The organism is Providencia sp. PROV174 (assembly GCF_028480685.1).
GTDB classification, from domain to species: Bacteria; Pseudomonadota; Gammaproteobacteria; order Enterobacterales; family Enterobacteriaceae; genus Providencia; species Providencia rettgeri.
Genome location: NZ_JAMPOT010000024.1, coordinates 57672 through 104626, shown reverse-complemented (window position 1 = coordinate 104626; position 46955 = coordinate 57672). Strand labels below are relative to the sequence as shown.

41 protein-coding genes and 7 tRNA genes (1 of these 48 only partly in view) are annotated in these 46955 nt (G+C 42.4%); 19 read left to right on the top strand and 29 right to left on the bottom strand.

Annotated elements, in window-relative coordinates:
- Positions 1-30: 30 nt before the first annotated feature.
- The 20 genes from PSE60_RS19220 to sdhC form a co-directional block, all read right to left on the bottom strand.
- Positions 31-106 (bottom strand) — tRNA-Lys (locus PSE60_RS19220).
- A 184-nt stretch (positions 107-290) separates the two neighbouring features.
- Positions 291-1082 carry a cell division protein CpoB gene (cpoB, locus tag PSE60_RS19215; protein ID WP_210837823.1) on the bottom strand — a complete coding sequence of 264 codons (792 nt, stop codon included), beginning with the start codon at positions 1080-1082 and terminating at the stop codon, positions 291-293.
- A gap of 22 nt (positions 1083-1104) precedes the next feature.
- On the bottom strand, positions 1105-1602 hold the full coding sequence (gene pal, locus PSE60_RS19210) for a peptidoglycan-associated lipoprotein Pal (RefSeq protein WP_004909091.1): 498 nt from the start codon (positions 1600-1602) through the stop codon (positions 1105-1107).
- Positions 1603-1646: 44 nt separating this feature from the next.
- Entirely contained in the window at positions 1647-2939 is a 1293-nt protein-coding gene (gene tolB, locus PSE60_RS19205) for a Tol-Pal system beta propeller repeat protein TolB (protein ID WP_004256782.1), read from the bottom strand.
- A 146-nt stretch (positions 2940-3085) separates the two neighbouring features.
- Entirely contained in the window at positions 3086-4204 is a 1119-nt protein-coding gene (gene tolA, locus PSE60_RS19200; RefSeq protein WP_198641779.1) for a cell envelope integrity protein TolA, read from the bottom strand.
- Positions 4205-4255: 51 nt separating this feature from the next.
- Positions 4256-4678, bottom strand: coding sequence for a colicin uptake protein TolR (gene tolR, locus PSE60_RS19195; protein ID WP_102138335.1), 423 nt, complete (start codon positions 4676-4678; stop codon positions 4256-4258).
- Between the two features lie 17 nt (positions 4679-4695).
- The gene (gene tolQ / locus PSE60_RS19190; protein ID WP_004256787.1) at positions 4696-5379 is read right to left on the bottom strand and encodes a Tol-Pal system protein TolQ; all 684 of its coding nucleotides are present in this window, start codon (positions 5377-5379) and stop codon (positions 4696-4698) included.
- The gene (gene ybgC / locus PSE60_RS19185) at positions 5376-5771 is read right to left on the bottom strand and encodes a tol-pal system-associated acyl-CoA thioesterase (protein WP_004256789.1); all 396 of its coding nucleotides are present in this window, start codon (positions 5769-5771) and stop codon (positions 5376-5378) included. The genes tolQ and ybgC overlap by 4 nt, the downstream gene beginning before the upstream one ends.
- Before the next feature lie 134 nt (positions 5772-5905).
- Positions 5906-6193 carry a cyd operon protein YbgE gene (gene ybgE / locus PSE60_RS19180; protein WP_004256791.1) on the bottom strand — a complete coding sequence of 96 codons (288 nt, stop codon included), beginning with the start codon at positions 6191-6193 and terminating at the stop codon, positions 5906-5908.
- A 5-nt stretch (positions 6194-6198) separates the two neighbouring features.
- Positions 6199-6312, bottom strand: a complete 114-nt coding sequence (gene cydX, locus PSE60_RS19175; protein WP_004909083.1) for a cytochrome bd-I oxidase subunit CydX — start codon at positions 6310-6312, stop codon at positions 6199-6201.
- An 11-nt stretch (positions 6313-6323) separates the two neighbouring features.
- Positions 6324-7463 carry a cytochrome d ubiquinol oxidase subunit II gene (gene cydB / locus PSE60_RS19170; protein ID WP_123382153.1) on the bottom strand — a complete coding sequence of 380 codons (1140 nt, stop codon included), beginning with the start codon at positions 7461-7463 and terminating at the stop codon, positions 6324-6326.
- A 14-nt stretch (positions 7464-7477) separates the two neighbouring features.
- Complete coding sequence (gene cydA / locus PSE60_RS19165; protein ID WP_004256799.1) at positions 7478-9046, bottom strand: cytochrome ubiquinol oxidase subunit I; 1569 nt, start codon at positions 9044-9046, stop codon at positions 7478-7480.
- A gap of 843 nt (positions 9047-9889) precedes the next feature.
- Positions 9890-10762: a succinate--CoA ligase subunit alpha gene (sucD, locus tag PSE60_RS19160; RefSeq protein WP_004256808.1), complete on the bottom strand. Its 873-nt coding sequence runs from the start codon at positions 10760-10762 to the stop codon at positions 9890-9892.
- Positions 10762-11928, bottom strand: coding sequence for an ADP-forming succinate--CoA ligase subunit beta (gene sucC / locus PSE60_RS19155; protein ID WP_004909077.1), 1167 nt, complete (start codon positions 11926-11928; stop codon positions 10762-10764). The genes sucD and sucC overlap by 1 nt, the downstream gene beginning before the upstream one ends.
- Positions 11929-12060: 132 nt before the next feature.
- Positions 12061-13272, bottom strand: a complete 1212-nt coding sequence (odhB, locus tag PSE60_RS19150) for a 2-oxoglutarate dehydrogenase complex dihydrolipoyllysine-residue succinyltransferase (RefSeq protein ID WP_004909074.1) — start codon at positions 13270-13272, stop codon at positions 12061-12063.
- A 14-nt stretch (positions 13273-13286) separates the two neighbouring features.
- Positions 13287-16100: a 2-oxoglutarate dehydrogenase E1 component gene (gene sucA, locus PSE60_RS19145; RefSeq protein WP_272666457.1), complete on the bottom strand. Its 2814-nt coding sequence runs from the start codon at positions 16098-16100 to the stop codon at positions 13287-13289.
- A 496-nt stretch (positions 16101-16596) separates the two neighbouring features.
- Positions 16597-17313, bottom strand: a complete 717-nt coding sequence (locus tag PSE60_RS19140) for a succinate dehydrogenase iron-sulfur subunit (RefSeq protein WP_004256824.1) — start codon at positions 17311-17313, stop codon at positions 16597-16599.
- Positions 17314-17348: 35 nt separating this feature from the next.
- On the bottom strand, positions 17349-19115 hold the full coding sequence (gene sdhA / locus PSE60_RS19135) for a succinate dehydrogenase flavoprotein subunit (RefSeq protein ID WP_272666456.1): 1767 nt from the start codon (positions 19113-19115) through the stop codon (positions 17349-17351).
- On the bottom strand, positions 19116-19460 hold the full coding sequence (gene sdhD / locus PSE60_RS19130; RefSeq protein ID WP_004909064.1) for a succinate dehydrogenase membrane anchor subunit: 345 nt from the start codon (positions 19458-19460) through the stop codon (positions 19116-19118).
- Entirely contained in the window at positions 19454-19843 is a 390-nt protein-coding gene (gene sdhC / locus PSE60_RS19125) for a succinate dehydrogenase cytochrome b556 subunit (protein WP_004909059.1), read from the bottom strand. The genes sdhD and sdhC overlap by 7 nt, the downstream gene beginning before the upstream one ends.
- Before the next feature lie 670 nt (positions 19844-20513).
- Between sdhC and PSE60_RS19120 the strand changes: the two genes are divergently transcribed.
- The gene (locus PSE60_RS19120) at positions 20514-21800 is read left to right on the top strand and encodes a citrate synthase (RefSeq protein WP_272666455.1); all 1287 of its coding nucleotides are present in this window, start codon (positions 20514-20516) and stop codon (positions 21798-21800) included.
- Positions 21801-21876: 76 nt separating this feature from the next.
- Here PSE60_RS19120 and PSE60_RS19115 read toward each other — a convergent pair whose 3' ends face one another.
- Positions 21877-22635: an AraC family transcriptional regulator gene (locus PSE60_RS19115; RefSeq protein WP_210837831.1), complete on the bottom strand. Its 759-nt coding sequence runs from the start codon at positions 22633-22635 to the stop codon at positions 21877-21879.
- Positions 22636-22767: 132 nt separating this feature from the next.
- Between PSE60_RS19115 and PSE60_RS19110 the strand changes: the two genes are divergently transcribed.
- On the top strand, positions 22768-23895 hold the full coding sequence (locus PSE60_RS19110; RefSeq protein ID WP_272666454.1) for a multidrug effflux MFS transporter: 1128 nt from the start codon (positions 22768-22770) through the stop codon (positions 23893-23895).
- Between the two features lie 285 nt (positions 23896-24180).
- Here the strand turns inward: PSE60_RS19110 and PSE60_RS19105 are convergent, their stop codons facing one another.
- Positions 24181-24924: a type 2 GTP cyclohydrolase I gene (locus PSE60_RS19105; protein WP_210837835.1), complete on the bottom strand. Its 744-nt coding sequence runs from the start codon at positions 24922-24924 to the stop codon at positions 24181-24183.
- Positions 24925-25123: 199 nt separating this feature from the next.
- Positions 25124-25330 (bottom strand): YbfA family protein, encoded by a 207-nt coding sequence (locus tag PSE60_RS19100; protein ID WP_036957942.1) that lies wholly within the window; start codon positions 25328-25330, stop codon positions 25124-25126.
- A 452-nt stretch (positions 25331-25782) separates the two neighbouring features.
- Between PSE60_RS19100 and kdpF the strand changes: the two genes are divergently transcribed.
- The 7 genes from kdpF to PSE60_RS19070 all read left to right on the top strand — a co-directional run bounded on the left by kdpF (position 25783) and on the right by PSE60_RS19070 (position 34149).
- A complete protein-coding gene (gene kdpF, locus PSE60_RS20660) occupies positions 25783-25872 on the top strand; it encodes a K(+)-transporting ATPase subunit F (RefSeq protein ID WP_071524535.1) in 90 nt (29 codons plus the stop codon).
- Position 25873: 1 nt separating this feature from the next.
- Positions 25874-27577: a potassium-transporting ATPase subunit KdpA gene (gene kdpA, locus PSE60_RS19095; protein ID WP_272666453.1), complete on the top strand. Its 1704-nt coding sequence runs from the start codon at positions 25874-25876 to the stop codon at positions 27575-27577.
- A gap of 13 nt (positions 27578-27590) precedes the next feature.
- Positions 27591-29654 (top strand): potassium-transporting ATPase subunit KdpB, encoded by a 2064-nt coding sequence (gene kdpB, locus PSE60_RS19090; protein ID WP_210839361.1) that lies wholly within the window; start codon positions 27591-27593, stop codon positions 29652-29654.
- 10 nt (positions 29655-29664) lie between these two features.
- Positions 29665-30258 carry a potassium-transporting ATPase subunit KdpC gene (gene kdpC, locus PSE60_RS19085; protein WP_272666452.1) on the top strand — a complete coding sequence of 198 codons (594 nt, stop codon included), beginning with the start codon at positions 29665-29667 and terminating at the stop codon, positions 30256-30258.
- An 8-nt stretch (positions 30259-30266) separates the two neighbouring features.
- Positions 30267-32954 (top strand): two-component system sensor histidine kinase KdpD, encoded by a 2688-nt coding sequence (gene kdpD / locus PSE60_RS19080; RefSeq protein ID WP_272666451.1) that lies wholly within the window; start codon positions 30267-30269, stop codon positions 32952-32954.
- A gap of 16 nt (positions 32955-32970) precedes the next feature.
- The gene (gene kdpE, locus PSE60_RS19075; protein ID WP_004909034.1) at positions 32971-33657 is read left to right on the top strand and encodes a two-component system response regulator KdpE; all 687 of its coding nucleotides are present in this window, start codon (positions 32971-32973) and stop codon (positions 33655-33657) included.
- Between the two features lie 96 nt (positions 33658-33753).
- The gene (locus PSE60_RS19070) at positions 33754-34149 is read left to right on the top strand and encodes a DUF5329 family protein (protein WP_209101162.1); all 396 of its coding nucleotides are present in this window, start codon (positions 33754-33756) and stop codon (positions 34147-34149) included.
- A 207-nt stretch (positions 34150-34356) separates the two neighbouring features.
- Here PSE60_RS19070 and glnS read toward each other — a convergent pair whose 3' ends face one another.
- The 6 genes from glnS to nagE form a co-directional block, all read right to left on the bottom strand.
- Positions 34357-36024 carry a glutamine--tRNA ligase gene (gene glnS, locus PSE60_RS19065; protein WP_272666450.1) on the bottom strand — a complete coding sequence of 556 codons (1668 nt, stop codon included), beginning with the start codon at positions 36022-36024 and terminating at the stop codon, positions 34357-34359.
- 169 nt (positions 36025-36193) lie between these two features.
- Positions 36194-37009, bottom strand: coding sequence for a sulfite exporter TauE/SafE family protein (locus tag PSE60_RS19060; protein WP_272666449.1), 816 nt, complete (start codon positions 37007-37009; stop codon positions 36194-36196).
- 179 nt (positions 37010-37188) lie between these two features.
- Positions 37189-37446 (bottom strand): colicin E3-like toxin immunity protein, encoded by a 258-nt coding sequence (locus PSE60_RS19055; RefSeq protein WP_115167737.1) that lies wholly within the window; start codon positions 37444-37446, stop codon positions 37189-37191.
- 13 nt (positions 37447-37459) lie between these two features.
- Positions 37460-37804, bottom strand: a complete 345-nt coding sequence (locus tag PSE60_RS19050) for a colicin E3/pyocin S6 family cytotoxin (protein ID WP_272666448.1) — start codon at positions 37802-37804, stop codon at positions 37460-37462.
- A complete protein-coding gene (locus tag PSE60_RS19045; protein WP_272666447.1) occupies positions 37761-38813 on the bottom strand; it encodes a hypothetical protein in 1053 nt (350 codons plus the stop codon). Before PSE60_RS19045 ends, PSE60_RS19050 begins: the two co-directional genes overlap by 44 nt.
- 207 nt (positions 38814-39020) lie before the next feature.
- Positions 39021-41006, bottom strand: coding sequence for an N-acetylglucosamine-specific PTS transporter subunit IIBC (nagE, locus tag PSE60_RS19040; protein ID WP_371031506.1), 1986 nt, complete (start codon positions 41004-41006; stop codon positions 39021-39023).
- Positions 41007-41463: 457 nt separating this feature from the next.
- Between nagE and nagB the strand changes: the two genes are divergently transcribed.
- From nagB to PSE60_RS18990, 10 genes are all read left to right on the top strand, one after another.
- Complete coding sequence (gene nagB, locus PSE60_RS19035) at positions 41464-42267, top strand: glucosamine-6-phosphate deaminase (RefSeq protein ID WP_272666445.1); 804 nt, start codon at positions 41464-41466, stop codon at positions 42265-42267.
- Between the two features lie 75 nt (positions 42268-42342).
- Entirely contained in the window at positions 42343-43506 is a 1164-nt protein-coding gene (gene nagA, locus PSE60_RS19030; RefSeq protein ID WP_210840382.1) for an N-acetylglucosamine-6-phosphate deacetylase, read from the top strand.
- Between the two features lie 11 nt (positions 43507-43517).
- Positions 43518-44741 (top strand): DNA-binding transcriptional regulator NagC, encoded by a 1224-nt coding sequence (gene nagC, locus PSE60_RS19025; RefSeq protein ID WP_272666444.1) that lies wholly within the window; start codon positions 43518-43520, stop codon positions 44739-44741.
- A 369-nt stretch (positions 44742-45110) separates the two neighbouring features.
- A tRNA-Met gene (locus PSE60_RS19020) sits at positions 45111-45187 on the top strand.
- Positions 45188-45194: 7 nt separating this feature from the next.
- Positions 45195-45279 (top strand) — tRNA-Leu (locus tag PSE60_RS19015).
- A 31-nt stretch (positions 45280-45310) separates the two neighbouring features.
- Positions 45311-45385 (top strand) — tRNA-Gln (locus PSE60_RS19010).
- 31 nt (positions 45386-45416) lie between these two features.
- Positions 45417-45491: transfer RNA gene (locus PSE60_RS19005), tRNA-Gln, on the top strand.
- Between the two features lie 50 nt (positions 45492-45541).
- Positions 45542-45618, top strand: a tRNA-Met gene (locus PSE60_RS19000).
- A 10-nt stretch (positions 45619-45628) separates the two neighbouring features.
- Positions 45629-45703 (top strand) — tRNA-Gln (locus PSE60_RS18995).
- 557 nt (positions 45704-46260) lie between these two features.
- Positions 46261-46955 carry the 5' portion of a dicarboxylate/amino acid:cation symporter gene (locus PSE60_RS18990; protein WP_210837094.1) on the top strand. Its footprint extends 649 nt past the window's final position, so only the first 695 of its 1344 coding nucleotides appear in the window; its start codon is at positions 46261-46263; the stop codon falls past the right edge of the window.

Below are 46955 nucleotides of genomic sequence, written 5' to 3'. Positions count from 1 at the left end.
TTACTTCTTTTTGCTACTATCGGTTTTAGATGGTGGGTCGTGCAGGATTCGAACCTGCGACCAATTGATTAAAAGTCAACTGCTCTACCAACTGAGCTAACGACCCATCTAAAACTAAATTTCTTTTTGTCTTTCGAGATTTTTGGCTAACCGTATTCTCGTATCAACGGCGGCTTATATTACTGATTTCTGACGAGGGTGCAATGATTTTTTTGCAAAAAAAGATTAAATGCACACTTATCATACTGATAACCCCGAAATATTCGGTAATATGGCTTCGGGGTTATAAATTAAAGTGTACTCAGCTTTTTTTCGGCTAATTTTGAACCAGCACTGTTTGGATATTGTTTCAGCACCTGTTGGTAAACAGCTTTTGCTTTATCTTTTTGTCCCTTATCTTGCATGATCAGCCCAACTTTATATAAGGCTTCGCTGCTTTTTTGGGATTTAGGATATTGCTTAACTACAGTCGCGAAATAAAAAGCAGCATCGTCTTTGCTACCTTTATTGTAGTTTAACTGCCCCAACCAATAATTGGCGTTAGATTGATACCCAGACTTAGGGTAGGCTTTAACAAAGCCTTGTAATGCCCCTATTGCCTGATCAATTTGAGCTTTGGATTTGCTTTCCATCGCTAATTTAACTGCAGCATTGTAATCATCTTTCTCATTTCCACCTGTATTAGCAGCTGCCGTAGGTGCCGTTGAGGAAGATGATGTGTTTGATGCACTAGTGTCAGGTGTTGTTGTATCACCTGAAGTTGCTGAGTTTCCACCGCCTGCATTGTCTAATTGCATGTATAAATCTTTCTGGCGCTCAATAACTTGATTCAATTTGTATTCACTTTCTTGAATCTGACCACGTAACATGTCGATGTCGCGTTGGTTGTCAGCGAGTTGTTGTTGGATTTGATACATGATTTGACCTTGAGAGCTAACTGCTGTCTCAAGTTGAGTAAGGCGGTCTGTTGTTGAACCAGATCCGACATTGTTGATTGGCGCTTGGGCAATAGCGGCCCAAGGGGCCGCTACGCCAACCAATAACGACAGACCGACTAGTAAGTGTCTGAAGTTACTGTTCATAATAGATAATTTCGCTTATCTATTAGTATGCAATGACTGCACGACGGTTTTTCGCGTAGTCTGCTTCAGTGTGACCTAACACAGCTGGTTTTTCTTTACCGTAAGAAACCAGTGAAACTTGGTCACCAGAAACACCTTTGCTTTGCAGGTACATTTTAACTGCATTAGCACGACGCTCGCCCAGCGCGATGTTGTATTCTGGAGTACCACGCTCATCCGCATGACCTTCAACAACAACACGTACAGATGGGTTGCTACGCAGGAATGCTGCGTGTGCATCTAACATTTCAGCGTATTCTGGAGATACGTTGTATTTGTCAAAGCCAAAGTAAACAGTGTTGTTTTGTTGCAGCTGTTCCATTTGCTGACGTGCCAGCTCTTCCGCAGACAGACCAGTGTTAGTTTGGTTAGTAGAAGTATCTACGCCATCTTGGTCATTGTTTTTGTTAGAGCTACAAGCTGCGACTGCCATGATTGGTAACGCGATCATCAGCCCTTTAAGCACTTTATTCAGTTGCATCGTTTTGATCCTTAATATTTTTTGCCACACATTATTATTATGCATCACAGATACGGCGACCAGGCAGGGAATTTAACCTGTCCATCGGTAGCCGGAAGACGCGCTTTGAAACGCCCGTCGGTCGAAACTAGCTGCAATATAGTCCCCAAGCCTTGAGAGGAGCTATAAATTACCATAGTGCCGTTAGGTGCGATACTCGGCGTTTCATCTAGGAACGTTTTCGTTAAAAACTCAACGTTGTTCGTTGCCAGATCTTGTTTGGCGACATGTTGCTGACCGCCGCCGGAGCTGACCATCACTAAGAAAGTACCATCCGGGCTAACATCAGCGTCCTGATTTTGTGTTCCTTCCCAAGACACACGTTCAGGGCTGCCACCATTAATATTCATTTTATAAATCTGCGGACGTCCCGCCTGATCTGAAGTATAGACTAAAGTTTGGCTATCAGGCATCCAGCTTGGTTCCGTATTGTTACTACGACCATCGGTCACCTGGCGAATTTGCCCACTCGCTAAGTCCATAACATATAAATTCAGGCTGCCAGTTTTAGACAGTGCAAATGCCAATTTTGTGCCATCTGGAGAGAATGCAGGTGCCCCATTATGACGTGGGAAAGATGCGACCTGACGAACTGCTCCTGTTGATAACGTTTGAATGACAAGTGCTGAACTACCGCTTTCAAAAGTCACGTATGCCAGTTTTTCACCATCTGGTGACCAAGCTGGCGACATCAGAGGTTCTGGTGAACGGTGAACCGTAAATTGGTTAAAACCGTCATAATCAGAAACTCGTAATTCATATGGATACTGACCGCCTTTGTTAACAACAATATAAGCAATACGCGTACGGAATGCGCCACGAATACCCGTCAATTTTTCAAAGACTTCGTCACTTGCAGTATGCGCTGCATAACGTAACCATTCTTTGGTTACTTTATATTGGTTTTGAGATAAAACAGCACCTGGGTTAGCCGCGACATCAACTAACTGATAGCTAACAACAAAACTACCATCAGCAGCAGGCTGCACCTGACCCACAACCACGGCGTTAATACCTAACGCTGTCCACGCTTCAGGAATCACTTCAGAAGCTGTACCAGGTTGTTGAGGCATGCGGCTTGGCTCGATAGGATTAAATTTCCCGCTATTGCGTAAATCAGCGCCGACTATTTGGCCGACCTCTTGTGGTGGTGCACCAGCACCTGACCATTTAAACGGCACAACACCAATAGGTTGAGCTGAATTAACCCCTTCAGTGATCTCAATACGTATTTCAGCCTGAGCCACTGTCGCCCATAGCATTAGGAACCCTAAAACTACTTTAAAAGCCTGCTTCATTCTTATCTCCCTTACTGCGGATTACTTACTACCGCAATAATTCGCTGAATTTTAACAAAGGTATAATAACAAAACTAGATACCACACAAACTATTTATGCTATTGCCTTAATAATATCAATACAGACTGCTCTGAGTTATTGAAAATCAAGGCTTAAACACAACTGTGCTACCCGCTTTATTAAACGTATCATAGACTTCTCTGCTCGGTGGTTTAGGCATCGTTGCAAGTTTTGCTGCTCGGATTGCTGCATCACAGAGTGCCGCGTCATTAGCTGGGCTATTTTTTGGTGTAATACTCACCAATAACCCATCAGGCGCCAGCTTTAATTGAAGTTCACAAGTACGCCCACGGAAAGTATCTGAATCATAAAATTTACTTTGGATAGCCGCTTTGACTTTACCAGCATAGCTGTCCACATCCGCATTGGAAGCGCCCGATTTTTTACCACCACCTTTTCCAGCTGCGGCTTCACCACCTTGTTTGCTTGGGCCTGATGCCGTTAAATCACCAAGCAAATCATCCACGGAAGCCGCATTTTTAGCCGCTTCAGCTTTGGCTTTCGCCGCTTTTGCTTTCGCTTCTTTATCGGCTTTCTCTTTAGCTTCTTTATCCGCTTTAGCTTTCGCTTCTTTTTCGGCTTTTACCTTAGCTTCTTTATCGGCTTTTTCCTTGGCTTCTTTTTCTGCTTTTTCTTTAGCTTCTTTTTCCGCTTTGGCTTTCGCCGCTTCCGCTTCTTTCTGCGCTTGTGCCTCGGCCTTCGCCTTCTCAGCCGCTTGCTCTTTAATTAGCTTTTCTTTTTCAGCTTTCGCTTTTGCAGCAGCTTCTTCCGCTATTTTTTGCTCTTCCTTCGCTTTTTTAGCAGCGTCTAATGCTTTTTTCTGTTGTTCCTCAGCTTGCTTTTGTTGCTCAGCTGTATCGCGTTCAGTTTTAATACGCTCTTCTTCAAGCTGCTGAAGACGCTTTTGTTCCTTTTCTTGCTGTTCTCTAAGCTCAGCCTCTTGCTTTTGTTCTTGCTCTTTGCGCTCTTTTGCCGCTTGTCTGACGTTATTTTGCTGTCTTTGCATTTCTTCATACTGCTCAACAACCACGCCAGGGTCAACCATCACCGCATCGATGACAGTTCCCTCTTCCCCGCCACCACCAAGTTTGACGACGGAAACTAAAGAGCCTATAACAATCAAACCAATCAATAGGACGTGCAATACGATTGACATCACTAACGAGCGATTTAAGTTATCTTTTTTCTCTTTTGTCTTTCCCACTCTGGTATCCAAAAAAAGAATTGTGACTTATTCAAACGACAATAACCCAGCCTATATAGGCTGAGTCATCAAGCCAACCGATTTTATCCCTGCGCTGTGTAATATATTCAGCGCCTTAATCACTTCTTCATAAGGGACTTCTTTTGCACCACCAATCAAGAAAACTGCTTTTGGATTTTTCTCTAGTTGAGATTTTGCCTCTGCAGCAATTTGCTCTGGTGGCAGCAATTCTAAAACCTCACCATCAAGGCGCATGTTATATTGGCCTACCCCCGACACTTCTAAAATAATCGGTGGGTTATCACTTGATGATACGGTTTGTGTATCTGTTGCATCCGGCAATTCAACTTCCACACTTTGAGAAATAATCGGTGCTGTTGCCATAAATATCAGCAACAGTACCAACAATACGTCCAGTAATGGAACAATGTTGATTTCGGATTTCAGCTCACGTCTGCGACTTGTGCGCGCCATTCGCTTATCTCCCCGTCTTATTTCTTATCAGCAGAGAAGGCTTGACGATGCAAGATGGCTAAAAACTCTTCCATAAAGTTATCGTAGTTTTGCTCTAATTTGCTGACACGTAAGTTCAAACGGTTAAATGCCATAACTGCAGGGATCGCTGCAAACAAACCAATTGCGGTTGCAATCAGCGCTTCAGCAATACCCGGTGCTACCATTTGTAATGTTGCTTGTTTTACTGCTCCCAAGGCAATAAACGCATGCATAATCCCCCAAACAGTACCAAATAAACCAATATATGGGCTAATTGAACCAACAGTTCCTAAAAATGGGATATGTGCTTCAACTGATTCGAGTTCACGATTCATTGAAATGCGCATTGCACGGGAAGCTCCCGTCACTACTGCATCTGGCGCATGAATATTCGCTTGGTGTAAACGAACGAACTCTTTAAAACCAGAATGGAAAATTTGTTCGGCACCACTCAATTCATCACGGCGAGCTTGGCTTTCTTTATATAAGCGCGATAGCTCAATACCTGACCAGAACTTATCTTCAAATGCTTCAGCCTCACGAGTTGCCGCATTTAAAATTTTCGTTCTTTGAATAATGATCGCCCATGATGCGATAGAAAAACCGATCAAAACGAACATAATGAGCTGAACCAAAAGGCTCGCTTTAAGGAATAAATCCAGGATATTCATGTCAGTCACTGTTTAAACTCCGCGACAATAGACTTAGGAAGCGCAATTGGCTTCATTTTTGATGTGTCCACACAAGCAATAAGGGCATTTGCCCCACAAAGCAGGTTACCTTGCGAATCAACTAACCTTTGCTGAAAAGTTAATGAAGCACGTTTCATTTCAATAATTTGTGTTTCAACTTCCAGCAGGTCATCCAGCTTCGCCCCTTTGACAAAATCAATTGTCATGCTTCGCACAACGAAACCAAGGTTCTCAGCAAGCATACTTTGTTGATTGATACCTTTATTTCGCAACATTTCGGTTCTTGCTCGCTCAAAAAAGGCTAAATAGCGTGCATGATAAACAACACCGCCCGCATCTGTATCTTCATAATACACGCGAACAGGCCAGCGAAATAACATAACAATCACTCCGTCTTAGGTTAAATTAATTAACGGTGCCACTATACGCAAGACAGTGCCAGTTTGGAATCACTTTGAAAGTAAAGATATCAAAAATAATTATGGGTCCATTGACCCATAATTAGCAATTAGAATTATCTAAAGACCTGAAAAAGTCCCCAAATAAGAATGATGGCAGCAGGCAATGGATGAAAAATTGCACGAAAGATAACTTTTTTAGGTTTAAAACCCACACCAAAAATCATCGCGGTACACGTTGCCCATATTAACAGCAGCCCTTGCCATATTTGAAATGAACTAGTTTTTGCAGCAAATAGGGTTGGATCCCACATGACTGCACCTGCAGTAACTAAAGCTAAAATAAGGATAAGGGCCCTTATCGGCCCCTTATCCAATAGCTGATAGGTTTTATCCACCAGCATTTTTATTACTCACCATCTTTAGCGGCTTTAGAGTCTTCAGAGTGCTCTAACGCTAATGCTGCGATCACTGCAAAACTACAAGCTAACAGCGTGCCGAGGATCCAGGCGAAATACCACATAGTTATGCTCCTTAATACAGTGAATGCTTGTTGCCTTCGATGAAGTTTTTGTCCAAACGACCGAACATTTTGTAGTAACACCATGCGGTGTATGCCAGTACAATTGGTACAAAGATAATAGCAACCACAGTCATTACTTGCAGTGTGAACAAGCTAGATGTTGCATCCCACATGGTCAAACTAGCGTTTGGCATGATGCTTGAAGGCATGATGAACGGGAACATTGCTACACCACAGGTTAAAATGATACAAGCGATGGTTAATGAAGAACTCACAAACGCCAAACCATTTTTGTCTGCTTTACTAAACAGCATTGTCACTAACGGCAGTGCTACACCCAGAGCAGGCAACGCCCACAGGATTGGGTAAGTATTGAAGTTAGTTAACCAAGCACCAGATTCAACGGCAACAGTTTTGTTTAGTGGGTTAGATACGCTCAATGTATCGATAGTTGAAGTAACAACATAACCATCAATACCCATCACTAACCAAACACCTGCGCCTGCGAAAGCAACTAAAGTGACTAATGCACAGATATAAGTTGCTTTACGAACACGTAAGTACAGTTCACCAGTGGTACGCATTTGCAAATAAGTTGCACCTTGCGTCACAATCATCATTAAGCTGACAACACCCGCTAACAGACCATATGGGTTCAGTAGACCAAACAGGTTACCAGTATACGTCAGGTACTGCTGGTTATCGATTTGCAGTGGAACACCCAATAACAGGTTACCAAACGCAACACCGATTACTAATGGCGGAACGAAACCACCGATAAACAGACCCCAGTCCCACATGTTACGCCATTTTGGGTTCTCCAGTTTTGAACGGTAGTCGAAACCAACCGGACGGAAGAACAATGCAGCTAATACCAAAATCATAGCGACATAGAAACCAGAGAATGCCGCAGCATAAACTTGTGGCCATGCAGCAAACATTGCACCACCCGCAGTGATTAACCAAACTTGGTTACCATCCCAGTGCGGTGCAACAGCATTAATCATGATACGGCGTTCAGTATCTGTTTTACCTAAAATAGGTAATAAGAAGCCAACGCCCATGTCAAAGCCATCTGTGACAGCAAACCCAATCAGTAATACACCGATAAGGATCCACCACACAAATCGAAGAACTTCATAATCAAACATAAGTGGACTCCTATTTACTGAACGTCGTGTGCAGAAGTGTTTTTCTGTTCAAAGTGATAACGACCGGTTTTCAGGCTACTTGGCCCTTTACGAGCGAATTTGAACATTAAGAACATTTCAGCAATTAAGAACAGTGTGTACAGACCACAGATCAATACCATAGAGAAGATCAGGTCATGAGTCGTCAAGTTGGAGTGTGCAACCGAAACAGGTAACACTTCACCAATTGCCCATGGCTGGCGACCATACTCTGCAACGAACCAACCTGACTCAATTGCAATCCATGGTAGTGGAATGCCGAGTAGTGCAATACGCAGCAACAGTTTATTTTGACCAATACGGTTACGAACTACTGACAGGAATGCCCAGCCAATAATTAACAGTAACAGGAAGCCAACACCAACCATGATACGGAATGCCCAGAACAGAGGCCCAACGTTAGGAATACTATCTTTCACTGCTTTTTGGATTTGAGCTTCAGTTGCATCAACAACATTTGGTGCATATTGTTTTAACAGAAGACCATACCCAAGATCTTTTTTGCTTGCTTCAAATGCTGCACGCAATTCAGGATCTTTGTTACCAGCAAGAAGTTCTTGTAACTGACCGTACGCAATCATACCGTTACGAATGCGAACTTCATGTTGTTTCATTAGGTCTTTCAGGCCTAAAACAGGAGTGTCAACCGAGCGGGTTGCAATAATACCCATCGCCCAAGGAATCGAGATCGCAAATTTATTTTCTTGTTTCTCGGTATCTGGCCAAGCGATTAAGTTAAACGCGGCAGGAGGAGCATGAGTTTCCCACTCAGCTTCAACCGCTGCAAGTTTCGTTTTTTGCACGTCACCCATTTCGTAACCTGATTCATCACCAAGAACGATAACAGATAGAACCGCTGCAATACCAAAACTTGCTGCAATTGCAAAAGAACGCTTAGCAAAAGCAACATCACGACCTTTAAGCAGGTAGTAAGAGCTAATACCTAAGATAAACATTGCACCGGTACAATAACCCGCAGCAACTGTGTGGACGAACTTAACTTGTGCAACTGGGTTCAAGACTAGCTCAGAGAAGCTAACCATTTCCATACGCATAGTTTCAAAGTTGAAATCAGCAGCGATTGGGTTTTGCATCCAGCCGTTCGCAACCAAAATCCACAGAGCAGAGAAGTTAGAACCTAAAGCAACTAACCATGTTACAGCAAGGTGTTGTTTTTTGCTTAAACGATCCCAACCAAAGAAGAATAAACCAACAAAGGTAGATTCTAAGAAGAACGCCATCAAACCTTCGATTGCAAGAGGTGCACCGAAGATATCTCCAACGTAGTGAGCGTAGTAAGACCAGTTAGTACCGAATTGGAACTCCATGGTCAAACCCGTTGCAACACCCAGAGCAAAGTTAATACCGAATAACTTACCCCAGAACTTAGTCATATCTTTATAAATTTGCTTGCCTGACAGTACATATACCGTTTCCATGATCGCAAGCAAAAACGCCATACCTAGCGTTAATGGTACGAACAGGAAGTGATACATCGCAGTTAAGGCAAACTGTAATCGTGACAGTTCGACAATATCAAACATCTTGACTCCTTGCTCCTAGCAGGAAGACACCGACTTGCGGCAACCCAGCTTCCAGTTTTTAATACTTAGAAAGCCTCTTAACTACCAGCAAAAAATGCCTCAAAACAACAAATAATTAACAAAATTAAAAGAACGAACGTTACTATAATAATAGTACGCCTATCTTCACACACAATAAACTTCTTTTACGTGACTCAGATTTGAATTCTGAATTTACATCAATAATTATACCCTTTAATAGAAAACCGAGTATTTGATCGAGCACCAATTTAAGCAATTTAAACAAATAAAGCCAGAGGCAATGAATTGATTTACGTCAATTTTTTTCCTGTTGTTAATTGCTATACCTGCCAGTCAATTAATAGTTATTCACTTGTTAAAATGCTGTTATTGATAATGACATAAATGTTCTTAATTTTTCCAAAGATTAACAAAAAATATAATCTGTGAATTAAATCCTCGAAAAAAGAATATTTAATTTGTAATAGTATCTTATTTTAAACTTATTATGAATTTTATTAATATAGGCATATTTCTCTACTAAACGGTTATATTGGCTTAATTGAATTACCGTCAATATTATAAAATTGATATGCCGCAATTTCGCTATTTTTTGCATAAAATGCTCCCCCCCCCCTCTTTTGTTCAGCCAATTGCCATTTCATTATCAATTTTCTTTCATATAAGCCTATAGTTCGCAATTTTAAGTATAGACATACTTTTCAGAAAACCGCATAACCATACAAAAATTGTTTGAAACATTTTCACAAGGCATAAAAAAACCCGCGCTCACATGAGCACGGGCTTTCGTCTCTTACTCTTGCTAGTTACCTAGCGAATCACTTATTTGTTCAACAGTGATTTTACTGCATCGCCGATGTCTGCAAGACTACGAACGGTTTTCACACCAGCCGCTTCTAATGCAGCAAATTTCTCATCAGCAGTTCCTTTACCGCCTGCGATGATTGCACCTGCGTGGCCCATACGTTTGCCTTTTGGTGCAGTTACACCTGCGATGTAACCGACAACAGGTTTAGTGACGTGCTCTTTAATATAAGCCGCTGCTTCTTCCTCTGCGTTACCACCGATTTCACCGATCATGACGATAGCTTCAGTTTGTGGATCCGCTTGGAATAATTTTAGGATATCAATAAAGTTTGAACCGGGGATTGGGTCACCACCGATACCAACACACGTTGATTGGCCTAAACCTGCATCAGTGGTTTGTTTAACCGCTTCATAAGTCAACGTACCTGAACGTGAAACGATACCCACTTTACCCGGCATATGGATATGACCAGGTTGGATACCAATCTTACATTCACCCGGAGTGATAACACCAGGGCAGTTAGGGCCAATCATACGAACGCCTGCTTCGTCTAATTTCACTTTCACTGTCAGCATATCCAACGTTGGGATACCTTCAGTGATGGTGATAATCAGTTTAATGCCAGCATCGATAGCTTCTAAGATAGAATCTTTACAAAATGGTGCTGGAACATAGATAACAGAAGCGGTTGCACCCGTAGCTTCTACAGCTTCACGAACGGTGTTAAATACAGGTAAACCTAAGTGTACAGTGCCACCTTTACCTGGAGTCACACCACCCACCATTTGCGTGCCATAAGCAATCGCTTGTTCTGAGTGGAATGTACCTTGGCCACCTGTGAAACCTTGGCAAATTACTTTGGTGTTTTTATCGATTAAAATAGACATTATTTAGCCTCCGCTGCTGCTACTGCTTTCTTAGCTGCATCTGTCAGGCTGTTCGCAGCTATAATATTCAAGCCGCTGTCTGCCAGTTTTTTAGCACCTAACTCTGCATTGTTACCTTCTAAACGCACAACTACTGGTACATTTACGCCAACTTCTTCAACTGCACCAATGATGCCGTCTGCAATCAGGTCGCAGCGAACGATACCACCAAAGATGTTAACAAAAACTGCTTTCACGTTTTCATCAGAAAGAATGATTTTAAATGCTTCAGTTACACGCTCTTTTGTCGCGCCGCCGCCAACATCTAAGAAGTTAGCTGGTGCACCACCGTGCAGCTTAACGATATCCATGGTACCCATTGCAAGGCCCGCACCGTTAACCATACAGCCGATATTGCCATCTAACGCAACGTAGTTCAGTTCCCACTGAGCGGCTTGTGCTTCACGTGCATCTTCTTGTGATTCATCACGCAGTTCACGAATTTCTGGTTGGCGATATAACGCGTTGCTATCGATACCTAATTTACCATCTAAACAAACTAAATCACCCGCAGTACTAATAACCAGTGGATTGATTTCAGCTAATGCTAAATCGCGTTCTAGGAATAACGTTGCCAGACCCATGAAAATTTTCGCGAATTGGCTAACTTGTTTACCGGTTAAGCCTAATTTGAATGCTAATTCACGGCCTTGGAAAGGCATTGGGCCAGTCAGTGGGTCGATAATCGCTTTATGAATTAACTCTGGAGTCTCTTCTGCTACTTTCTCGATTTCCACGCCACCTTCGGTAGATGCCATGAATACAACGCGACGAGTGCTACGGTCTACAACCGCACCTAAATAGAGTTCTTTAGCAATATCAGTTGCCGTTTCAACCAGAATTTGGTTAACAGGCTGGCCGTTTGCATCAGTTTGATAGGTAACTAAGTTTTTACCTAACCAGTGTTCTGCAAATGCTTTCACTTCATTGATATCACTAGTGACTTTTACGCCGCCAGCTTTACCACGTCCACCTGCGTGAACTTGGCATTTAATTACCCATGGGCCGTCACCAATTTTTTTAGCAGCATCGACGGTTTCAGCGACTGATGAACAGGCATAACCTGTCGGTGCAGGCATCCCATAACGTGCAAACAACTGTTTTGCCTGGTACTCGTGTAAATTCATGATGTTCTATCCATAATTGAGTCTGAAGAGGCGTTTATTCGCCTCCTGCAATTGTTACTGATTTAGCAACCCGCGAACGGGCTGCATCGGTTACTTCAGACCGGACAAGTTGTACCCTGCCCTGTTATGTTGCTATACGTCCAGCAGTAAACGAGTTGGATCTTCCAGCATATCTTTGATAGCGACTAAGAAGCCAACTGACTCACTACCATCGATTAAACGGTGGTCGTAAGACAGTGCTAAATACATCATAGGAAGAATCTCTACCTTACCATTTACAGCCATAGGGCGGTCTTTAATCGCATGCATGCCTAAAATCGCGCTCTGTGGTGGGTTAATGATAGGTGTAGACATCAGAGAACCGAATACGCCACCGTTAGTGATAGTGAAGTTACCGCCACTTAAGTCTTCAACAGTTAATTTACCATCACGACCTTTGACAGCCAGTTCTTTAATTTTCTTCTCGATATCAGCCATGCTCATTGCATCGACATCACGTAGAACAGGTGTTACCAGACCACGTGGTGTTGAAACTGCAATACTAATATCGAAATAGTTATGGTAAACCACATCATCGCCATCGATAGAAGCATTCACTTCTGGGTAGCGTTTCAGTGCTTCAACAGCAGCTTTCACATAGAAAGACATAAAGCCTAAACGAACACCATGACGTTTTTCGAATACTTCGCCATATTGTTTACGTAAGTCTTTGATTGGTTGCATATTGACTTCGTTAAACGTCGTCAACATTGCAGTAGTGTTTTTCGCTTCTAACAGACGCTCTGCGATACGTTTACGTAAACGCGTCATTGGAACACGTTTTTCGCTACGATGCGCTAAAGGCGCTTGTGGCGCTTCTGGTGCTTTCGCCGCAGGTGCCGCAGATTTATTTGCCGCTAAATGTTTTTCAACATCCTCGCGAGTTAAGCGTCCACCAACGCCAGTCCCTTTGATATCCGCAGGGTTTAAATCGTGCTCTGCAATTAGACGACGAATAGCTGGAGTCAGCGCATCGTTGCTTTCTGTTTCTAGACTTGCTGTTTGACGTTGTGCAGGTGTTGATTCTTGTGCTTCTTTCACTTCAGCTGGGATACCAGTGCTATCGCCTAAACGAATGCGCCCCAGTAATTGCTTAGATAATACCGTTGCACCTTCATCTTCAACGATAGCTTCTAATACACCCGCTTCGCTTGCAGGAACTTCTAATACGACTTTATCTGTTTCGATCTCAACCAGTACTTCATCACGCTGAACACTGTCACCTGGTTTTTTATGCCATGTGGCAACCGTAGCATCTGCAACGGACTCAGGAAGATCGGGAACAAGAATTTCTACGCTACTCATTTTCTATCCTTTAATTATTCAATGTTCAAAGCGTCATTAACCAGGGCTTTTTGTTGTTCCTGGTGTACGGACGTATAGCCAACTGCTGGAGATGAAGAAGCAGCTCGACCTGCATAACGTAAAGTTGCCCCTGCTGGGATAGCTTCACGGAAGTTATGTTGACTGCAATACCAAGCACCTTGGTTTAATGGCTCTTCTTGACACCATACAAAGTCTTTTACATCAGTAAATTGCGCCAACGCTTTTTGGATATCTTCGTGTGGGAACGGATATAGCTGTTCGATACGCACGATAGCAACGTCAGTTTGTTCATTTTTACGACGTTGTTCTAACAGATCGTAATAGACTTTCCCTGAACACATAACGACGCGTTTCACACTTTTCGGATTGATTTCATCGATTTCACCGATAACTGGCTCAAATGTACCATTTGCCAATTCTTCCATGCTAGAGACCGCTAATGGGTGACGTAGCAGAGATTTTGGTGACATCACAATCAGAGGACGGCGCATGCCACGTAGGGCTTGGCGACGTAACATGTGGTAAACCTGAGCAGGTGTTGACGGCACACACACTTGCATGTTTTGGTCAGCACACAGTTGCAAGTAGCGCTCTAAACGTGCAGATGAGTGCTCTGGACCCTGACCTTCATAACCATGAGGCAGTAACATGACCAGACCGCACATACGACCCCATTTTTGCTCACCAGAGCTAATGAATTGGTCGATAACCACTTGAGCACAGTTAGCGAAGTCACCAAATTGCGCTTCCCAGATAGTCAATGCACGAGGTTCTGTGGTTGCATAACCATATTCGAATGCTAATACGGCATTTTCGGTCAGAACAGAGTCCCAAACATTAAACACACCTTGGCCGTTATGAATATTTTGCAGTGGAACATAAACCGAACCATTCGTTTGATTGTGGACCACTGCATGACGATGGAAGAATGTACCACGGCCCGCATCTTCACCCGATAAACGAACAGGAATACCTTCGTCAACCAATGTTGCGTACGCTAAAGTTTCAGCTGCACCCCAGTCGAGAAGTTTTTCACCTTTCGCCATTTCGGCACGGTCAGCATAGATTTTCTCAACACGAGATTGTGCAACCACGCCTTCTGGAATCGTACTGACTTTAGTTGCCAGTTCAGTTAAGCGTTTAATATCAACGGTTGATTTATATGATGCATCCCATTCATGGTTTAAATATGGAGCCCATGTGTATGAGTTCAGCCCCATTTCACGGTACTCTTCAACCACACAGTTACCTGCATCTAGCGCATCGCGATACAGATTGACCATTTCAGTGACATCATTGGCACTTAACACATTTTCTGCAATTAAACGGTCTGCATAAATTTTACGTGGTGTTGGGTGCTGCTTGATTTTTTGATACATCACTGGCTGAGTTGCACTTGGCTCATCCGCTTCGTTATGACCATGACGGCGATAACATACTAAATCAATCATCACGTCGCGTTTGAACGTGTTACGGAAATCCAGTGCCAAACGTGTCACAAAAGAAACCGCTTCAGGGTCATCGGCATTCACGTGGAAAATTGGTGCCTGTACCATCTTCACGATATCAGTACAGTATTCTGTAGAACGGGTGTCTTTCGGGTTAGAAGTGGTAAAACCAATTTGGTTATTAATCACGATACGCATTGTACCGCCAACTTCGTAACCACGAGCTTGAGACATGTTCAGTGTTTCTTGTACAACACCTTGACCTGTGACTGCGGAGTCACCGTGAATAGTAATTGGCAGAACCATGTTACTGCGGCCTTCGTCCAGACGGTCACGACGAGCACGTACTGAACCAATAACCACAGGGCTAACAATCTCAAGGTGAGATGGGTTAAATGCTAATGCCAAGTGAACACGAGAACCTGCGGTTTCAAAGTCAGAAGAGAAACCTTGGTGATATTTAACGTCACCCGCACTAGAGTGGTCTTTATGTTTGCCCGCGAATTCATCAAACAGTTCGCCAGGTTTTTTACCTAAGATATTCACTAGAACGTTTAAACGCCCACGGTGAGCCATACCCAAAACAACTTCACGGGTATCTTGCTTGCCTGCGTGGTGGATTAAATCTTTCAGCATTGGGATCAGTGAGTCACCACCTTCCAATGAGAAACGCTTGGCGCCTGGGAATTTAGCCCCGATGTAACGCTCAAGCCCTTCAGCCGCCGTTAATTCAGCTAAGAAACGTTTTTTATCTTCTGCAGAGAAAACCTTAGAAACGTCAACAGACTCAAGACGCTGTTGGATCCAACGTTTTTCTTCTGTATTCGTGATATGCATATATTCAGCACCAATAGAACCGCAATAAATACGTTTCAAGTGCTCATATAGCTCACTAAGCTTCATGGTTTCTTTGCCAATAGCAAATGAACCCACGTTGAAGGTTTCGTTGAAGTCTTCTTTCGTCAGGTTGTGGAATGCTGGGTCTAAATCTGGAACAGATTCACGTTTCCAAAGACCTAACGGGTCAAGATTCGCATTTTGGTGCCCGCGGAAGCGGAACGCATTGATTAATTGCAAAACTTTAACTTGTTTTGCGTCGATAGCTGGATCGCTAACAGAGGTGTGATAACGTGTAGAGTCTTTTGCTAAGCGACGGAAGTAATCGCGCGCTTGGGAGTGGAATTGTTCACCGCTAGTGCCTAATGCTGCACCAGGGAGTTGCTCAAAAATTGCTTTCCACTCGGCATCGACAGAGTTAAGGTCAGTCAGATAATCTTCATAGAGCTGTTCTATATAAGTCTGGTTCGCGCCTGCCAGAAAGCTTGAATCCAGCCAGTCCTTCATTACGCCGTTCTGCATTGTGATCCCTTAAGCTTTTAAAGCTTTAGTTTTCGCCGTGGTTAACTAATCGCCGCATTTAAGCGACCTCGATAAAGGTTCTCTTGGACGTGCTTTATGCATGTTCTCTCTTTGGGAGGCCCTTTATCAATAAGGGTTTCCCTTTTAAGGAACCTTTAAAAACTGGCTGCGGTTTTTAAAGGCCCCTATGCTTGGGCTGTCGTCTTCATCTTTTGCAGTTGGCTATTTTTTCTACTTTTTACTGTTACTTTCTTTGCTTTCACTTTTTTACGCTTTTGTAATGACAACGTTTTAATAAATACTACTTTTTATGGGTGACAATGTTACTTTCTGATGCTCATTGTTGGTATTTCGTTTTCGCGCTTTTGTGAGCTTCCGCGCATTAAAATCATGTCATTGTTTTTACTTTACGCGTTTCTTTTAACTTATGTTTTTATTTTGTGCTATTTCCATTTTAACCCACAGCACCTGAGCACTGCGGGTTAAATATTCATCATTAAGCGCTATGTTTTAGTAACATAGATTTAATATGACCGATAGCTTTCGTTGGATTTAGTCCTTTAGGGCATACATTGACACAATTCATAATGCTATGACAGCGGAAGACACTAAAAGCGTCGTTCAGATCATCTAATCGTGAATCGGTTTCAGTATCACGGCTATCAATTAAGAAGCGATACGCTGCCAACAAGCCTGCAGGCCCGATAAACTTGTCCGGATTCCACCAGAAAGATGGGCAAGAAGTCGAACAACATGCACACAAAATACACTCATATAAACCATCGAGTTTTTCACGTTGTGCAGGAGTTTGTAAATTCTCACGCGCCGGTGGATTCTTGTTATCATTAATAAGATATGGACGAATTTTTTCGTATTGGGTATAGAATTGTGTCATGTCGATAATCAGGTCACGCACAACAGGCAGACCCGGCAATGGACGAATGACAATTTTCTTTCCACCACGGATTAAAGCAGATAATGGCGTAATACATGCCAACCCGTTTTTACCGTTCATGTTCAGACCATCAGAACCGCACACCCCTTCACGACAAGAACGACGGAAGGATAATGTTGGATCTTGCTCTTTGATTTGGATTAACGCATCCAGCAACATCATGTCACGCCCTTCAGGAACTTCTAGCGTGTAATCTTGCATACGTGGTGCGTTGTCCACATCAGGATTGTAGCGATAAATCGAAAATTGTAATTTCATAGTTTATTTCTCCGCAACTGGATTAACACCACGCATTAGTAGGTACGAATTTTCGGTGGGAAGGCTTCACGCAGTTTTGGCTGCATGTTGACTTCACGACGCGTCATCGTTTCAGATTGCGGTAAATATAATGAGTGACATAACCAATTCGCATCATCTCGCTCTGGGTAGTCAAAGCGGCTATGCGCACCACGACTTTCTGTACGGAAGTTTGCAGCTTGTGCAGTTGCATAAGCCGTTTCCATCAGGTTATCCAGTTCTAAACATTCGATACGCTGAGTATTAAACTCAGTCGAGGTATCATCAAGACGCGCATTTTGCAAGCGTTCACGAATCACTTTCAGCTCTTCTAAACCTTTCGCCATCGCATCACCTTCACGGAATACCGAGAAGTTGTGCTGCATACAGGTTTGCAGTGCCTTACGGATTTCAGTTGGGTCTTCGCCAGTATGCGCCCCTTCCCAACGGTTAAAGCGAGTCATCGCTGCATCGATATCAGATTCAGAGGCATCACGCATTGAACCTTGTTCCATGATGGACTCTTTCAAATGCAGACCCGCTGAACGACCAAATACGACTAAGTCGAGGAGTGAGTTACCGCCTAAACGGTTAGCGCCGTGTACAGATACACAGGCAATCTCACCCACAGCAAACAGACCCGGAATAACTTCATCTTCGCCTTTTTCGTTATAACGAATAGCTTGACCAGTGACTTTAGTCGGAATACCGCCCATCATGTAGTGACAAGTAGGAATAACTGGAATTGGCTCTTTGATTGGATCAACGTGAGCAAAAGTGCGAGATAATTCAAGAATACCTGGTAAACGTGATTCCAGAACTTCTTTTCCTAAGTGATCCAGTTTCAGTTTGGCATGTGGGCCCCATGGACCATCGCAACCACGACCTTCACGAATTTCAATCATGATAGAACGCGCGACAACATCACGACCTGCAAGGTCTTTCGCATTCGGCGCATAACGTTCCATAAAGCGCTCGCCATCTTTATTCAGCAAGTAACCGCCTTCACCACGGCAACCTTCAGTGACGAGAACACCCGCACCTGCGATACCTGTTGGGTGGAATTGCCACATTTCCATATCTTGTAGTGGAACACCTGCACGAGCAGCCATCCCTACACCATCACCCGTATTGATGTGTGCGTTAGTGGTTGATTGGTAAATACGACCCGCACCACCTGTTGCTAAAATAGTGGCTTTCGCTTTGAAATAAACCAGTTCACCTGTTTCCATACAAATCGCAGTACAACCTACAACATCGCCATCTTGGTTTTTAACTAAATCAAGGGCATACCATTCAGAAAAAATGGTTGTGTGGTTTTTTAAGTTCTGCTGATACAACGTATGCAACAGTGCGTGGCCAGTACGGTCTGCCGCAGCAGCAGTACGTGCAGCTTGCTCACCACCGAAGTTTTTAGACTGGCCACCAAATGGACGTTGATAAATACTTCCGTCATCAAGGCGAGAGAATGGCAACCCCATATGCTCTAATTCGAGGATAGCTTCTGGCCCTGTTTTACACATATATTCAATAGCATCTTGGTCACCGATGTAGTCGGAACCTTTCACGGTATCGTACATGTGCCATTCCCAGTTATCAGGGTGAGTATTACCTAAAGCAACAGTAATACCGCCTTGTGCTGATACAGTATGAGAACGGGTTGGGAAGACTTTTGACAGAAGCGCGCAAGATAGGCCCATCTGTGAAATTTGTAATGCGGCACGCATACCTGCGCCACCCGCACCGATAACGATAGCGTCAAACTCTCTGATTGGCAGATTCATTTATGCACCCCACACAACAATTGTTCCGTAAATTAAATAAGCCAACAGACCTACAACGATAGCCAGCTGCAATACTAAACGAATTGCTAAAGGTTTAACGTAGTCAGTCAGCACTTGCCACATGCCAATCCACGCATGGACAAGAATCGAGAACAAGGTGAGGATTGTGAATACTTTCGTCACAGAAGAGGCGAAAAAGCCACGCCAGACTTCATAGGTAATGTCGTTAATAGCAACAAAACCAACAATGTAGAGCACGTAGAGTGCGATAACAATCGCAGAACCACGGATTAATAGCCAGTCCTGGATACCAGTACGGCCTAAAGCTGAAGCATTACTTACCATACTAAAATCCCCGCCAGAATTGCTAAAATCACGGTAATGACAAATGTAATTTTTGCAGATGAGTTACCAGCAGCAAGCGTTTCATCAACACAACCGAAATCCATTAGCATATGACGAATACCACCACAGATGTGGTAAGCCAAAGCAGTCAAGATGCCCCAAAGAATGAACTTAGCAAAAAAGCCAGTCATTATTTCAGACGCGTATTGAAAACCTTCTGGAGAGGAGAGAGATGTCCCTAACAACCAAAGCAGAATACCAACTGCGATGAGAGTAATGACGCCAGAGACACGGTGCAAGATCGAAGATATTGCAGTGATCGGGAAGTGAATCGTCTGCAAATCAAGGTTGACAGGTCTTTGTTTTTTCACAATTTTGCCCACACAGCTCTTTATTATTTTCCATCCTCCGGACCTGGGGTGGAAATCAGACAGCGACAGGGGTACAAAATGCAACTTAACACAAACTCTAATCCATCATGTTTAAATAAAGTTGCATACTGATCACGCTGGGAACTCCTACTACAGGGTAATCCGGAGACCTGCCGCTAGTATAAAGTCTTCACAATGCCATTACAATTCCCACACAAAATGTTTGGAGACATTTAGCCCGAACAGTGAGAAGGATCACGATTTAAACATTTTGTATAAATGTGCTTATCTTATTTGACAATGATTCAACATTTATCTTACATATAGGTCTGGCAGAATTATCTTAACGGTGCTGTTTACCCTTCATCGGAAAAGAAAAAACGTGAATGTTGCAATGTTAAATACTCTTCAATTTGAACTATGATGGGTATTAATAACAAAAGTTATGAAAGTTGTTCCTCTTACCACAAATAATGATATTGTAGGGAAAACAACAAAAAGAACATAACATCTACACACTCATAAACAACCTAATTACATTGTCGTCGGTCTCAGATTTCAGGTTTTATGTGATAGCGAGCTGATTTCCAAAGCATACCGGTAGAACAATGCACGAAGACACAGTATAACGCTGAGCTTCTGGGTTGTTGGGTGTCGATTATCAAGCGCTAAGGAGACCGTAATGGCTGATAACAAAGCTAAGCTAACGACTGGTAGTAAGGGTGATATTGACCTAGATATTTTAAGCCCAACGATTGGTCAAGACGTTATCGATGTCCGAACTTTAGGTTCTAAAGGGTTCTTTACCTACGACCCTGGTTTTACTTCTACTGCATCCTGTGAATCAAAAATCACCTATATCGATGGTGATCAAGGCATTCTGTTGCACCGTGGTTTCCCTATCGATCAACTCGCCACTGAAGCCTCTTATCTCGAAGTTTGTTATATCCTGCTATACGGTGAAGCACCGACTCAAGAACAATATGACGTATTTAAAAATACGGTGACTCGCCATACCATGATCCATGAGCAAATTACACGCATGCTTAATGGTTTCCGCCGTGACTCACACCCAATGGCAGTTTTATGTGGTGTTACGGGGGCATTAGCCGCGTTCTATCACGATGCGCTGGATGTTAACAACCCACGTCACCGTGAAATTACGGCTTATCGCCTGCTGTCAAAAATGCCAACAGTTGCAGCGATGTGTTACAAATATTCAATTGGCCAACCTTTTGTTTATCCACGTAATGATCTGTCATACGCGGGTAATTTCTTGCACATGATGTTCTCTACACCTTGTGAAGAATACACGGTTAATCCTGTTTTAGAGCGCGCAATGGATCGTATTTTGATTCTGCACGCTGACCACGAGCAAAACGCTTCAACATCGACAGTTCGTACTGCGGGTTCATCTGGTGCAAACCCATTTGCTTGTATCGCAGCGGGTATTGCTTCACTGTGGGGGCCTGCTCACGGTGGTGCTAACGAAGCTTGCTTGCGTATGTTGGAAGAAATCCAAACCGTTGAGCACATCCCTGCGTTTATTGAGCGTGCTAAAGACAAAAATGACTCTTTCCGCTTAATGGGCTTCGGTCACCGTGTTTATAAAAACCATGACCCACGTGCAACAGTAATGCGTGAAACTTGCCATGAAGTTCTAAACGAACTTGGCCTGAATGACAGTTTGCTGGAAGTCGCAATGGAGCTGGAACGTATCGCATTGAACGACCCGTACTTCATTGAGAAAAAACTGTACCCGAACGTTGACTTCTATTCAGGTATCATCTTGAAAGCAATGGGTATTCCTTCTTCAATGTTTACTGTTATTTTTGCCATTGCACGTACTATTGGCTGGATTGCACATTGGAATGAAATGCACGATGACGGCCTGAAAATTGCCCGTCCTCGTCAGCTGTACACGGGTTATGACAAACGTGAATTCAACTCAGAATTAACAAAAAAATAATATTTAGTTAAATCTAAAACCCTACAAGTCTTAAAGCCTCGAAAAATCGAGGCTTTTTTCGTTCTTTCACGCCGTATTACTGTTGGTATTCCCTCGGTGTGACCCCGCTCATTTTACGGAAAAAACTAATAAATGCGCTATCGCTGGTTAGGCCAAGTTCTTGAGTTATATAGTGATAGGGCTTTTCTTGTGCGAGTAATTCAATCGCTTTAATAAAACGCCATTGTTGGCGCCATGCTTGATAATTCATTCCTGTTTCTTTAAAAAAAATCCGGGTAATCGTCTTCTCACTCGCACCAACCGTTTGTGCTAATTGGTTTAAATTTGGAGGTAATTGTTCGATATTAACCCCTTTAAAACGCCTATCTTGCGGTAATGGTAGCAGTGTTGGCTCTAAAGTTGCACTTTGTAACTCATCGATAAATACGGGCAATAAATTAGCCAAATGCCCTTGTTGCCAATCACTATCAAATGGTGCAATCGCAATGCGTTCAAGCACTTCTCTCAATAACGATGAAATACTTAATATCACCACCTCATTCCCTATTCTGTCAGCGTATTCTTGCGCTAAATAAACCGAACGGTAGCCCACTGATGCTCGCATTTGAGCTCGATGAAGAACAAATGGTGGGATCCAAGCCACTCTACCCGGAGGAAGTAAAGACAGACGGTTTTTCAGTGAAATTCGTATACATCCTTGTTGTGTAAACAAAAGCTGTCCCATTTCATGTTTATGAAAGCCAGAGTCATGCTGCCCCATTTTTGCTGCAATTCCCAATACTGGCGCGGGATACCAGTGAGTTTGAAATTCATCTGTTTGATTTAGCCAAGCCATAATGTCTCTTTTTTGATATTTATAGTCTTTATTATTGTAATAAGACAATAAAAATAACACTAAACTGCCTGCCATTGAATCGTTGTATCTAATTAGACCCTTTATTTTTAGTAGATTGGCAGGAAAAAAAGTATGAAACACCCTCTTTCATTATGGCTTGCTGTTGCCTTGATGATGTTTCCACAAATTGTGGAAACCATATACAGCCCCGCACTCACTGATATCGCCAGTGCCTTTTCAGTAAATGCGGAGAAAGCTTCACAAACGCTGTCGCTTTATTTCTTTGCTTTTGCATTAGGCGTGGTGTTTTGGGGCCGCATGTGTGACACCTTAGGGCGCCGCCCGACGATTCTGGCGGGTTTATTGATATATGGTATTGCGTCTATTGGCGCGTTATTTGTCACACATTTTTATTTATTATTACTAATGAGAATGTTGTCAGCCTTTGGCGCTGCCGTAGGTTCAATTGGTACACAAACCGCCATGCGCGATAGCTACCAAGGCCATGAATTAGCCAAAGTTTTTTCTATTATGGGCGTTGCTTTGGCTGTCAGCCCCGCTTTAGGGATGTTATTTGGTGCTGGACTCGTTAATTTTGGTGGTTATCAAACCGTTTTTATCGGCTTAGCGATTTTAGCTGTGGTGCTTTTTCTCTGGTCAATCTGTCGTTTACCCGAGACCAAGCCTAAAACCGTGACTCATATCTCATTTATTAAGACATTTTTACGGATGATCGCAGATAAAGAAATTGTTAGAAATGTGATATTGATAGCATTTTTCAACATTAATTTATTTAGCTATTATCAGCTGGCACCATTCAGTTTTGAACAATTAATGCTCACTCAACAACAGTTTGGATTTACTGGGATTTTATTAGCACTTGGAGTCGGTTTAGGTTCGATATCAAATCGCTATTTATTGGCTAAAAAACACACATCTGAACAACTTGTTAAGCTTGCCAGCCTCATTTCATTGGTGAGTGGTTGTTTAGTTTTTGTGCTAATGGATTCAATTTGGTTTGTTTTACCCGTTATTGGCATTGTTATTGGTTATGGAATTGCGATCCCGAACATACTTGCCCATGCATTAAACCGTTATGGTGAGCAAAAAGGCACTGCCGGCGCCATTTTAGGGTTATTTTACTACATCGGGCTCGCCATTGGTTTGATGGTTGCAGGTTGGAGCCAGCACTTAGGTTTAGTGTTAACTATTTCAAGTGCAGTATTGGTTTTCGCATCGTTAAAATACCGAACCCAATAGCTATTTTTATTTTTATTTTCAATAGATTATCAATCTTCTAAGTATTTCGAATCACCGCTAGGCGGCAAAAGAGTGAAGCCCTAGGAGCATATATAAGTATGTGACTAGGGTTCGTGAATGCAGCCAACAACGCTTTGATGTAAAAGGCGGCAAAAATTTAATTCTCTAAATAGTTCGAGTTGTGGCTAGGCGGCGAATAAGGGTATCTTGGGGAGCATACAAAAGTATGTGACCCAAGTAGCCGAGTGAAGCCAACACAGCCACAGTTCGAAATATGACGAGAATTTAGGCAGGGTTATCGATATCGATAAACTCCGCATCTAACCCATGTTCATCTACAAGCCACTTAGTCAGCGCTTTAATCCCATAACGTTCCGTTGCATGATGCCCTGCACTGTAGAAATGGATCCCCATTTCCCTTGCTATATGAATGGTTTGTTCCGAAACTTCCCCCGTTACAAAGGCATCTACACCAAATTCAGCCGCTTGTAGGATAAAGCCTTGCCCTCCCCCTGTACACCATGCGATTTGACGAATTTCTTCTTTTGCATTATCACCACAATGTAGGACTTTACGACCAAGGCGAGTTTCTAAACGAGACGTTAACTCTGAAGGAGTAATCGGTTGATCAAAAAAACCAAATGGCATTAATGGGTCGATTTGGCCATTTACCTGCACCCCCATAATATAAGCAAGTTGTGTATTATTGCCTAATTGATGGTGTGCATCTAATGGGAGATGATAACCATACAGGTTGATATCATTCGCTAATAATGTTTTTAAGCGATTTTTCTTCATCCCTTTGATAATGGCGGGCTCATTTTTCCAAAAATAGCCATGATGAACAATAATGGCATCGGCTTTCTTTTCAACGGCAACATCCAATAATGCTTGGCAAGCTGTCACACCAGTGATGATTTTATGTACATGTGGTCGCCCTTCAACTTGCAATCCATTCGGTGCAAAATCTTGGAACTCACTAACTTTCAATTCGTCATTAATGATTTCTTCTAATCTTAAGTTATGCATTATGTTGTCCTTTTTACTGCACAGCTAAACGGTTTATCCACCAGTTTGAACGTAATTGACTGATAATCAATAAGCATAAACGGAAACATGATTTTTTTCTGTGTTATTTGAAGTATATAGAATAAAAATAGGCGGGATTAAAAACAAAACCCCCACAATTCAATATTGCAGGGGTTACTACTCACCATTAAGCACTAAATTAGCGATGGCTTTCTAAGGTTGTTTCTGAACGTTCTAGCCAAACAGGTTTATCACTGGTTTTCGCCCAAACCTTATGTAAATGACTATAAAACTTTGCTCTTTTTGGATAAAAAACCATAACCGGAAACGCAATAATGCCAGCTGTTACAGCAGCAGTGCGGCGTGCAAGTACCTGATTACGGGAATATTCGCGATATGTGGACATCGGTATCCTCCTTCAGTTGCCACTTTATTTGTCGATTCCAGCTTTGCTCTATCATTCCCCATTAACACACATTTCCCATTAACACAGTAGTAAAGAGCGACTAAAACCGGACAGATAATATGAAATATATTGACTGTAGATAGGATATCGCAAATTGTGTAATAAAACTACTCATCTGACCACTTAATATGTAAATTTTTCTAAAAAATCTGCTTATTTCGTATTTTTATTACATTCCTTAACCAATTAACGTTTTATTCATACATTTTAATTACAATTAAATAACAAATGAATCAATAAAATACCACGCCACTTTTTCTATTAAGCACTCTCTTTTTGCTAAGTAAACAGCCATTTTTATACTTTTTTTACACCCTACCCGTGCTTTTTATCAGCTTCTTTACAACGAACTCTTTAGCCTTATCACATGGAAATAATAAGGAGAAAATACTGTGTCATTACTTTCCATTATTGGGGCAGTTCTCGTTGTTTTGCTGCTGACGTATCTGATTTATGCCCTGCTTAACGCGGAGGATTTCTGATATGACTACCACCACATTGCTATTTTTAGGTAGTTTTTTACTGATCTTATTCATCTTAGCAAAGCCTTTAGGCAATGGTATTGCCCGGTTAATCGACAATGATATACCTCGTCGGTTAGCAAGCAGTGAGTCCCTACTTTGGCGTTTAACCGGAGTCAAACAGCCAGGAAGAGACATGGCTGAGATGAATTGGCGGCAATATGCCTTAGCGATTGTATTATTTAATGTTTTAGGTTTTATTTTATTATTCGTTATTTTAGTCTGCCAAGGCCGTTTACCCCTTAACCCTCAACACTTTGAAGGGATGAGCTGGGATTTAGCCTTTAATACCGCCATTAGTTTTATTTCCAATACCAACTGGCAAGCTTATAGTGGCGAAAATACATTAAGTTATTTGAGCCAAATGGCCGGGTTGACGGTACAAAACTTCCTTTCTGCTACCACCAGTATTGCGGTTGTTTTCGCATTGATCCGCGCTTTTTCACGCCATGGCAGTAAAACTGTCGGTAATGCGTGGTTAGATATATACCGCATCACCGTGTATTTACTCTTCCCTTTAGCCCTAGTTTTCGCTCTCTTTTTTGTTAGCCAAGGGGTTATTCAAAATTTCTCCGGCTATTTAATTATTCACCCTTTAGATAGCAGTGAGCAATTATTACCCATGGGGCCAGTAGCTTCCCAAGAAGCGATAAAATTGCTCGGCACCAATGGTGGCGGCTTCTTTGGTGCTAACTCATCACATCCTTTTGAAAACCCAACCGCACTGAGTAATTTTGTGCAAATGTTTGCTATTTTCCTGATCCCTACCGCACTTTGCTTTGCTTTTGGCCGTGTGGTTGGCAACAACAAACAAGGCCACACCTTGCTCTGGGTTATGGGGATCATTTTTGTGGTTGCTGCCATTGTCGTAGTTAAAGCAGAGTATGTGGGGAACCCATTTTTAGCAGACTTACACACGACAAGTACCGCCAATATGGAAGGAAAAGAGAGCCGCTTTGGGATTGTCGGTTCCGCTTTATTTGCGGTTGTGACAACCGCAGCATCTTGTGGGGCAGTCAACGCCATGCATGACTCCTTTACCGCGATGGGCGGAATGGTACCGATGTGGTTAATGCAAATTGGTGAAGTGGTTTTTGGTGGTGTCGGTTCCGGTTTATACGGCATGTTGCTGTTTGTGTTACTCGCCGTTTTCCTTGCTGGCTTGATGATTGGCCGTACACCTGAATACCTCGGTAAAAAAATCGAAGTTCGGGAAATGAAAATGGTGGCACTGGCGATTTTAGTCACCCCAACCTTAGTGCTACTTGGTACCACTATTTCATTAATGACCGAAGCGGGCCGTGCAGGAATTTTAAACCCCGGAGCGCATGGGTTTAGTGAAGTGTTATACGCCTTTTCTTCTGCGGCTAATAATAACGGTAGCGCTTTTGCTGGGCTCAGCGCTAACACTCCGTTTTACAATGTGCTACTTGCCATTGCGATGTTTATAGGCCGCTTTGGTGTCATTCTTCCTGTCTTGGCTATCGCAGGTTCCATGGCCAATAAGAAACCCCAAGCCCAAAGCCATGCCACATTACCGACAACTGGCCCATTATTTATTGGCTTACTGGTTTTCACCGTACTTCTCATTGGCGCACTGACCTTTGTACCCGCTCTTGCATTAGGCCCTATCGCTGAGCAATTACACATTGGTTTTGCCGGATAATGAGGAAAGAAAAATGAAAAATAAACAAACTAAATTATTTAATAATCAATTAATTAAACAATCCATTATTGAATCTATCAAAAAATGTACACCACAAGCGCAATGGCGTAATCCAGTCATGTTTGTGGTCTATATTGGCAGTATGATCACCACGTTACTCTGGCTAGCTATGGTAATGGATTACACACAAGGCAGTGCTTGGTTCAGTGGAATGATCACCCTTTGGCTGTGGTTCACAGTGATTTTTGCCAACTTTGCAGAAGCGCTTGCCGAAGGGCGAAGCAAAGCCCAAGCACAGAGCTTAAAAGGTGTTAAACAACAAAGTAGCGCCACACGGTTAGCTTCGGCCTCATTGGAGGCGAACCAAGATATCGTGAGTTCAGATCAGTTACGCAAAGGCGATATTGTGTTGATCCGTGCCGGAGAAACCATTCCTTGTGATGGCGAAGTCATCGAAGGTGGTGCTTCCGTGGATGAAAGTGCCATCACGGGGGAATCCGCTCCCGTGATCCGCGAATCTGGTGGTGATTTCTCTTCAGTGACAGGCGGAACTCGCGTACTTTCCGATTGGCTGATAGTCGAGTGTACCGTCAATCCCGGTGAAACCTTCTTAGATAGAATGATTTCCATGGTTGAAGGCGCACAACGCCGTAAAACGCCAAATGAAATTGCCTTAACTATTTTGTTAACCGCGCTGACTATTATCTTTGTTTTAGTTTGTGCCACCTTATACCCATTCACCGTTTTTGCCGCAGAGCATGCAGGTGCAGGCAGTGCCGTTTCTATTTTAGTGTTGATAGCGTTATTAGTCTGCTTGATTCCAACAACCATTGGTGGATTGCTGTCATCCATCGGTGTGGCAGGAATGAGTCGCATGCTAGGTGCGAATGTGATTGCCACCAGCGGCCGTGCCGTGGAAGCAGCAGGAGATGTTGACGTCCTATTACTCGATAAAACGGGGACCATTACACTGGGAAACCGCCAAGCCTCTGAATTTTTACCACTAACGGGTATTACAGAGCAGCAACTGGCGGATGCCGCACAATTATCATCTTTAGCGGATGAAACGCCAGAAGGCCGCAGTATTGTGGTACTGGCAAAACAAAAATTCAATTTACGTGAAAGAGACATTCATGCCCTGAATGCAACTTTTGTTCCTTTCTCCGCAATGACACGTATGAGTGGTGTCAATATTGGCGAACGAATGATCCGCAAGGGCTCTGCGGATGCCATCCGCCGTTATATCGAAGCCAACCACAGTAAATTTCCTGTCGAAGCGGATCAACTGGTCGAAAAAGTCGCCCATTTAGGTGGAACGCCACTTGTGGTGGTTGATAATAAAACGGTTTTAGGTGTCGTAGCATTAAAAGATATCGTCAAAGGGGGCATGAAAGAACGCTTCTCTCAAATGCGTAGTATGGGCATCAAAACCGTGATGATCACCGGAGATAACCATTTAACAGCAGCCGCAATTGCAGCCGAAGCAGGCGTCGATGATTTTCTTGCTGAGGCGACACCTGAAGCCAAACTGGCACTGATCCGCCAATATCAATCCGAGGGTCGCTTGGTTGCCATGACGGGTGACGGCACCAACGATGCGCCAGCACTCGCGCAAGCGGATGTCGCAGTGGCAATGAACTCTGGCACTCAAGCTGCAAAAGAAGCCGGTAACATGGTGGATTTAGACTCCAACCCAACCAAGTTGATTGAAGTAGTGCATATTGGTAAACAAATGCTGATGACCCGTGGCTCATTAACCACATTCAGTATTGCTAACGATATTGCTAAATATTTTGCCATTATCCCTGCAGCTTTTGCAGTGACTTGGCCACAGTTAAATGCGTTAAATATTATGCAATTACACTCACCTGCATCCGCTATCCTCTCTGCGGTTATCTTTAACGCATTGATCATTATCTTCTTGATCCCACTCGCGATTAAAGGGGTTAATTATCGGCCAATGAGCTCTCAATCATTATTGCAACGTAACTTAGGCATTTATGGTTTAGGTGGGCTGCTCGTGCCATTTATTGGGATCAAACTGATTGATCTATTTATTAGCCTCTTTGGGATATAAGGAATTGATTATGAATATGATCCGTTCGTCGATAATTATGCTATTTATACTCACCATTTTTACAGGCATTGCTTACCCATTAATGGTGACTGGCCTCGCTAATATTTTTTTTCCATGGCAGGCTCACGGTTCTTTGCTCACACAAGATGAGCGCATTGTTGGTTCAGCCTTAATTGGGCAAAATGAACAAGGTAGTGGCTACTTTCATGGCCGCCCTTCTGCAACAGCTAACGTACCTTATAATACCTTAGCCTCAGGTGGCAGTAATTTAGCCGTCAGTAACCCATTGTTACAACGCGCTATGGCTGAGCGTAGCGAGCAACTGCGCGTAGAAAACCCCGATGCCCCTAACGCCATTCCTGTAGATTTACTCACAACATCTGCCAGCGGCTTAGACCCCAATATTTCTATTGAGGCCGCGTTATACCAAGCTCCGCGTATTGCAAAAAGCAGGCAAATTCCATTGGATGCGGTAAAATCATTGATAGAAACGCATACTGAACAGGCATTGTTGTCCTTTTTAGGTGAACCTGTCATTAATGTGCTAAAACTGAACTTAGCACTTGATGAATATCAACAACAAATAAACAGTCAAACTCACTAGGGGCTGTGATGGACAATCAAGAACCTATTCGCCCTAACCCTGATGAACTCTTGGTCAAAGCCAATGAAATTGGGCGTGGCAAATTAAAGATTTTTTTCGGTGCCTGTGCTGGTGTTGGAAAAACGTATGCCATGCTGCAAGAAGCACAGAGACTCAGAGCTCAAGGGCTAGATGTGCTGATTGGCGTAGTAGAAACCCATGAAAGAGAAGAAACGGCCGCGCTACTTGACGGCCTTTCTCTGTTGCCACCTAGGCGCATAACTCATCACGGTCGCCGCCTAAATGGTTTCGATATTGATGCGGCAATTGCTAGGCATCCAGCCATAATTTTAATGGATGAATTAGCATTTAGTAACCCCCATGGCAGCCGCCACCCTAAACGTTGGCAAGATGTCGAAGAACTCCTTGATGCTGGAATTGACGTACTAACAACCATCAACGTTCAACACATTGAAAGCCTTAATGATATTGTGGGGAGCATTACAGGTATTCATGTACGTGAAACGGTTCCAGACCATATTTTTGATGCGGCTGATGAGGTGGTATTAGTTGATCTTCCTCCTGACGACCTACGACAACGCCTTAAAGAAGGCAAAGTGTACATACCGGGGCAAGCCGAACGCGCTATTGAGCATTTTTTCCGCAAAGGAAATTTAATTGCACTGCGTGAGCTTGCTCTGCGGCGTACTGCTGACCGGGTTGATGACCAGATGCGTGAATTTCGCGACGGTAAAGGCCAAGCCCCTGTATGGCACACTCGGGATGGGCTATTGCTATGCATTGGCCATAATACCGGAAATGAAAAATTAGTCCGTACAGCCGCACGACTTGCCGCAAAATTCGGTAGTGTCTGGCATGCTGTTTATGTTGAAACTCCCTCGCTTCATCAGCTACCTGAACCCCAGCGTAGAGCTATCTTAAAAGCGTTACGTCTTGCTCAAGACTTAGGTGCTGAAACGGCAACTTTATCTGATCCTTCGGAAGAAAAAGCGATATTACGTTATGCTCGAGAACATAATTTAGGGAAGATATTGATTGGTCGGCGGAATAAAGCAAACAAATGGTTTAAGCTCAATTTACGTCCCGGTTTTGCCGATCGTCTTGGTAAGCTCGGCCCTGATCTGGATTTAGTGATTGTCGCGCTTGAAGAGAAAAGCGAGTGGGACAAAGAACCAGAAAGAAAGCCGTTCTCTGAAAAATGGCGATCGGATATGAATGGCTATTTAATGGCTATTGTGATGTGTGCCGCTATCACCTTATTTTCACGCACCTTTTTACTGGCTCTCGATAAAGCCAACCTCGTGACACTCTATCTATTAGGTGTCGTGTTAATCGCATTATTTTATGGCCGACGCCCCTCTGTTTTCGCCGCTCTGGTCAACGTGATCAGTTTTGATCTGTTCTTTGTTCAGCCCCATTTCTCCCTTGCTATCATGGATATGCAATATTTAGTCACGTTTACAGTGATGTTAATTGTGGGGGTTGTTGTGGGGAATTTAACTGCAGGTATGCGCTACCAAGCTCGTATCGCTCGGTATCGAGAGCAGCGAACACGTCACCTATATGAAATGACAAAAGAATTAGGACAAGCTATCACGACAGATGATATCGGGAGAACTGGGTACCATTTCCTGAATAATGCATTTCAAGCCAAAAGCTGCTTGCTACTCCCCGATGAAAACAGCCAGTTATCACCATTAAAATGTGAAGGTCACAGTGAAATGCTGATTGATAAAGCCATTGCTAAATGGTGTTTTGATAAGCGCCAACCCGCCGGTGCTGGCACGGATACACTACCAAGCGTTCCCTATCAATTGCAACCTATCACCACTGCCGATCAAACCCTTGCTGTTCTTGCCATTGAACCAAGAAACATGCGCCAGTTATTGATCCCAGAACAACAACGCATGCTGCAAACCTTTACGGGGCTGATAGCGAGCGCTCTTGCGCGTCTGCAACTGACCAAACAAGCTGAATCAGCCAAATTAGATATTGAACGTGAACAACTAAGAAACTCCTTACTTGCCGCACTGTCTCATGACCTAAAAACACCGCTCACCGTTTTATTCGGCCAAACCGAAATCTTAATGTTGAATTTGTCTGCGGAAAACTCACCACTAACAGAACAAGTGAACCAAATGCGCCAGCAAGTACTTAGCACTTCGCGCTTGGTGAATAATTTACTGGATATGGCTCGCTTACAATCTGGCAGTATTCAGCCCAATTTAGCCTGGGAATCACTGCAAGAAATTACCAGTAGTGCTGTTAGAACCTTAGATTACACCTTACACAGCCATCCTTTAGAAATTGATATTCCAGCAGACTTATTACTTTATTGTGATGCTAACTTGATTGAACGGGTGTTAATCAACCTATTAGAAAATGCCGTAAAATACAGTCATGACGATACCCCGATTGGTATTCGAGCTACAGTTGAAGGGCAAAAAATTCATATTGAAATATGGGATGCCAGCAATGCGATTCCAAACGGGCAAGAAAAAACCATTTTTGATAAATTTTCTCGAGCACAAAAAGAGTCCGCAATTCCAGGTGTTGGCTTAGGGCTCGCCATTTGTCGTGCTATTATTCAGTTACATGAAGGCGAAATTTGGGCGCAGAACAATAATAAAGGTGGAGCGAGTTTCCATTTTGTCTTACCTTTAAAGCAACACCCTGATATCGAAGTAGAAACATAAAAGGATCAGCAATATTGTGAGTACTAGCCATCAAATTCTGGTTGTTGAAGATGAAAAAGAAATCCGCCGCTTTGTTCGCTTAGCGCTGGAAGGCGAAGGCTGGAAGGTATTTGAGGCGGAAAATTACCAACGCGGCCTCATTGAATCCGGTACGCGACAACCTGATTTGTTAATTTTAGACCTTGGCTTACCCGATGGTGATGGGCTTGATTTAATTCGTGATCTACGTCAGTGGAGTAGTATTCCGATTATTGTTTTATCCGCTCGTGAAGAAGAATCACAAAAAGTGGCAGCATTGGATGCAGGTGCTGATGATTACCTCACAAAACCCTTCGGAATTAGTGAGTTACTGGCTCGAGTTAGAGTGGCTTTACGGCGCTTCGGCAAAGCCACTCAAGAAAACTCAAAATGCCAGTTTGGGGATATTACCATCGACTTTATTAATCGTGTCGTGACCAAACAAAATGAAGAACTTCATCTAACCCCGATTGAATTTCGTTTACTCAGTGAACTCGTGGCTAACAGCGGTAAAGTATTAACTCAGAGGCACTTATTACTGCAAGTCTGGGGGCCTAATTATGTGGAACATAATCATTACTTACGCATCTACATGGGCCATCTACGGCAAAAATTAGAAAATGACCCAGCACGCCCTATTCACTTATTAACCGAAACAGGAATTGGTTATCGGTTTATGCCTTAACAGATGACCATTTATTGAATTCTAGGAATCTTACCGATAGTTTAAATTAAAAGACTGCTTATAATTTACTCACCTTTTTTCTATGGAGAGAAATTCGTGCAATCACTCACAGCCCAACTATCAAACCGTTTTTCATCTGCTTTAGTCCTTTTTTTAAGCGTTTTTGTGACTACTCAAGCCCTTGCGCTAAGCCCTGAAGAAAAAATGCGTACTGAATCATTATTAGCAGAGCTTGGTAAACAACAAAATCTTACTTTTACACGTAATGGCACTGAATATTCTGCCGCTGACGCAGAATCTCATTTGCGATTAAAACTGCGTAAAACAGAAAAACGCCTCAAAACTGTAGAACAATTTATTGATAACGTAGCTTCAAAATCGTCCATTACTGGCGAAGAGTATCAAGTTAAAGATGCGCAAGGTAATGTGACTTCCGCGAATGAATATCTGCATGAATTATTAAAAGAAAAAGTGGATAACAAACACGAGTAGGTTCTGTAGGCTTTGTAGATTACTATAAAAAACGCTGACATTTATTTGTCAGCGTTTTTTGTGCTAATACTCGATCTGGCCCCTAAATAATTTGTACCACAGGTAGGCGGCAAATTAAGTTATCCCGTGAGCATACATAAGTATGTGACTCGGGTAACTTAATGAAGCCAACACCCCTGTGGTGCAAAGTATGACGGGGACATCAAATTAAGAATTTTCGAGTTTCGCCCAAGTATCACGCAACCCAACAGTCCGGTTAAACACCAGGTGATCCGCACTGCTTAATTTATTATCTGCACAGAAATACCCTTCGCGCTCAAACTGATAGGCTTTTTCTGCTACCGCATATTTCAAGCTTGGTTCAACAAAACCTTGCCGGATAATCAGCGATTCAGAGTTGATAACGGATAAGAAATCATCTTCTGCGCCCGGGTTTGGCACCGTAAATAAACGGTCATACAGGCGAATTTCTGCGGGTAATGCGTGTGCAACACTCACCCAATGAATAACACCTTTCACTTTACGACCATCTGCTGGGTCTTTATTTAATGTGCCTGCATCATAAGTACAGTAAATGGTTGTAATATTACCATCGGCGTCTTTTTCAACACGCTCAGCCTTAATGATATAAGCATTACGTAAACGAACTTCTTTGCCTAATACTAAACGTTTATATTGACGATTTGCTTCTTCACGGAAATCTGCACGGTCAATATAAATTTCGTTGCTAAATGGCACTTGGCGAGTTCCCATCTCCGGTTTATTTGGATGGTTTGGCGCCGTTAAAATTTCTTCGCCAGCGGGCATGTTTTCAATGACAATACGAACTGGGTCGATAACCGCCATAGCACGTGGTGCCGACTCATTTAGGTCATCACGAATACAGGACTCTAAAGAGGCCATTTCAACGTTGTTGTCTTGTTTTGTCACACCAATACGTTGGCAAAATTCACGAATAGATGCCGCAGTATAACCACGACGACGTAAACCCGAAATGGTTAACATACGTGGATCATCCCAACCATTGACGTGTTTTTCGGTGACTAATTGGTTCAGTTTACGCTTAGACATCACCGTGTATTCCAAATTCAGACGAGAGAACTCGTACTGACGTGGATGGCAATCAATGGTGATATTATCTAATACCCAATCATATAAACGACGGTTGTCTTGGAATTCTAAGGTACATAAAGAGTGTGTAATACCTTCTAATGCATCAGAAATACAATGCGTGAAGTCATACATTGGGTAAATGCACCATTTATTGCCAGATTGGTGATGTTCCGCAAATTTAATGCGATATAAAACCGGATCGCGCATCACCATAAATGGGGATGCCATATCGATTTTCGCACGTAAACACGCTTTTCCTTCTTCGAAGCCACCCGCACGCATTTTTTCGAATAATGCTAAGTTATCTTCAATAAGGCGCTCACGGTATGGGCTATTTTTACCCGGCTCTTTCAATGTTCCACGATATTCGCGAATTTCATCTGGGCTGAGCTCGTCAACGTAAGCTAAGCCTTTTTTGATCAGCTCAATTGCATATTGATACAAGGTATCAAAATAGTCAGAGGAATAACGAACATTGCCGCTCCACTCAAAACCAAGCCATTTAACATCTTCTTGAATCGAGTTAACGTATTCGACATCTTCTTTTACCGGGTTTGTATCATCAAAACGCAAATTACATTGGCCTTGATAGTCCTTGGCAATGCCAAAATTCAAGCAGATTGATTTCGCATGACCAATATGTAAATAGCCATTAGGTTCAGGTGGAAAACGCGTATGCACTGACGTGTGTTTCCCGGTCGCCAGATCTTCATCTATGATCTGACGGATAAAATTTGTTGGGCGAGCATCTGCCTCATTCATTGTCATCATTCCTCAATGCCAAAAGCGCGCTAAAAGCGTGTAGTAACTAAATATATTCTACCATAATCAATCAGGAAACAACCGTTTGATTGCGCCAAGTGCGGCAAAAGCGATGAACAGAAGGAATTTAGGGCAAAAACCTCATTTTTGCCCACCGAAATACGCGATTTTAAACCAGCAACATAACAGCTAAAACCACGAGTAACAGTAGTGGATAACTTTGGGCATGACGTTTATCGCTAAGGTAAGGCATTAATAATGAAGCAAAACGGATCCCTAGCCACGATGTCACAATTAAAATTAATGCCCCTTTGATATAGATCATCCCCAGAAAGCCCGCTCCGAGGTCAATGTGTTTATCAATAGCGAAATAAAAATAGGTTAATGTACCCGTGATCGCCATTGGTAATGTCAATGGGTTCGCAAAGGCAGCAGCTTGGATCATACTGGCACCACGGCGTCGCATTAGTGGAACCGTCATCACACTGCCGCCAACCCCTAAAAATGCCGCTACCGCGCCAATCACCACACCAATCGGAGTATCTGCAAAAATACCGCCATGAGAGGATTGTATCCCCGTAGATTCTATCTTCATAAAACCAGGGCGAATAAAGCAATCTAAAATAGTGATGATGAGATAACCAATAAATATCCAACGAATTAATGCACTATCTACTGATAACGCCACAATCGCCCCAAATATCCCCCCCACTGAAATAGGGATAATAAATGGCTTTATAATTGGCCAGCTGAGATTTCCTTTTAAATAATGAGCGCGACTTGATAATGTTGATGAAAAAATCATCACGCAAGTGGATGTTGCCACCGCGATTTGCATCGCCACAGTTCCTGCATCGCTTTGCGGCCCCCATACTAAGGTAATTAACGCATACAACAGTGGAACCGTGATAAACCCACCGCCAAAACCAAATAGTGCGGTGGTGATCCCCGAAATAAAGCCAAATAAGCACAGAAGCAGTTCCACAGAAAATTCCTCATCAGTCATTGAGAAAATATCTTATCGATGAAAAAAGCGCCTTGCTTATGCAGATTTGACAACCTTGTTTGAGATTTCGCCAATGTTATTAATAAATGCAAATTGATGAATACAAATAAAGGGAGCTCAACTCCCTTTATTTAACATCATTCAAACATGAATAATAATTACCATTCGTCCCGATAATCAAATGAAACTTGATACACAAATTTATCTAAATCAATTTGATGAATGACATGACTTTGAATTTCAATTACCCATTCTTTTTGCAAATCAAATACTCCGTTGTTAATAATATTTTCATCTTTAGGATCAATTGTTTTATCTATCAGAAAATCATCATCTCCAAAATCTTCTGAATATTCTTCACCCATAAATTCACCAGTTTGCTTATCAAACCATTGAGTATGTAGTTTTAATCCCATTGTTTATTCCTCTTCATAGATATTTTTTTATATTACGTTTAGGATCTGCTGGTTTCAATTGTTTACCACTTTTTGGATCGAATGCACCTATATGCTGCCCATCACTACCTCTATATCCCTCCAATTCTCCATGTTGAGAATCCCACTCATAGATTTTACGCCCTTTGTCACCAACCCACCGATTACGCCGTCCCCCACCACCTTGTTTTGGCGTTTTTCCTTGCACTGGCTTTAATTCACCTAAGCCTTTTATTTCATCAACTTTAGGTGCAGGATGATAAGAATGACCTTTTTCTTTAACACCTTTTCTTTCATCATCTTTTCCCTTTATTTTTCTTACCGCCTTTGCTTGCCGCAATATAAATTGGCTTGACACCGATGTTCTCAGAAAAAACAATAATAAAAGGAGATTGCGGGTTAGAACTTGAATTTATAACGGAAGTTGGAAAAGAAGGTGAACTAATCGGGATGCCTGAAGGCCGTTGAATATCATATATTTCACCAGGTAACGATTTCAATCTCTTCGGGTTAGGTAAGGGAGTACCTGTGAAAACCTCAGGTTTTCCTATCTGTATATATCTATCTTTTTGTTCATTTGGCAGTGAATAACTAAAAAGCCCTTTTTGTTCAGTGGGGATTGCTGGTATAACTCGAGTCTCGACTGGTGAATTTGTTGGTGTTAATTCAATAATTTTTTGTCCATTACTTATATGCTCTGTAGGAACGGCATAAGTTTCAACAATGCCCTTGTTACGACTCACCTCTCTTAATATTCGTTCCTCTGGTACTCTTAATTGTTCCCCAACGGGTGTCCTTGCTGTATTTGTATTCCTTGTTAAATAATCAAAATCATGTTTTGAAAAGCCATGTAATGTATCTATTCCGGGTGCACCCGCTGGTGGCGAATATGTTAGTAATCCAATACCTAATCCCACCGACCGCCCAATAACAGTACCTAGAGGGTCACTGTTAGAAAGAGGGGTGACACCGAGTTTGAAAGTACTGACTGGTGCAGCATGGCTGATTATTAGAGGGGACGGTTTTAAGGTTGATAAAGAAGCATTTAATGCTGAAGTAAGTGCAGGAGGAATTGTTACTGCTTGATTATCAAAAATTTTATATCTTAGGCTGTCTGTTACTGACTCATATATTTTGATTTTACTTTTAAAATCCTCCCTGAGCATAGATAGTGTTTGTGCAAATGTTTTTATATATATTTTTTGTGCTTCTAAAAAATCACCTCGCCTAAATGCATCCATCATCTGTTTAGCACGCTTATCATATGTCAGAAAAGGGCAATCTTGTTCCCCACACCTAGGGCAAAGGTTACACTTCAATATGTTCATGATGTCATCATTTTGCTGCATGGATGTTCCTTATCAAAAGAGTGTGTTATCCCAAACACTGCCCACAAAGCTAACAATTAATTATATTTTCTTTATACACTGGACTCAGTTGATACTGATTATCATTATTTGTTATGCCCTATATGATTATCTTTTTCTTATTTAAACTGCATAAACAAAGAGGGTGGCCTAAGCCACCCTCTTACTCACTTATAATATTAAACTGAATTATTTCAGAACATTATAAATAACGGTTTCACCTGCTTTCACGTCACCTTCAACTAAAATTTCGATGCCAGCAAAATCATCAATATTGCTGATGATGACAGGGCTAATCATTGATTTAGCATTGGCTTCAAGGAACGCGAGGTCTAAGTTCAGGATTGGTGTACCAGCAGTCACTCCCGCCCCTTCTTCCACTAAACGTGCACAACCTTCCCCTTTCAGTGCAACCGTATCGATCCCCATATGAACAATGAGTTCGACACCGTTTTCTGTTTCAAGGCAGAATGCGTGGTTAGTTTCAAAAATTTTCACCACCGTACCTGATGCCGGCGCTAACACTTCGCTGCTTGTTGGTTTGATGGCAATACCATCGCCCACAATGCGGCTAGAAAACGCTTCATCTGGCACATCGTCAAGGGAGAACACTTGGCCGCTGACTGGCGCAACCAGAGATAAAATCACATTACCTTTTGCTTTCGCTGGCTCTGCGGCTTTTTTCTCTTCTGCTACTGCAACTGGTGCAGAACCGGCAATAGGGCCTTTTGCAATTACTTCAGTCATTGCTTTTGCGACCAATTCAGCACGTGTACCGACAATCACTTGCACATTTTGTTTGCTTAAGCGGATAACACCTGAAGCGCCTAAACGTTTAGTCATCGCATCGTTAACAACCGCGGAATCTTTAACGCCTAAACGTAAACGTGTAATACAGGCATCAATACTGACGATATTTTCACTACCACCAACCGCTGCAACATATTGGCGAGCTTCTTTTTGAATATCGCTGTCACTGTTATCGGCAGGGCTAATGCTTTCGTCATAACCATCAATCGTTTCATCACCTGCGCTCTCTTCACGGCCTGGTGTTAACAGGTTGAATTTACGGATCATAAAACGGAAAATGACATAGTAAATGCAGAAGAATACTAAGCCTTGAACAATCAACATATACCACTGAACGGCTAATGGGTTACGTGATTGCAATAACATATCGACTAAACCTGCGCTGAAACCGAACCCTGAAATCCATTCCATTGTTGCTGCGATATAAACCGAAATACCTGTTAACAATGCGTGGATCACATACAGAATCGGAGCCACGAACATGAATGAGAATTCAAGTGGTTCAGTGATACCGGTGAAGAATGCCGCAAACGCACCGGCAATCATAATACCAGCCACTTTGGCTTTATTTTCCGGGCGAGCGCAGTGGTAAATTGCTAATGCCGCACCTGGCAAACCAAACATCATGATTGGGAAGAAACCAGCTTGGTAACGACCAGTGATACCCACTGTCGCCAGACCTGCTTCAATAGACTTAGCACCGCCTAAGAAGTTTGGAATATCATTGATACCCGCAACGTCAAACCAGAATACCGAGTTGAGCGCGTGGTGCAAACCAACTGGAATTAATAAACGGTTGAAGAATGCGTAGATACCCGCTCCCACAGAGCCTAAATCTTTAATACTTTCACCGAAAGAGACTAAACCGTTGTAAACCACCGGCCAAACATACATCAGAATGAAGGCTAAAATGATCATTAAGAACGATGTCAAAATCGGCACGAGGCGACGACCGCTAAAGAAAGACAACGCTTTTGGTAGCTCTACGCCACTGTAGCGGTTGTACAATTCAGCAGACAATACCCCAACTAAGATACCCACAAACTGGTTATTTATTTTACCGAATGCCGCAGGAACGCTTTCCAACGGAACATTCATGATCATGGAATAAGATGCAGGAGAACACAGTGTTGTCACCACTAAAAAGCCAACAAAACCGGTCAGCGCAGCCGCACCGTCCTTATCTTTTGACATTCCATAAGCAACACCAATAGCAAACAGTACGGACATATTATCAATAATGGCCGCACCCGATTTAATCAGTAACGCCGCGATTGCACTATTGGCTCCCCAACCATCTGGATCAATCCAATAGCCAATCCCCATCAGGATTGCTGCGGCTGGTAGTACAGCAACTGGCACCATAAGTGCCCTACCAATCCGCTGTAAGTAGCTAAGAATATTCACAAACTCCCCCTTTATCGCCCTATTTTTGCCCCATTTACGGGATCTTATTGTTCACACACCTAAATCATAATTTAGGTTATTGAGAGTATCAATTTCATAGTCTAAATTAATTGTTTCGCGATGCAAAATAAATAGGTTCGATTTGTGATAAATGTCAACGAAAGAGTTACTGATATGACTAAATTACTAGCTATTAATGAAAACTTATTTTATGATTAAAAATAACTTATTTGTACTATTAACCTGTATATTCTCAGCACACTTGAGTGCATGTCCTGAAAAAAAACAGCATGTCAACCAAGTGATAATGCACAATAAATTTGAAGTATAACGAGTATTCCTATATCTAATAAATAACATCGGGGATACATATATACATGAAAGATTTCACAGACTTATTAGAGGTAATTGAGACATGAGGCTAATTCCACTTAACAATGCGCATGATGTCGGCATTTGGTCCGCACAGTATATCGCTGACAAAATCAACGCATTCAACCCTACAGCTGATCGCCCTTTCGTTCTTGGGTTACCAACAGGCGGTACCCCTCTTGCGACTTATAAAGCACTGATTGCTTTATATAATGCAGGAAAAGTCAGTTTTAAGCATGTGGTAACATTTAATATGGATGAATATATTGGTATTCCAGCTAATCATCCTCAAAGCTATCACACATTTATGCATGAAAATTTCTTTAACTACATCGACATTCAAGCGCAAAATATTAATTTACTGAATGGTAATGCCCCAGATGTTGATGCGGAATGCCAACGTTATGAAGATAAAATTAAATCTTACGGCAAAATTAATTTATTTATGGGCGGCGTTGGTAACGACGGTCACATTGCTTTTAATGAACCCGGTTCTTCACTGAACTCGCGGACCCGCATTAAAACATTAACACCAGAAACGCGCCAAGCTAACTCACGTTTCTTTGATAACGATATCAATCAAGTACCAAAATTTGCTTTAACTGTCGGTGTCGCCACATTAATGGATGCTGAAGAGTTAATGGTACTTGCAACAGGTGCGAATAAAGCAAACGCAGTTCATGCCGCAGTTGAAGGTTCAATTAACCATATGTGGACAGTGAGCTGCGTGCAAATGCACCCAAAAGCACTGGTTGTCTGTGATGAACCAGCAACACTCGAATTAAAAGTTAAAACGCTTAAATATTTCAAACAGCTAGAATCTGAAATTATTGAAAAGTTTAACTAAGATTATATTTATCAATCACCCGATCAGCGAAGGCTGATCGGTGACCCACCTTCCAGAGGTCAGGAGTTTTAAGCCATGTATGCATTAACAAATTGCATTATTTATACAGGTCATGAAAGACTGGATAACCATGCGGTCGTCATTGATGGTGAAATCATCAAAGATGTTTGTCCTGTCTCTGAATTACCTTCCGATATTCCACAACATGACCTACAAGGTGCGACGTTATCTGCAGGGTTTATTGACCTGCAAGTCAACGGCTGTGGTGGTGTCCAATTCAATGATAATAAAGAAAATGTCACATTAAAGAATTTGGATATCATGCAAAAAGCCAATGAGCGTACAGGATGTACCAGTTACCTGCCAACGCTGATTACGTGCTCTGACGAATTGATGAAGCATGGTATTGAGGTCATGACGGAGTACTTAAAAGACCACAAGAACCAAGCTCTCGGGCTTCATTTAGAAGGCCCATATATTAATGTTATTAAAAAAGGCACACATAACCCTGAATTTATCCGCCAACCATCCGCGCAGATGATTGATTATTTAGCTGCTCATGCAGACTCCATCACTAAAATCACTTTAGCGCCTGAAATGGTTGAACTAGATTACATTCACCAACTGAAAGATTCCGGCATTGTTATTTCTGCAGGGCATTCAAATGCAACGTATGAAGAGGCCAAACTGGGCTTTAAAGCCGGAATTCGCTTTTCAACGCATCTTTTCAACGCCATGCCATATATTTCAGGCCGTGGCCCGGGTTTAGTTGGTGCTATTTATGACACTCCTGAAGTGTATGCGGGAATTATCGCTGATGGCTTACATGTTCAGTGGGCAAATATCCGTAATAGTAAGCACTTAAAAGGTGATAAATTAATTTTAGTGACTGATGCCACAGCGCCGGCAGGAATAGATCCTCAAACTGGTGAAATGGATCATTTTATCTTCGCGGGTAAAACCATATACTACCGCGATGGATTATGTGTAGATGAAAATGGCACACTCAGCGGCTCATCACTCACCATGATAGAAGCCGTGAGAAACAGTGTAGAGTACGTGGGTATTCCATTAGATGAAACACTGAGAATGGCAACGCTCTACCCCGCAAGAGCCATTGGAGTTGATGAGACTTTAGGGTCTATTGCTCCGGGTAAAATTGCGAATTTAACCGCGTTTAACCACGACTTCGACGTCCTTGCAACCTATGTGAACGGAGCAGAAGTCTACAAAAAATGAGTAACTAGCTAATGAATCAAAGCCACTCGCTGAAGCAAATTGGTAATATTGATCTCGTCAAACAACTAAATAGCGCTGTCGTCTATAGTTTAATTGACCAACATGGCCCGATATCAAGAATTCAAATCGCGGAGCAAAGCCAACTTGCCCCAGCCAGTGTGACTAAAATCACTCGCCAGTTACTCGAACGTGGTTTAATTAAAGAAGTTGACCAACAGGCCTCTACTGGAGGCCGTCGTGCCATATCTATTGTTTCTGAACACAAAAATTTTCACACGATTGGCGTCCGCTTAGGGCGCTATGATGCCACCATCGCCTTATACGACTTAGGTGGCAAAATGATTGTTGATGCTCATTACCCTATCACAGAGCCTTCTCAGCAAGCCATAGAACAAAAGTTGATTGCCGCTATAGATGATTTTATTGAGCACAATCATAAGCGCTTAAAAGAGCTGATTGCGATTTCTATTATTCTCCCTGGGTTAGTTAACCCAAATAGTGGGATTGTTTACTACATGCCACATATCAAGGTCGACAATTGGCATCTCATCGATAATTTACAAGCACACTTTAAAATTACCTGTTATGCAGGGCATGATATTCGCAGCCTAGCCCTTGCTGAGAGCTATTTTGGTGCTACTCGTGATTGCGAAGACTCTCTGCTAGTACGCATCCACAGAGGCGCAGGGGCGGGTTTAGTCATCAATAAAGAGATATTGCTCAACCATCGAGGTAACCTCGGGGAAATCGGCCATATCCAAGTTGACCCTCTTGGCGAACTTTGCCATTGTGGTAATTTTGGTTGTTTAGAAACCATTGCCTCAAACCAAGCGATTGAAGCCCGTGTAAAACAACGTTTAGAACAAGGCTATTCGAGCTCCCTTACATTGGAAACTTGTACGATTTCCCATATTTGCCAAGCCGCTAATAAGGGAGATCCACTTGCTACGGAAGTTATCCAGCACGTTGGCCGGCAAATCGGTAAAGCGATAGCTATCTCTATAAACTTATTTAACCCTGAAAAAGTCGTTATTGCAGGGGATATCACGGAAGCAGAACACATTCTGTTACCCGCGATTCAAAGCTGCATTGACACACAAGCCTTAAAAGGATTTAGGGAGAATCTCCCCATCGTCACATCGCAGTTGGTTCATAACTCGGCAATAGGCGCTTTCGCACTCACTAAACGCGCGATGCTCAATGGTGAATTATTGCAAAAACTGTTTGAAAGCTAATTTTTGGCGTGTTTTTTTAAAGCAGGTAGAGACACCTGCTTTTTTATTGTCTATAAACTGAATATTTTCATTTCATATATCATTTTTAGCATACTCCCCATTCCTCCACGTTGTTCCCCGCACAAATTTTTGAGCTCTTTCGCTGTATTATTTCCTCCCCTTAACAAATTACATTTATCTAGCGTCTAAGACAAAAAGTGATTTTTTTCAAATACGGGCTTGTTTTTTGCTGGCTTTATCGACAAAATGATTATTCAACAAACAAACAGTCACGTTTTCTGAAAAATAGTGCAAAAAGCTGTTGACTGTCGGGTCTGTAATTAGCATAATGCGCCCCGCAACGCCGACGAAGGTTATGCAAAAAAAGATGGCTATGTAGCTCAGCTGGTTAGAGCACAACACTCATAATGTTGGGGTCACAGGTTCGAATCCCGTCATAGCCACCATTATTTTGCGGGAGTGGCGAAATTGGTAGACGCACCAGATTTAGGTTCTGGCGCCGCAAGGTGTGCAAGTTCAAGTCTTGTCTCCCGCACCATTTTCCTTCTCGGTAGCATTGAATTTAAGATTGGGGTATCGCCAAGCGGTAAGGCACCAGGTTTTGATCCTGGCATTCCCAGGTTCGAATCCTGGTACCCCAGCCATCTTAAAACAATCAATAGTAGAATTCCCGGATGGGGTATCGCCAAGCGGTAAGGCACCAGGTTTTGATCCTGGCATTCCCAGGTTCGAATCCTGGTACCCCAGCCATCTACTATCCTACCTAGAGTTGCACAATTCATTTCAAAGAAATTATATATGGCTATGTAGCTCAGTTGGTTAGAGCACAACACTCATAATGTTGGGGTCACAGGTTCGAATCCCGTCGTAGCTACCATTTCTTTTGTTGGGGTATCGCCAAGCGGTAAGGCACCAGGTTTTGATCCTGGCATCCCCAGGTTCGAATCCTGGTACCCCAGCCATTCTCTTTTCAATATCACTTAAATTAACTCCTATTCTCTCTTTCTCTGCCTAAACTATCTTAATTTTGCTTATCGATTTTATTGATAAATTAAATGAAAAATAAAAAAATAGCAGATAACTCTATTTTTTAATAAGTTGAGGCTTCATCTCTACTGTTTTCTATATTTCCATCCCTATTTTTAGCTTAAATAATGACTTTTTAGTGATTTACTTATTTATTTAATCCCAATATTACCGATTAACCAATAGCTTAATCGTTTAAAGTGATGTTAAAGCAACATTTAGCTCATAAAATTTACGTTTGCATAACTTTTCTATCAAATATGTGACTTCAATCATTTCTCTATAACCGCTGAAAGTGTTAACCTGCGCTCGAATTGTAGTTAGGTATGATTATTACCAGTTAAATTATTATCAACCTCTGGTACTAATAAATTCAGCCCCTTCTTCCATTCCAACTAAATTAGTTCTCAGAAACTCTAATAAAAGTTTTAAACCTAATAATTATAAATTGCCAAACGCAACATTTTTACAGAGAAAATTTATGCGAAACATGATAAAGCAACCAATATATAAGATCTTATATGTTCAGGTAATCGTAGCCATCGTTCTGGGTATCGCACTTGGCCACTTTTTTCCAGACATTGGAGAGTCATTAAAACCGCTTGGTGATGCATTCATCAAAATCGTTAAAATGATTATCGCGCCAGTTATCTTCTTAACTGTAGTCACTGGTATATCAGGCATGTCAAACATGAAGGCCGTTGGTAGCGTCGCAGGTAAAGCGATGCTCTACTTCATCACTTTCTCGACCATCGCTCTCATCATCGGTCTTATCGTCGCAAATATCATTCGCCCAGGATCAGGCCTTAACATTGATCCGGCAACCCTTGATAGCACTAAAGTTGCCACCTACGTTGAAAAAGCACACGAATCTTCGATAGTTGGCTTCTTGATGAATATCATCCCTGATACCGTCATTAGTCCATTAGTAAACGGCAACATTCTGCAAGTTCTATTTATTGCTGTCATTTTCGGATTAGCATTGGCGGCAACAGGTAAACACGGCGAGCCTATTGTTAAGCTACTGCAAAACTTTTCTGAACCTGTGTTCAAAATGGTTGCGATGCTCATGAAACTCGCACCTATTGGGGCATTTGGGGCAATGGCATTTACCATTGGTAAATATGGAATTTCATCTATTGGCAACTTAATGATGCTGATAATGACGTTCTATATTACCTCACTGTT

Bases quoted from the DNA above. Each gene is read 5' to 3' on its own strand.
- cpoB (WP_210837823.1), bottom strand. From the start codon at position 1,082: ATGAACAGTAACTTCAGACACTTACTAGTCGGTCTGTCGTTATTGGTT.
- pal (WP_004909091.1), bottom strand. From the start codon at position 1,602: ATGCAACTGAATAAAGTGCTTAAAGGGCTGATGATCGCGTTACCAATC.
- tolB (WP_004256782.1), bottom strand. From the start codon at position 2,939: ATGAAGCAGGCTTTTAAAGTAGTTTTAGGGTTCCTAATGCTATGGGCG.
- tolR (WP_102138335.1), bottom strand. From the start codon at position 4,678: ATGGCGCGCACAAGTCGCAGACGTGAGCTGAAATCCGAAATCAACATT.
- ybgC (WP_004256789.1), bottom strand. From the start codon at position 5,771: ATGTTATTTCGCTGGCCTGTTCGCGTGTATTATGAAGATACAGATGCG.
- ybgE (WP_004256791.1), bottom strand. From the start codon at position 6,193: ATGCTGGTGGATAAAACCTATCAGCTATTGGATAAGGGGCCGATAAGG.
- cydX (WP_004909083.1), bottom strand. From the start codon at position 6,312: ATGTGGTATTTCGCCTGGATCCTCGGCACGCTGTTAGCTTGTAGTTTT.
- cydB (WP_123382153.1), bottom strand. From the start codon at position 7,463: ATGTTTGATTATGAAGTTCTTCGATTTGTGTGGTGGATCCTTATCGGT.
- cydA (WP_004256799.1), bottom strand. From the start codon at position 9,046: ATGTTTGATATTGTCGAACTGTCACGATTACAGTTTGCCTTAACTGCG.
- sucD (WP_004256808.1), bottom strand. From the start codon at position 10,762: ATGTCTATTTTAATCGATAAAAACACCAAAGTAATTTGCCAAGGTTTC.
- sucC (WP_004909077.1), bottom strand. From the start codon at position 11,928: ATGAATTTACACGAGTACCAGGCAAAACAGTTGTTTGCACGTTATGGG.
- odhB (WP_004909074.1), bottom strand. From the start codon at position 13,272: ATGAGTAGCGTAGAAATTCTTGTTCCCGATCTTCCTGAGTCCGTTGCA.
- sucA (WP_272666457.1), bottom strand. From the start codon at position 16,100: ATGCAGAACGGCGTAATGAAGGACTGGCTGGATTCAAGCTTTCTGGCA.
- PSE60_RS19140 (WP_004256824.1), bottom strand. From the start codon at position 17,313: ATGAAATTACAATTTTCGATTTATCGCTACAATCCTGATGTGGACAAC.
- sdhA (WP_272666456.1), bottom strand. From the start codon at position 19,115: ATGAATCTGCCAATCAGAGAGTTTGACGCTATCGTTATCGGTGCGGGT.
- sdhD (WP_004909064.1), bottom strand. From the start codon at position 19,460: ATGGTAAGTAATGCTTCAGCTTTAGGCCGTACTGGTATCCAGGACTGG.
- PSE60_RS19120 (WP_272666455.1), top strand. From the start codon at position 20,514: ATGGCTGATAACAAAGCTAAGCTAACGACTGGTAGTAAGGGTGATATT.
- PSE60_RS19115 (WP_210837831.1), bottom strand. From the start codon at position 22,635: ATGGCTTGGCTAAATCAAACAGATGAATTTCAAACTCACTGGTATCCC.
- PSE60_RS19110 (WP_272666454.1), top strand. From the start codon at position 22,768: ATGAAACACCCTCTTTCATTATGGCTTGCTGTTGCCTTGATGATGTTT.
- PSE60_RS19105 (WP_210837835.1), bottom strand. From the start codon at position 24,924: ATGCATAACTTAAGATTAGAAGAAATCATTAATGACGAATTGAAAGTT.
- PSE60_RS19100 (WP_036957942.1), bottom strand. From the start codon at position 25,330: ATGTCCACATATCGCGAATATTCCCGTAATCAGGTACTTGCACGCCGC.
- kdpA (WP_272666453.1), top strand. From the start codon at position 25,874: ATGACTACCACCACATTGCTATTTTTAGGTAGTTTTTTACTGATCTTA.
- kdpB (WP_210839361.1), top strand. From the start codon at position 27,591: ATGAAAAATAAACAAACTAAATTATTTAATAATCAATTAATTAAACAA.
- kdpC (WP_272666452.1), top strand. From the start codon at position 29,665: ATGAATATGATCCGTTCGTCGATAATTATGCTATTTATACTCACCATT.
- kdpD (WP_272666451.1), top strand. From the start codon at position 30,267: ATGGACAATCAAGAACCTATTCGCCCTAACCCTGATGAACTCTTGGTC.
- glnS (WP_272666450.1), bottom strand. From the start codon at position 36,024: ATGAATGAGGCAGATGCTCGCCCAACAAATTTTATCCGTCAGATCATA.
- PSE60_RS19055 (WP_115167737.1), bottom strand. From the start codon at position 37,446: ATGGGATTAAAACTACATACTCAATGGTTTGATAAGCAAACTGGTGAA.
- PSE60_RS19045 (WP_272666447.1), bottom strand. From the start codon at position 38,813: ATGCAGCAAAATGATGACATCATGAACATATTGAAGTGTAACCTTTGC.
- nagE (WP_371031506.1), bottom strand. From the start codon at position 41,006: ATGGTGCCAGTTGCTGTACTACCAGCCGCAGCAATCCTGATGGGGATT.
- nagB (WP_272666445.1), top strand. From the start codon at position 41,464: ATGAGGCTAATTCCACTTAACAATGCGCATGATGTCGGCATTTGGTCC.
- nagA (WP_210840382.1), top strand. From the start codon at position 42,343: ATGTATGCATTAACAAATTGCATTATTTATACAGGTCATGAAAGACTG.
- nagC (WP_272666444.1), top strand. From the start codon at position 43,518: ATGAATCAAAGCCACTCGCTGAAGCAAATTGGTAATATTGATCTCGTC.